A 56129-nucleotide genomic window follows, 5' to 3' on the forward strand; every position below is an offset into this window, starting at 1 on the left:
CCGCCACCAAGCGGTGGCGCCTGGTGGAGATCATCGAGAAGGCCAAGTAACACCAGCACTGCACAGGGTCCGGCACCACCGGACCCGCCCCGGATGCCCCGGACGCGATTTCGCGTCCGGGGCATCTTCGCGATACCATGGGAATCTTGTCTGTCTGGTGGGCTGGCGCATGCCCTCACAAGGTCTCCTCACGGGATTTCCTCCGGGGGTTGCCTTCACACCGGGCAAATAGGCAAAAGCCCGATAATCTTGTTCGCCACGATCCACCATGTCGAAGATTTGGCATGGCCGCGCGCCCCGGGCGCGCACACGGCGAGTACCAGTATTACGGGGCCCACCCATATCCGTTCCGCAAGGCTCGATGAGAGAACCGGCGCGACGACAGGAGTAATCAGTGATTCAGCAGGAATCGCGGCTAAAGATCGCCGACAACACGGGGGCCAAGGAAATCTTGACCATCCGCGTTCTCGGAGGATCCGGGCGCCGCTACGCAGGCATCGGCGACGTCATCGTCGCCACCGTCAAGGACGCGATCCCCGGCGGCAACGTCAAGAAGGGCGACGTCGTCAAGGCGGTCATCGTCCGTACCAAGAAGGAACGCCGCCGCGCGGACGGTTCCTACATCAAGTTCGATGAGAACGCAGCAGTGATCCTGAAGAACGACGGCGACCCTCGCGGCACCCGTATCTTCGGCCCTGTCGGTCGCGAGCTCCGCGACAAGCGTTTCATGAAGATCATCTCGCTGGCGCCGGAGGTGCTGTAGTCCATGGCACAGAAGACAAAGCTCAAGATCAAGAAGGGTGACCTCGTCCAGGTCATCACCGGGGGCAAGCAGGAACGCGGCGGAGACCGCGGCAAGCAGGGCAAGGTCCTCAAGGTGTTCCCCGAGTCCAACCGCGTCCTCGTGGAAGGCATCAACCGGATCACCAAGCACACCAAGGTCGGGCAGTCGCAGCGCGGCACCACGACCGGTGGCATCGAAGTCGTCGAGGCACCCGTGCACATCAGCAACGTGGCCGTCGTCGATCCCGAGACCAAGAAGCCGACCCGCGTCGGATACCGCACCGAGACCGTCGAGCGCGACGGCCGCGAGCGCGTGGTCCGCATCCGTGTCGCCAAGTCATCAGGGAAGGATCTGTAATGACTGTCGAAACCACAGAAGCCAAGGTTCTTCCCCGCCTCAAGGCGCGCTACGCGTCCGAGATCAAGGGCGCCCTGCAGGAGCAGTTCAGCTACGCCAACGTCAACCAGGTCCCGCGCCTGGTGAAGGTCGTCGTGAACATGGGTGTCGGTGACGCCGCCAAGGACTCCAAGCTGATCGACGGAGCCGTCAAGGACCTCACCGCGATCACGGGCCAGAAGCCCCAGGTCACCAAGGCCCGCAAGTCCATCGCGCAGTTCAAACTCCGCGAGGGAATGCCCATCGGCGCCCACGCCACCCTGCGTGGCGACCGCATGTGGGAATTCACGGACCGCCTGGTCTCCCTCGCCCTGCCCCGTATCCGCGACTTCCGCGGCCTCAACGGCAAGCAGTTCGACGGCAACGGCAACTACACCTTCGGCCTCACGGAGCAGTCCATGTTCCACGAGATCGACCAGGACCGGATCGACCGTGTCCGCGGTATGGACATCACCGTCGTCACCACCGCCAAGACCGACGCCGAGGGCCGCGCGCTCCTCAAGGCGCTTGGCTTCCCGTTCAAATCCGAAGATTAATCTAACTACGTTGCAGGTCCGTTCCGGCCGTCACTTCGTGTGCCGACCGGAAGCCGGAAACCGTTTCGAGGAAGGGCAAGAGCCCACATGACAATGACAGATCCTGTCGCAGACATGCTCACGCGTCTGCGCAACGCCAACTCGGCTTACCACGATTCCGTGTCCATGCCGTACAGCAAGTTGAAGGCCCGCGTTGCGGACATCCTGAAGGCCGAGGGCTACATCGCCGGCTGGAAGGAAGAGGAAGCGGAGGTCGGCAAGAAGCTGACCATCGACCTCAAGTTCGGCCCGGACCGCCAGCGTTCGATCGCCGGCATCCGCCGTATCTCCAAGCCGGGCCTGCGCGTGTACGCGAAGTCCACGAACCTGCCCCACGTGCTCGGCGGCCTCGGTATCGCCATCCTGTCCACGTCCTCCGGTCTGCTCACGGACCGCCAGGCATCCAAGAAGGGTGTAGGTGGGGAAGTCCTCGCCTACGTCTGGTAACGGGAAAGGGAAAGAAACATGTCACGTATTGGACGTCTCCCCATCACCGTTCCCGCTGGTGTCGAGGTCAATGTCAGCGGTCAAGAGGTCTCCGTCAAGGGCCCGAAGGGCGAGCTGAGCCACACGGTTCCCAGCCCCATCGAGGTCTCCCTCTCCGAGGGCACGCTCACGGTCGGCCGCCCCAACGACGAGCGCGAATCGCGTTCGCTGCACGGCCTGACCCGCACCCTCGTCTCCAACATGATCGTCGGAGTCACCGAGGGCTACAAGAAGAACCTCGAGATCGTGGGCACGGGTTACCGTGTCCAGGCCAAGGGCAGCGACCTGGAGTTCGCTCTGGGCTACAGCCACCCGGTCGCCGTCAAGGCTCCCGAGGGCATCACGCTCACCGTCGACAGCCCCACCAAGCTCTCGGTCGCAGGCATCAACAAGCAGCAGGTCGGCGAGGTCGCTGCAACCATCCGCAAGCTGCGCAAGCCTGACCCGTACAAGGGCAAGGGCATCCGCTACGCAGGCGAGATCATCCGCCGCAAGGTCGGAAAGGCTGGTAAGTAACCATGGGTCTGAGCATCAACAAGAAGCGCAGCTCGAAGAGCAAGGCCGCCTCCCGCGGACGCCGCCACCTCCGTGTACGCAAGCGCGTCTCGGGCACGGCTGTCCGCCCCCGCCTGGTCGTCAACCGTTCGGCCCGCCACGTATTCGTGCAGGTCGTCGACGACACCAGGGGCGTGACCGTCGCATCGGCGTCCACCCTCGAAGCGGACCTCCGTGCATTCGACGGTGACAAGACCGCGAAGGCCAAGCGCGTCGGCGAACTCGTGGCCGAGCGTGCCATGGCCGTCGGCGTCGAGGCAGTCGTCTTCGACCGCGGTGGCAACAAGTACCACGGTCGCGTTGCAGCCATCGCAGACGGCGCACGTGAAGGTGGGCTGGCACTGTGACCGAGGAGAACAACGCAAAGGAAGCCCCATTGAATACGGCTACAGAGCAGCCCGCGGCCGAAGCGACTTCAGCCGCAGGTGCAACGGAGACCGCGTCGGCTGACGCCAACCGCAATGCGCGCGGCAACGCCCGCGGCGGCGAGCGTGGCGGCAACGCCCGCGGTGGCGAACGTGGCGGCCGAGGTGGCCGTGACGGTCGCGACGGCGGCCGCAACGACGACAAGGACAAGTTCATCGAACGCGTCGTCACCATCAACCGTGTCGCCAAGGTCGTCAAGGGCGGCCGCCGCTTCAGCTTCACCGCCCTCGTGGTGGTCGGCGACGGCAACGGCATGGTCGGCGTCGGCTACGGGAAGGCGAAGGAAGTCCCTTCGGCCATCCAGAAGGCCGTCGAGGAAGCCAAGAAGACGATGTTCCGCGTTCCGCGCATCGGTGGCACCGTCCCGCACCTGGTGCAGGGTGAGGCAGCCGCAGGCGTCGTCCTCCTCCGTCCCGCCTCCCCGGGTACCGGCGTCATCGCCGGTGGTCCGGTGCGTGCGGTCCTGGAGTGCGTCGGCATCCACGACGTCCTCTCCAAGTCGCTCGGTTCCGCGAACGCCATCAACATCGTTCACGCGACCGTTGACGCGCTGAAGCGCCTCGAGGAGCCCCAGGCCGTCGCGGCACGCCGTGGCCTGCCCCTCGACGAGGTCGCATCCCACCAGATGCTGCGCGCAATCGCAGCTCAGAAGGCAGGTGCGTGATGACCGCGATCACCCCGAAGAAGGTGCCCGTGAGCTCGGCGAAGCTCTCGATCACCCAGATCAAGTCCGCCATCGGCGGCAAGCAGAACCAGCGCGACACGCTGCGGTCGCTCGGCCTGAAGCGGATCGGCCACACCGTGGTCCGTGAAGCCGATGCCGTCACCGTCGGCATGATCAACACGGTTCCGCACCTCTTGAAGGTTGAGGAGGCCAACTAATGGCAGACAAGAACATCGCGGCTCCGGCCGCGACCGAGGCAAAAGCAGAGCGCGTCCACGCCCTGAAGGTCCACCACCTGCGTCCCGCACCCGGAGCCAAGACGGCGAAGACCCGTGTCGGCCGTGGTGAGGGCTCGAAGGGTAAGACCGCAGGCCGTGGTACCAAGGGAACCGCAGCGCGCTACCAGGTGAAGGCAGGATTTGCCGGCGGCCAGCTGCCGCTGCACATGCGTCTTCCCAAGCTGCGCGGTTTCAAGAACCCGTTCCGCGTCGAGTTCCAGGTCGTGAACCTGGACAAGCTCTCCGAGCTCTACCCCGATGGCGGCGACGTCACGGTGGAGAGCCTGGTGGCGAACGGCGCCGTCCGCAAGAACCAGCCCGTCAAGGTGCTGGGGACCGGCGACATCACGGTGGCCGTGAACGTGTCGGCCGACGCCTTCTCCGCATCCGCTGCAGAGAAGATCGTCGCAGCAGGCGGCACCGTCACCGAACTGTAGGTCCTCTGCCGACCCTCCACCGCGCCGCCGGGGGAGGGTCGGCTGTGATCTACCGCATCAAGGAACTAGACTTCTGGTGGGTAGGGCTGGATCAGCCCACCAGGAGTCTTTTTTCGGCTTACGCCACCCACCACCCGCGGGAAGTCCCGCAGCCATGACCAACCGTTAGACTCGGTTGTTGTGTACGGTCCGCGCCAGGACCAACAGACCTTCAGGAGGACGCTTGCTAAGCGCTATTGGCCGGGCATTCCGGACGCCAGACTTGCGGCGCAAGCTGTTGTTCACGCTGGGAATCATCACCATCTTCCGCCTCGGGGCGTTCATCCCCGCCCCGGGCGTCGACTACGGCAACGTCCAGGAGTGCCTGGCCCTCGGCAACACCGAGGGTGGTCTGTACCAGTTCGTGAACCTCTTTAGCGGCGGGGCGCTGCTCCAGGTCTCGATCTTCGCCCTGGGCATCATGCCGTACATCACCGCGAGCATCATCACGCAGCTCCTCCGCGTGGTCATCCCCCGCTTCCAGGAGCTGCACCAGGAAGGCGCGCAGGGCCAGTCACAGCTGACCCAGTACACGCGCTACCTGACGATCGCCCTGGGGCTCCTCAACGCGACCACCCTCGTCTCGCTCGCCCGTTCGGGCGCACTGCTCGGCAACTGCCCGGTGCCCATCATCCCGGACGACTCGCTGGTCACCATCCTGCTGCTCATCCTCACGCTGACCGCGGGAACCGGCCTCATCATGTGGATGGGCGAGCTCATCACCGAGCGGGGCGTCGGCAACGGCATGTCGCTGCTCATCTTCACCGCGATCGCCGCCGGTTTCCCCACCTCGCTGGGCGAGATCTTCCGCACCCAGGGCGCCATGGTCTTCACCTTCGTCCTGCTGATGGGCGTCGTCGTCGTCGCCCTCGTGATCTTCGTGGAGCAGTCGCAGCGCCGCATCCCGGTCCAGTACGCCAAGCGCATGGTCGGGCGCCGCACCCTCGGCGGCAGCAGCACCTACATCCCGATCAAGGTCAACATGGCCGGCGTCATCCCCGTGATCTTCGCGTCCTCGATGCTGTACCTGCCCAGCCTGATCGCGCAGTTCAACACCCCCCAGGACGGCAGCGCGCCGGCCGGGTGGGTCAACTGGATCTCCACCTACCTGACCAGCGGCGACCACCCGCTGTACATGGCGATGTACTTCCTGCTGATCGTCTTCTTCACCTACTTCTACGTCGCGATCACCTTCAACCCGGACGAGGTGTCCGAGAACATGAAGAAGTACGGCGGCTTCATCCCGGGCATCCGTGCGGGACGCCCGACGGCGGAGTACCTGCAGTACGTGCTCTCGCGCATCACGCTCCCGGGCGCCATCTACCTCGGGCTCGTGGCACTGATCCCGCTGATCGCCCTCGTGGCCATCGGCGCCAACCAGAACTTCCCGTTCGGCGGCACCTCGATCCTGATCATGGTGGGTGTGGGCCTCGAGACGGTGAAGCAGATCGACGCTCAGCTCCAGCAGCGTCACTACGAAGGGTTGTTGCGTTGACGAGAATGCTGATCATCGGTCCCCCCGGGTCCGGTAAGGGAACCCAGGCCGCGCGGATCTCCGAGCGCCTCGGGGTGGTGGCCATCTCGACGGGCGACATCTTCCGTGACAACGTCAAGCGGGAGACCCCGCTCGGGGTCGAGGCGAAGACGTTCATGGACGCCGGCGACTTCGTTCCCGACAGCGTCACGAACCGCATGGTGCGCGACCGGCTCGCCGCCGACGACGTCCAGGAGGGCTTCCTCCTCGACGGCTACCCGCGCACTGCCTCGCAGGTCGCGGAATTGGACGACATCCTCCGCGAGAACGAGCTCGCGCTCGACGTGGTGCTCCAGCTCACCGCCGACGACGAGGAGCTCGTCAGGCGCCTCCTCGGCCGGGCCGAGCTGGACGGCCGGTCGGACGACAACGAGCAGGTCATCCGGCACCGCCTCGGCCTGTACCACGACCAGACCGCGCCGGTCGTGTCCCGGTACGACGAGCGCGGGATCGTCACCCGGGTGGACGGCATCGGGACCATCGACGAGGTCACCGACCGCGTCATGACCGCCCTCAAAGTCGCACGCTAGGACGTCCCCATGTTCCGCCAGCCCAAGATCGAGTACAAGACCACCGAGCAGATGCTCGTGATGCGTGACGCCGGACTGGTGCTGGCGAAGGCCCTCGACCGTGCGGTCGACGCCGCCGCCGCGGGGGTCACGACCGCCCAGCTGAACACCGTGTTCGAGGAGGTCCTCCGCGAGGAGGGCGCGACCTCGAACTTCCTCGGCTATCACGGCTTCCCGGCGAGCATCTGCACCTCGGTCAACGCGGAGGTGGTCCACGGGATCCCCGGGAACTACACCCTGCAGGACGGGGACATCCTCTCGATCGACGGCGGCGCCGTCGTCCGCGGCTGGCACTCGGACTCCGCGCGCACCGTCATCGTGGGCACACCCCGCCCGGAGGATGTACGCCTCTCCGAGGTGACGGAGGAGGCGATGTGGCATGGCATCGCCGCCCTGGCGACCGCGCGGTTCGTCGGAGACATCGGCGCCGCGATCGACGACTACGTGTCGTCCGTCCCCGGCCCGGCACTCGGGATCCTCGAGGACTACGTGGGACACGGTATCGGCACGCAGATGCACCAGGCGCCCGACGTCCTCAACTTCCGCAGCGCCAACCGGGGCCCGAAGGTCCGGCCCGGGCTGTGCCTGGCGATCGAGCCGATGCTCGTGCAGGGCGGCCTCGAGACCGCCGTACTGGACGACGACTGGACGGTCGTCACGACGGACGGCAAGCGCGCATCCCAGTGGGAGCACAGTGTGGCCGTCCACGACGGCGGCATCTGGGTCCTCTCGGCACCCGACGGGGGAGCGTCCCGGCTCGAGCCGCTCGGTGTGACGCCGGCGCCCCTCGCCGGATGACCGCGGCCCCCACATAGACGACAGCACGAACACCGAAGGTCCCGCACACCCGTGCGGGGCCTTCGCCGTTCCGCTGCGGTCACCTGGCGATTTAACTATCGCCGGGCGGTAGCGTATCGTTGTCTGTTGGTTGTCTCTGCTTTTCATGCCCAATGGGCCATGGAGACCTGCCCGTCAGCGGAGCCCCGGCTCCCGCGGGGTCAGACAATCAAAACCCTGAACCCGCCCGTCACGCAAGTGGTGGGCACAGACGTTAGCGGAGGATATGGCCAAGAAAGACGGTGTCATTGAGATTGAAGGCACTGTGAACGAGGCACTGCCCAACGCGATGTTCCGCGTTGAGTTGGCCAACGGTCACATTGTTCTCGCCCACATCTCGGGAAAGATGCGCCAGCACTACATTCGAATCCTTCCTGAGGACCGGGTCGTAGTGGAACTCAGCCCGTACGACCTCACCCGGGGCCGTATTGTCTACCGCTACAAATAAGAATCAACTCGAAGGAAAACCATGAAGGTCAACCCGAGCGTGAAGCGGATCTGCGAGAAGTGCCAGGTGGTTCGCCGCAAGGGCAACGTTCTCGTCATCTGCGAGAACCCGCGCCACAAGCAGCGCCAGGGCTAAGAACCTCTCCCGAGGCTCTTCCCCGCGCGTAGAAGTACATTCAACGGCAGAACAGCACCCCCTACGGGGTGCACACCCCCGGCTCGGAGGCCGGGGACCGGAACATCGGTTCCGGGGACGTTCTGCTCCATACCTCCGGTAACACCAAAGGAGAACCGCCACTATGGCACGTCTCGCTGGCGTAGACATCCCCCGCGAAAAGCGGGTAGTCATTGCGCTCACCTATATCTACGGCGTGGGCAAGACCCGTGCAGAGAAGACGATCGTCGACACGGGGATCTCCCCGAACACGCGCGTCAAGGACCTCTCCGACATCGAGCTGGTCCAGCTCCGTGACTACATCGAAGGCAACTTCAAGGTCGAGGGTGACCTCCGACGCGAGGTTGCAGCCGATATCCGCCGCAAGGTCGAGATCGGCAGCTACGAAGGCATCCGGCACCGCCGCGGCCTTCCCGTACGTGGACAGCGTACGAAGACGAACGCCCGTACCCGCAAGGGTCCGAAGCGTACGGTCGCAGGCAAGAAGAAGGTCGGACGCTAGTCCCTAATGGAACCCTGACCGGACTCGCTAGCGCTCGCCCGGCCAGGGAACCCCGCCATCAGGGGCCCATCCGCTCGGTGATTGTCCAAATCACCGGAGAACTTCCGATCAGTCGATCAATGCTCTACCCAATACCTTCGTAGGAGAAGTAATGCCCCCCAAGACTCGTGGAGCGGTGCGTAAGCCGCGTCGCAAGGACAAGAAGAACATCACCCTCGGCCAGGCGCACATCAAGAGCACCTTCAACAACACGATCGTCTCCATCACGGACCCCAGTGGAGCAGTCATCTCCTGGGCCTCCGCCGGTGAGGTCGGGTTCAAGGGCTCGCGCAAGTCGACGCCGTTCGCGGCGCAGATGGCCGCCGAGGCGGCTGCGAAGCGTGCGCAGGAGCACGGCGTCAAGAAGGTCGACGTCTTCGTGAAGGGCCCCGGATCGGGCCGCGAGACCGCGATCCGCTCGCTGCAGGCCACCGGCCTCGAGGTCGGCTCCATCTCGGACGTCACCCCGAGCGCGCACAACGGCTGCCGTCCGCCCAAGCGCCGCCGCGTCTAACCAGCTTCCCGGTCACCGTGCCGCCTTGCAGGAACCCAGGTTCCGGCAGGGCGGTTCGGTGCCGTTCCAGCTGCTATTGAGCCGGTCGACCAGCAGTCCCGCCCATTTGGAAGCGTCATATAGCGGATGCTTCCCGAAAGGAAATGTAAGTGCTTATTGCACAGCGTCCCACCCTGACTGAAGAAGTAGTCGCCGACAACCGTTCGCGGTTCGTCATCGAGCCGCTCGAGCCCGGCTTCGGCTACACCCTCGGCAACTCGCTCCGCCGCACGCTCCTGTCCTCGATCCCCGGTGCCGCCGTCACCAGCATCCGGATCGACGGCGTCCTGCACGAATTCACCACGGTTCCCGGGGTGAAGGAGGACGTCACCGAGATCATCCTGAACATCAAGAACCTCGCCGTCTCCTCTGAGCACGACGAGCCCGTCGTCGCCTACCTGCGCAAGCAGGGACCCGGCGTCGTCACCGCCGCCGATATCGCGCCCCCGGCCGGCGTCGAGTTCCACAACCCGGACCTGCACATCGCGACCCTCAACTCGAAGGGCAAGTTCGAGCTCGAACTGACCATCGAGCGTGGACGCGGCTACGTCTCCGCGTCGCAGAACAAGTCCGGCGACTCGGAGATCGGCCGCATCCCGGTCGACTCCATCTACTCGCCGGTCCTCAAGGTCACCTTCCGTGTGGAAGCCACCCGTGTGGAGCAGCGCACCGACTTCGATAAGCTGATCGTCGACGTCGAGACGAAGGACGCCATCGCCCCGCGCGACGCCGTCGCTTCCGCCGGCACCACCCTGGTGGAGCTGTTCGGTCTCGCCCGCGAGCTGAACACCGCCGCCGAGGGTATCGAGATCGGCCCGTCGCCGACGGACGCAGCGCTTGCTGCGGACATGGCGCTGCCGATCGAGGATCTCGAACTGACGGTCCGCTCGTACAACTGCCTCAAGCGCGAGGGCATCCACTCCGTGGGTGAACTCGTTGCGCGCTCCGAGGCCGATCTCATGGACATCCGCAACTTCGGCGCGAAGTCCATCGACGAGGTCAAGGCGAAGCTCGTGGAGCTCGGTCTGTCCCTGAAGGATTCCCCTCCAGGGTTCGACCTCGCCGCCCGCGCCGCAGCCATCGAAGAGGACGACGCCCCCTTCGGCGACGAAGAGGTCTAAAACGCTATCTGTCCGTCCCATCGCCCTCCTGGGTGACGGGACGGACACCCCTAATGAGGAGAAAGAATCATGCCCACACCTACAAAGGGCCCACGCCTCGGAGGCGGTCCGGCGCACGAACGCCTGATGCTCGCCAACCTGGCCGCCTCACTGTTCGAGCACAAGCGGATCACCACCACGGTGACCAAGGCCAAGCGCCTCCGCCCCTACGCCGAGCGTCTCATCACGTTCGCGAAGAAGGGCGACCTCGCGTCGCGTCGCCGTGTCCTCGGTGTCATCAGCAGCAAGAGCATCGTCCACGAGCTGTTCACGGACATCGCACCTGCTGTCGCCAACCGCGAAGGCGGCTACACCCGCATCACGAAGATCGGCAACCGCAAGGGCGACAACGCTCCCATGGCAGTCATCGAACTCGTGCTGGAGCCCATGTCCGCGAAGCAGTCCGTCGTCGCCGAGGCCGAGCAGGCCAAGGCTCCCGCCGCGGCGGCGCCCGTTGAGGCGCCGGAGTCCGCCGAGTCGGCTGACTCCGTGGATTCGCCCGAGTCCGTCGATTCGGTGGATTCCGTGGATTCGCCCGAGTCCGCTGATTCGGTGGATTCGGCTGAGTCTGCCGAATCGGCTGAGTCCGCCGAGGAGGTTGCCGCCGAGGAGACCACGATCGATGCCGAGGAAGGCACCGACGAGGTCGTCGTCGTCGACGGCACCGTGGAGGACGAGAAGAAGTAATTCTTCCCGCCTCACGCACGCCATGACACCGCTCGAGCCCGCCGTCCCCCCGAGGGACGGCGGGCTCTTGCGTGTCCGGCTCGACCTCGCGTACGACGGCGCCCTGTTCTCCGGCTGGGCCCTGCAGCCGGGGCTCACGACCGTCCAGGGGGTGCTCGAGGACGCCCTCTTCACGCTCCTGCGCCGCCAGGCCCGCCTCACGGTGGGCGGGCGCACCGACGCCGGCGTGCACGCCCGGGGTCAGGTGGCCCATGTGGACCTCACCCGGGCCGAGTGGGAGTCCATGCCCCGTGGCCGGGACATGAATCCGTCCGAGGCCTTCCTGCGGCGCCTCACCGGCACGATCAACCGCGTGCTCACCGAGGGGATCACCGGGCGGGGCCGATCCGTCAGGAACTCGGTACCCGCCGTCGTCGTCCGGTCGGCCGCTCCGGCACCCGAAGGATTCGACGCACGGTTCTCGGCGCTCTGGCGCCGCTACAGCTACGCCATCGCGGACGTGGCGAGCGGGCAGGACCCGCTGCGCCGCCACACCACGCTCTGGTACCCCGCGCCGCTGGACGTCGCGCTCCTCAACGAAGGATCCGCCCACCTGCTGGGGATGCAGGACTTCGCCGCGTTCTGCAAACCCCGCGAGGGCGCCACGACGATCCGTGAGCTGCAGCGGTACGAGTTCGTGCGCGGCCACGACGGCGTCATCACGGCAACCATCCAGGCGGACGCGTTCTGCCACAACATGGTGCGCGCGCTGATCGGATCGACCCTGCGCGTCGGATCGGGGGAGATGCCCCCGGTGTGGCTGGCCGAGCGACTGGCCGCCCGCCTGAAGGACGCCCGGTCCATCCTGGCTGCGCCGCACCCGCTCGTGCTGGAGGAGATCGCCTACCCGGGCGGCGACGAGCTCGCGGGGCGGGCCGGGCTCACCCGCGCACGGCGGAACGCCGGGCACCTCGCCCCGCGCGGAGCACCGGGGGCCGACGCCGCGATCGTCGGCGACGACGCGCTGCCCGGCTAGGCGAGGACGCGCTGCCCTGCTAGGCGAGGACGCGCCGCCCCACTAGGCGAGGAGGACGAAGCTCGCGAACGCGGCGAGGAGCATCCCGGGGCCGAAGGGGAAGGTGGAGCCGCGCGAGCCGCGGCGGAACAGCAGGACCGCGAGCCCGGCCAGGCCCCCCAGCAGGAAGCCGCCGAGGAGGGTGCCCAGCCAGGCGGAGGCTCCGGCCCAGCCCCCGAAGAGACCGAGCACGGCGGCGAGCTTCACGTCGCCCATCCCCATGCCCGCAGGGTTGATGAGCGCGAGGACGAAGTAGACCGCAAACAGCGCCGCTGCTCCGGCCGCGGCGCCGAGCAGGCCGCCCCAGTGACCGCCCGCGCCTGCCGCGAGGAGGAGCAGCGGGATGGTCACCGCGGTGAAGCGCACGAGGACGGCGTTCGGCAGCAGCTTCGAGCGGGCGTCGATGGCCGCGAGGAGCACACCGAAGGCCGCGAGGCACCCCACGAGCGGAAGCGACCACCACTCGCCTGTGACGGCACCGCCGGCGCCCGCGAGGACGCCCGCGAGCAGTGCCAGAGGCAGCCGCGCGCGCTCCGGCAGGACGGTCCGCGGATCCCTGCCGGCGAGGGCGAACAGCGCGTACGCCAGCCCGGCCGTGACAGGCGCGATGATCAGGGCAGCGACCACCTAGAGGGAGTCCTCGAGGGTGTCGTGCGGGGACCGGCTCACGTCCCCGTCGACCGGCAGCGACACCGTGAAACGGCTTCCCCTGCCCGGGGAGCTCGTGCAGTGGATCGAGCCGCCATGGCTTTCGACGATCGACTTGGTGATGGCCAGCCCGAGCCCCGCGCCGTCGATGTCCGCCCGGCGGGCGGCGGGCGTCCGGTAGAAGCGGGAGAAGACCTGGCGGGCCTCCTGCTCGGTCATACCCATCCCGCGGTCGTCGACGTGGAGGTTGATCTGCGAGTCGGTCTCCTCCGCGCGCACGATCACCAGGCCGCCCTCGGGGGAGTACTTGATGGCATTGGACAGCAGGTTGTCGAGCACCTGGGAGATCCGCAGCGGATCGATGAGCGTCCAGAGCGGGCTGTGCACGTCGGTCCGGAGCCGCACACCGTTCTTCTGCGCGCGGATCCGATTGGAGCGGACGCTCATCTCGATCACGGCCGCGAGGTCCACGGGGCGCGGATGCACCCGGACGCGGTCGCCGGCGGTGGACAGCAGATCCGCGACCAGGTGGAGCACGCGCTCGGCGTTGCGACCCGCGACGTCGACGTAGCCCGCGAGGTGCGGGGGCAGGGGGTGCTCGTCCTCCAGGACGAGTTCGAGGTAGCCCAGCACGGAGGTCAGCGGGGCGTGGAACTCGTGGGAGATGTTCGAGATGAACGTGTCCTTCGCGGTCACGGCCTCGACCAGTTCGGTGACGTCGCTGCAGGCGACCAGGGCGCCGGTGATGCCGCCGTCGGCGTTCTTGATGGGCCGGGCCGCCGTGGAGAGTGCACGCTGTGCGTCCGTACCACCGACCCAGACCAGCTCGTCCGCGAACGTCTCACCCGTGAGGGCCCGATGCACGGGCCGCCGGTCCGGAGGCAGCGGCGTGACGCGGTCCGACCCGAAGACGAGGCCGTCCTGTGCCTCGTCGCCGTGGCCGGTCGAGAGTCGGTTGAACAGCTCCTGTTGCCGGTTCGTCAGCGTGGTGTTGCCGTGGGCGTCCACGGCGGTGAGACCGACGTCGACCGTGTTGAGGATGGCCGTCAGTACCCGCTCGCGATCGATGGCGGCTTGCAGGAGGTCGTTGAGTTCGCGGTCCTTGCGTGCGATCTCGGCTTCGCGGGCATCGGCGCCGGCGCTCATGAGGTGAATCGTGACGCCGATGCAGAACATTACGATGGGCAGCAGCAGGGCCCCTGCGTACGAGGTCAGCCGCGTGGGATCGAAGGATCCGAGGAGCGGCCAGGCGGTGATGAGCAGCGAACCGGCTACGCTGCCGGTGAGGGCTGCCCAGGTGGGCAGCGGGGACCGCATGAGCCAGAGGACGGGGAAGACGGCGAGGACGCCGAGCGCCGGCTGGATGTCAGCACCGCCGGTCCGGAGCAGGGCGACGGCGACGAAGTCGAGGGCCGGGACGACCAGCAGGATGCCGCGTGGCAGTTCGTTCCACGGGACGACCACGCACAGGGCCAGCAGGACCAGGATCAGCCAGAAGCCCAGTTCGTACGTCGGATCGGCCAGCAGCCCGGGCCGGAGGACCGGAGCGGTGACCGAGAGGATGACGACGATCAGCGTGAGGGGGATCTGGCAGAGGATCCCGGCGCGGCCGATGGTCATTCTCGACGCCGCCACGTTCAACCAGGACGCGCTGGAAATCCTAGCCATGCACGATCCAGGGGACGGGAGAACTCCACATTCTGAATGTCTTTCGGACGCTGAGACCTACGTACTGCCTTCATTATGTCGCCATCCCCGCGTTTTGCACGCCCATCCGGCGCAATTCGTGCAGGTAGGCGGGCAGAATGGTTGCCAGGACAAATCGACCGGGCTTCACCGCAGGTCGGATGGGGGTTGAAAGCGAATGAGCGATCCGGGAGTGGCAGTCGTCATCGAGGACGACGCCGATGTACGGAATCTGGTCGGGGCGGTGCTGCGGCAGTCGGGCTTCGACGTGCAGGTGGCGCCGAACGGCCGGGCGGGCGTCGAGATGGTGCGCACGCACGACGCCACGGTGGTGACGGTCGACGTCGGGCTGCCCGACATCGACGGATACGAGGTGCTGCGGCGCATCCGCGACTTCAGCAACTGCTATGTGGTGATGCTGACGTCGAGGGGTGACGAGCTGGACACCCTCACGGCGCTGCAGTCGGGGGCCGACGACTACCTGACGAAGCCGTTCCGCCCGCGGGAACTGCGCGCGCGCATCGCGGCGATGCTGCGGCGACCGCGCGCGGTCCCGGAGCCGGCCGCCGAGGGTCCCGGGCCGACGACGTCGGCGCCGCCCGCCGCACCCGCACCGGCCGTCGTGGCGTCGCCGGTGTTCGAACACAACGGGCTGGCCCTGAACGCCTCGGCGCGCACCGTGGTGGTCGACGGACGCGACCTCCCGCTGACGCGCAGCGAGTTCGACCTCCTCAACGAGATGCTGAGGAGCAGCGGCGCGGTGAGGACGAAGGCCGACCTCGTGCGGGTTGTCCGGGGCGACTACTACGGCGAGGACACCTACATCAGCGACTCCGACGAGCGGGCGATCGAGGTGCACATCGGCAACCTCCGACGGAAGCTCGACGAGGATCCGAAGAACCCGCGCTGGCTGCAGACCGTGCGCGGCGTCGGTTACCGGCTGACCCCGGTACGCGCCTGATGGGCTGCGTGCCCCTCAGGCAGGGTCGAGGTAGCGGGTCTCGAGTTCGCGGATCGTCTCCAGCCCGCAGCGTTCGATGCCGGGGAGCGTGCGGCGCGCGGCGTCGAGGTCGGCCGAGGAGATGGCTGCCTCGAAGGCCGCGGTGAGGACCGCGAGCCGCTGGGCACCCACCATGAGGGAGGAATTGCGGAGGCTCAGCGCGGCCTCGAGGGCTGCGGGCAGGTCCTGGGCGGCGACCGAGCGTACGAGCCGAAGGTGGCGGTTGGCGAAGCCCGTGATGTAGTCGCGGGCGAAGGTACGCGCCGGCCCGGCGTCGTTCAACTGCTGCTCGAGGTGCGCGAGGACCGTGAGGTCCACGAGCGGCGGGTCGGGCTGGGCGGTATTCGGAAGCACCGTCCCAGCCTACGGCGGCGGTCTGACGGTCAGCCGGGAGCCGCCTCACTGCCCGGCGAACGTGTCCATGACGTTGAGCGCGGCCGGGCCGAGGATCACGATGAACAGCACCGGGAAGATGAACAGCAGGAGCGGGAAGAGCACCGCGACGGGGAGTTTCATCGCCTTCTCCTCCGCACGCTGACGGCGTTTCACGCGCATGACCTTCGCCTGGGTCCGCAGCACACCCGACAGGGCGATGCCGTAGGCGTCCGCCTGCACGATGGCTTTCACGAAGCTGCGCAGTTCCGGGATGGTGCTGCGGTCCGCCATGGCGAGGTACGCCTCGCGCCGGCTGCGTCCCACCTGCATGTCCTGCAGCGTCCGCACGAGTTCGTCCGCCAGCGGTCCCTTACCTGTCTCACCCGCGCGCTGCATGGCGCTCTCGAAGCCCAGACCCGCCTCCACGGAGATCAGCATCTGGTCCAGGGTGTTGGCCAGTTCCAGGGCCATGGCCTTCTGGCGTTCCTGTCCCTTGCTGTAGAGGAGGAGGTCCGGCACGAAGTAACCGAGGACCGTGATGAAGAGTGCGAGCAGCACGAAGAGCCTGCTGGGGTTCGACTGCACGAGCAGAAGTCCCGACAGGCCGCCGGCGAGACCGAGGAGTGGCTTGGCGGTAAGGACCTTGGCCAGTGGCATCGAGGCCGGCCGGCCGGCGAGGGCCAGCAGGTGGTCCAGTTTGAGGACGTACGCCTGCGGGGTGAGGTGCCGGCCCAGCCGGAGGAGGGGGTTCGGGCGGTCAGCGTCGGCGACGGCCCCGGCCATGCCCTGGTTGAGGTTGTGCTGCACGGTGCGGCGCAGCCGGGCGTCGGAGGTGAGCAGGGACCAGGTGAAGTAACCGATGGGTGCGGAGGTCAGCAGGAGCGAGGCGAGCAGGGTGGGGTCCATGACGGTCTCCTCAGAACTTCAGGTCGATGATCTTGCGCAGCCAGAGCCCGCCGATCGCCATCATGACGGCGGCGGCTCCGAGCATCACCCAGCCCAGCGGCTTCGTGAACAGCGGGTCGACGTAGCCGGGGCTGACCACGGTGAGCATGAGCGCAATCGCGAACGGCAGTGCTCCCAGGATGTAGGCGGAGAACTTCCCCTCCGCGGCGAGGGCGCGGATGTGGCCCTTGATCTCGGTGCGCTCGCGGATGGTGTGCCCCACCTGGTCGAGCACGTCGGCGAGGTCCCCACCGACCTCGCGGTTGATCTGGATGGCCTGCGCGATCCAGGCGAAGTCCTCGTTCTGCATGCGGTGCGAGGTGTCCATGAGCGCGGCGAGGAGATCCTTGCCGAGGCTCGTCTCGGCGACGATCCGGCGCATCTCCTCGGACGTCGGGCTGTCCGCCTCCGTGGCCGCGGCGTCGATCGCCCGCAGGATGCTGTGACCCGCCCGCAGGCCTCCGGTGAGCAGCTGCAGCGTGTCGCCGAGCTGTGAGTCGAAGCGGCGACGCCGTCGTCCTGTCCGGAAGGACACCACCAGGTGCGCGACGGCGGGGGAGAGCAGGAACAGGAGGACGCCGACGACCGGCGCGAGCAGCGCCCACCCCAGCAGGAGCCCGGTGATGCCGCCGAGGACCACGAGCAGGTAGACCTCGGCCTGGCTGATCCTGATGCCTGCCGTCTCGAGGACGTTCTGGTCGAGGAAGCGCATCGGGTGCCGGCGCAGGTAGGCATCCATAGCACGTCCGGCCGCCCCCGCGAAGCGTGAGAGCTGCGAGTCCTGCTGCTGTCGAGGTGGCCGGCGGCGGTCCAGCGGGACCGGTGACTGGGCGGGCCGGAGTGCCACGAGCAGCAGGACGATCCCGCCGATCACCAGGGCGGCACCGCCGACGAGGAGGAGGGTCATGCGCCTACCGCCCGCGCAGCGGCGCGGACCCGAAGACGGCCGGCGACACCGTGATCCCCATGTCCTCGAAGCGCTCCATGAACCGCGGTCGGATGCCGGTCGGCACGGGCTTACCGAGGAAGCGGCCCTTGTGGTCGACTCCCGCTGAGTAGTCGAAGACGAAGGCGTCCTGCAGTGTGACGACGTCGCCCTCCATGCCCTGCACCTCGGTGACGTGCGTGATGCGCCGGCTGCCGTCGCGGAGGCGCGAGATCTGCACCACGAGGTTGACGGCAGACGCCAGCTGTTCGCGGATGGCCCGCAGGGGCAGGTCCATGCCGGCCATGAGCACGAGTGTCTCGAGGCGGGCCACGGCGTCCCTGGGCGAGTTGGCGTGGACGGTGGACAGCGACCCGTCGTGGCCGGTGTTCATGGCCTGCAGCATGTCGAGGGACTCCCCGCCACGCACCTCGCCGATGACGATGCGGTCGGGCCGCATGCGGAGGGAGTTGCGGACGAGGTCGCGGATGCTCACGGCGCCCTTGCCCTCGGTGTTCGGCGGGCGGCTCTCCAGGCGCACCACGTGCTGCTGCTGGATCTGCAGCTCGACGGCGTCCTCGATGGTGACGATGCGGTCGCCCTCGGGGAGGAACGAGGACAGCACGTTGAGCAGGGTGGTCTTCCCCGTGCCCGTGCCGCCCGAGACGATGATATTCAGCTTCGCCTTCACGCAGGCGTCCAGCAGTTCGGCCATCTCCGGGGTGAGCGTGCCGAAGTCGATGAGGTTCTGGACCGTCAGGGGGACCTTGCTGAACTTGCGGATGGTCAGCGACGAGCCGTTGACCGCGAGCGGGGGGATGACCGCGTTGACGCGCGAGCCGTCCTCGAGGCGGGCATCCACGAAGGGGGAGGACTCGTCGATGCGGCGACCGACCTTGGAGACGATGCGCTCGATGACGCGGCGCAGGTGCTCCTCGGAACTGAACCGGGAGTCGCTGAGCGTCAGCTTGCCCTGCTGCTCCACGTAGATCTGGTCCATCCGGTTGACCATGATCTCCGTGACCGAGGCGTCGTCGAGGAGGCGCTGGAGCGGGCCGAAGCCGAGGACGTCGTCGGCCACGTCCTGGATGAGGCGGCGCCGTTCATCGGGGCTGAGCGGTACCTGCTCGGCGTCGATGATCTGGCTCAGCTCCTCGCGCGCGACGACCTTCAGGTCCTCCTCGCTGATGGAGGTGTCGCTCGCGCGGGTGCCCATGCGCTCGAACAGGGCGGAGGCCGCGCGTTGCTTGAGGCCCGCGAAGACGTCCACCTTTGCACTGCCGGGTTTCTGGGGTGCGTCGCGGACGACGGCGGGCGCGAGGGTGGCCGGGCGCGGAGGTGCCGGTGGCGCGTCGGGAGCATCGGGCTCGACGACGACGGCGGGCGCGGTCGAGAGCCCTGCGGCCTGGATGCGGGCGGAGAGCTTCATCGGACCACCACGCGGCGGTGCAGCTTCCGCTGCGACTTCGCGCGCCACTCGTGGTCGAACCGCTGCACGAGCTCCGTGAGGCTCTTCGTCGCGGGATCACGGACCTTGTCCTGGAGCAGGGGGACGCCGCGGTTCGTCGCGAGGGTGATGGCCCGGGAGCGGGGGATGGACACATCGACGGGCGCGTTGAGGGTCGCCTCGATGTCCTCCACCGAGAGGCCGGTCTTGGTATCGGCGAAGTTGAGGACCACGTGGCGGGTCTCGGGCAGGAGGTTGAGCTGCTGCAGCACGTCGAGGCCCGTGCGTAGGCCTCGGACGCTCGGCACGTCCATGCCGGTCACCCAGACGGCGTCGGTGCACTGCTCCAGCGCCGCGAGGCTCGGCTCGGTGAGCCCGGGGCCGGTGTCGACGACGACGTAGCGGAACTCCATCGCCAGCTGCTGGATCAGGCGGGTCACCTGGGCCGAGGAGACGCGGTCGGCGTCGGCGGGGTTCTTGGGTCCGCAGAGGGCGTAGATCCCCGAGGGGTGCGGGGTCAGGAAGGCCTTGAGGACCATCGAGTCTTGGGTGGCAGCGCCCGTGACGGCGTCGAGTACCGAGTACTCGGGGGTGAGGTAGAGGCCGGTGCCGACGTCGCCGAACTGGAGGTCGAGGTCCACGATGACCACGCTCATGGGCGCCAGCTTCCCGAGGCCGACGGCCAGGTTCGTGGCGACCGTCGTCTTGCCGACGCCGCCCTTCGGGGAGAACACCCCGATGACGAGGCCGCTCTGTTGCTCGCGGGGCGGCTGCGTCCCGGTGCGCTGGCGGGTCGCGAAGGCCTGGCAGGCGCGCTCGAGCTGGGCTCGGATACTCGCGACGTCCGCCAGCGGGGAGAGGATGTCGCGGACGCCGGCGCGCATGGCCTGCAGGGCGATGTCCGGGTGGTCGTCATGCACCAGCACCACGCTGATCTCCGGGAACGTCACGTCCACGATCAGGGCGAGGCGCAGCGCTTCCTCGATGGCGATACCCGGCCCGAAGACCAGCACCTCCGGCCGCTCGAGTCCCAGCTGGTCGAGGACGGAGGTCGGGTCCCCGGTCAGGACGCTCGCAGGCAGGCTCTTCACATGGCCCTGCAGTCCGCCGGCGACGGCGTGGCGGACCTTCTGCTCGAAGTCCGAGCTGGGGGTGATCAGGACGAATCTGCTCATCGGTACAGTTCCTTGTTCTGGACGATGGGGGAGTCTCCCTCGACCGTCGCGGGCGTTTCCTTGCTCAGCCACAGGGTGGCGTTCTGGTTGGCGTGCACGATCTTCGTCGCCTGGGCGGTGTCGACGGCGATGGTGAGCATGAGGGAGCCGCTCGGCAGCGCCTCGGCCTCGGCGCGGGCCTGCGCTTCAGGATCCGCGGCGGGGTCTGCTGCGACGGGGGTGGGGGCGCGCTGCACGGAGGTGACGAGGATCTTGTGGAGAGCGAGCTTCGTCGTCGGGACGTCCGGCTCCTGCTCGAGACCTCCCGTCTCCAAAGAGATGAACACGCCTACGGTGTCACCAGGGGCGATCTTGCCGCCGACGGCGCGGTCCGGCTCGATCGTGAAGGAAACCTCCTGCAGGCCCTCGGGCACGTCGACGCTGCCGGTCGTTGCGGCGTCATCCGGGTCGACGAGGCGCTCGGCGAGCAGCTGCTCACCGGGCATGAGCTCCACGGCGGTGATCCTGCCCGTGGACGAGTCGAGGTCCTTGAGAGCGGATCCTCCGACCGCGGTGGCCGGCAGGGCCTTGGTGGTGAGGAACGGCTGGAGTTCCTCGGCCGGCGTGCCTGCAGGAACTGCGGTAGCCACCACCAGGACGTCGACCGGGTCGAGGCCCTCGACCGCGCGTGCTTCGGCGCCCTGCGCGTAGCCGAACAGCATCAGGGCTCCGACGAGCGCGAGGACGACGGCGGCGACGCCGGCCAGGAGACGGGATTTCATGGTGAGACCGATCTGTGGTGTTACTGCGTGAGTTGGACGCCGGTTGCGCCATAGGTCATGGGGCCGCCGAGTTCGACGTCGTCGAGCGATACGTAGCGGACGAAGCGGCCGATGAATCCGCGGTCACTGTTGTTGTACTTGTTGTCCTTGAAGTGCTCGGCGGCGTCCGTGAGCATGTACTCGTGGCCCTGGAAACTCCAGCCGCGGATGTCGATGGCGGCAAAGGCGACGATACGGAATTTGCCGTTGCTGCCGGTGCCGGAGGTGTCATCGAACACCGGGAAGAGTTGTACAAGTTCTTCCCCTGCGATCAACTTCGCCTTCCACTCATCGAGACGCGCTCCGCACCCCGCTTTGAGGTTGTTACCCGTGTCCGAGATCACCCAGGGGGAGCTCAGCGAGACTGTCGCCTGGCAGGAACCCGAGGTGTCCTGGACAAGCCAACCGAAGCCGCCAGGAATCTCGTGGCCGGAGGATGTGCCGTGGCAGTTGTCGCCGGTGTCATTGACTCCGTGGGACATCAGGAACTGCAGAGCGCCGTCCGCGGTTCTCGTCGAATCGATTTCACACTTCGAGAAGGTGATGGCCATTGGCGCCTTGGCTTTCGAGGGCCCACCCCACGCTGCTGAGGCGCTCGCGGTGACGTCTGCTGAGGCCACGCCGAGAACATTCGCAAAAATCAAGGAGACGTGATTGGCGCCGGTTCCGGCTTCCTTCGCTCCCGTCGTGACGGTGACGCGACCGGCCGGCTTGTCGAGATTCGTGCTGATCACGCGGGTCGTGGCATCGAGCGCGTTCGCGCTCGCCAGGTTCTGCGCCTCCACCGAGGACGGCGCGCAGTTCACTGAGTCATTCAGATCCTTCGCGCACCGTTGAGCAATGCCGAGGGCAGCCGCGTCGGCGCCGTTCTGCAGTTGCGCCTTCTCGGAGACGAGCATTCCCACGTCGATGGCCAGAGCGGCGAACCCGAGCAGGACGACCATGAGGAGGGCGACGAGGACGCTGACCGCCCCACGCTCTTCTGGTTGGTCGTGGCCGGTTAACCGCCGCATAGCATCGTCCCCTTGCCCTGCATCGCAAATGGACCTGCAATTCCTGTCATGCTGCTCAACTGGTACGCAATCGTCACCTCAACCTGACGGCCGGTGGCACAGGTCGTATAGGAGATGTCGTCCTTCTTGAACTGATACGTCACCACGGGATTCGAAGAGGTCAGTTGCAAAGTGCTCGCTGACTGGCGAGCCGCGCTCGTGGCGTCGCTTCGAACATTCGTGATCGCCATGACACGGGCACCCTCCCGGGCTGCGTTGCTGAGAGTGGCCTGCGCGTTGAAGGCACGCCCGAACTCCATGATGCCGAGGAGGAGCAGTATGAGGACGGGGAGGAGGAGCGCCATCTCTACGGCCGCCGCTCCGCGCTCGTCTACTCGGCTCACTGAACGACCCGCCACCCATCACTTCTTTCTGATTTTCGGCCTCAGCCGAATTAGCGGATTCGGAACGCCGGGAGCGTCCCGCGCAAGAGGTGCGCTCCCGGCGGGATAGCCCTATGACGTGGTCGTGGTCGGGCAGGTGTAGCCCGTGGGGCTGTTTCCGAGCTTGCAAGAGATGTCGTTGAATGAATCACTCAGTCCGTCGCCGAGGAACGTAACTGCAGCGATGATGACGACGGCGATGAGGGCGACCATGATGCCGTACTCGACGGCGGTCGCTCCGTCTTCCTTGCGGACCAGGCGGGGGAGGAGGTGCATACGGGTGTCGGATACGAGGAACATGAGGGAACTCCTGAGGGGGGACGGCGGCTGACCCAGCGCCAGCGCTGCCAGAAACCTAGCAACGGGAACCCGCAGGAAACCGGGTTTGCCCTGATCCTGAGTGAACATTCACGAACCTGCGTCGGGTCTGCACGCGCCCTGCGCAGAACCTGCGCTCGCGCTGCTTCGGGCCCGGGACCCACGACGGCCGGCGCGAGCAGGCCGGCCCGGATCGCGCGGGTAATGGCCGTCTACGCGAACCCGGCCCGAACGCCCTCCAGCGGCAGCCGCCAGCCCCTTTTGACCCGCCCCAGTACGGCAGGCTATCCTTGGGAGTCGTTGTGCGTGTCCCTTCTCGATACGTCTGCGCCCTTCGGAGCGGTTCAGTTGCAGAACCACCTGGCCCGGGGGCGGAGCCGAGATTCACGGGATGACTGGTCGTATTTCAGCCCTCACCTGAAGTTCCGGTAACGCATGAATAAGCTGAGCCCGCGGGTACGGACGTTCTCCGTGGCCACGGGCGACACCGAAATAGAAACGAAGGCCATAACCGTGCGTACGTACACCCCGAAGCCAGGCGACATCAACCGCCAGTGGCACGTAATCGATGCAACCGACGTCGTCCTCGGCCGTCTTGCCAGCCAGACCGCAATCCTGCTCCGCGGAAAGCACAAGCCGACCTTCGCTCCCCACATGGACATGGGCGATTTCGTCATCATCATCAACGCTGAAAAGGTAGCCCTCACCGGCTCCAAGCTCGAGCAGAAGCGCGCCTACCGCCACTCCGGTTACCCGGGCGGCCTGAAGTCCACCACCTACGTGGAACTCCTGGACAAGAACCCAGAGCGCGCAGTCGAGAAGGCCATCCGTGGCATGCTCCCCAAGAACTCGCTGGCTGCCCAGCAGATCGGCAAGCTGAAGGTCTACCGCGGCGCCGAGCACCCCCACGCCGCGCAGCAGCCCAAGACATACGAAATCACTCAGGTCGCCCAGTAGTCCTGGCCACCAGTACTAAAAAATCACTTCAAGGAGAACCGTGGCTGAGAACACTGAAGAGCTGAACGAACCCACTGAGGAGCTCACGAGCTACACCTCAGAGTCCACCGAAGGCGGCGAGACCGCCGTCAAGGAGCGTCCCGCGCTGACCGTCGGCGGCGGAGCCGTCGGACGCCGCAAGGAAGCTGTCGCCCGCGTGCGCCTCGTCCCCGGCACCGGCAAGTGGATCGTCAACGGGCGCGAGCTCGCCGACTACTTCCCGAACAAGCTGCACCAGCAAGAAGTCAATGACCCCTTCAAGCTCCTCGAGCTCGACGGCGCCTACGACGTCATCGCCCGCATCCACGGCGGTGGACCCTCCGGCCAGGCCGGTGCACTCCGCCTCGGAGTCGCGCGCACGCTGAACGAGATCGACCGCGAGAACAACCGCCCCGCCCTCAAGAAGGCAGGCTTCCTGACTCGTGACGCCCGCGTCATCGAGCGCAAGAAGGCCGGTCTCAAGAAGGCACGCAAGGCGCCTCAGTACTCCAAGCGCTGATCCTTTCAGGACACGCGCAGATGCCCGTCCGGGCCTCCCGGGCGGGCATCGTGCTTTAACCTGTTGAGGACCCGCCTTAGCGGTTCCAATCTCTGCACTTAGGATGATCACGATGAGCAAGTTATTCGGAACCGACGGCGTCCGCGGCCTGGCCAATGGCCTGATCACGGCTGAGTTGTCCCTCCAGCTGGCCCAGGCGGCCGCCGTCGTCCTCGGCCACAACGCCTCGGACGGCCGCCGCCCCACCGCGGTCATCGCCCGCGATCCCCGCATCAGCGGTGAGTTCATCGCGGCCGCCGTCGAGGCCGGGCTCGCCAGCTCCGGTGTCGACGTCTACGACGCCGGCGTCCTGCCGACGCCGGCGGCAGCGTTCCTCGTGGCCGATCTCGGTGCCGACTTCGGCGTCATGATCTCCGCGTCCCACAATCCCGCCCCGGACAACGGCATCAAGTTCCTCGCCCGCGGCGGCAACAAGCTCAGCGACGCGCTCGAGGATGCCATCGAGGACGAGATGGCGCGGCCGAGGCTGCGCCCCGTGGCGGGCGAAGTAGGACGCATCCAGCGCTTCGCCGACGCCGAGGACCGCTACGTGGTCCACCTCCTCAAGACCCTCCCGCACCGCCTCGAGGGACTGAAGGTGGTCATCGACTGCGCCCACGGCGCGGCGAGCGGCTGTTCGCCCGAGGTCTTCCGGGACGCCGGCGCGGACATCATCGTCATCGGCGCGGATCCCGACGGCGTGAACATCAACGACGGCTACGGCTCGACGCACCTCGAGAAGCTGCAGTCCGCCGTCCTCGAGCACGGCGCCGACCTCGGCATCGCGCACGACGGCGACGCCGACCGGTGCCTCGCCGTGGACCACGAGGGGACGATCGTCGACGGCGACCAGATCATGGCCGTGATGGCGCTGGCGATGAAGGACGCCGGGAAGCTCAAGGACAACACCCTCGTGGCGACCGTGATGAGCAACCTGGGACTGAAGATCGCGCTGCGCGAAGCGGGCGTCACCATCATGGAGACCGGAGTAGGGGACCGCTACGTCCTCGAGGGGATGCGCGACGGCGGCTACAGCCTCGGCGGCGAGCAGTCCGGCCATGTCATCTTCGCTGAGTACGCCACCACGGGCGACGGCGTCCTGACCGGGCTGCAGCTGGCCTCACGCATGGCAGGGACCGGCAAGAGCCTCAAGGAGCTCGCCGCCGTCATGACGAAACTTCCCCAGGTACTCATCAACGTCAGGGGAGTGGACCGCAGCGCCGCGAACTCGGACGAGGGCGTGCAGGACGCCGTCCGCGAGGCCGAGGCGATCCTCGGCGAGACCGGACGCGTGCTGCTGCGCCCCTCGGGCACGGAGCCGGTGGTGCGCGTCATGGTCGAGGCAGCCGACCTCGTGACCGCCCAGCGCATCGCCGACAGCCTGGCCACGACGGTGCAGGAGCGTCTGTCCCTCGAGACGGTCGCCTGACCCGGCGCCTCCGCCCGCCGGTACGCACTACTCGGCAGCAGCGCATCCCGTCCTCGGCACGACGACGAGCTGCGATTCGGCCGGAAGCTCAACACCCGAGGGGGTCCGGAAAGCGATCGGCAGCCCCCGGGCGCTCGGCCATGCCGTGCTGTCCGTGACCTGGACGTGCACATGGGGCTGCGTACTGTTCCCCGAGTTCCCGCACTCGCCGATCGGCTGACCGGCGCTCACGCGGGTCCCCACGTCGACGCGGAGCGAGGACCTGCGCAGGTGGGCGACCAGCACGAAGGGCCCACCCGGATCCATGGCGATGACCACGTGGTTGCCGGCGATGGCGCCCGCCCCACGCCGGAGGCGCTGTGTCTGCCCGGCCGCGTAGGGCAACAGCGCCAGCTGCGACCGTCGCGCCGCGTGGTCCTCCTCGCCGTCGTGGGCGATGACGACGACGCCGCCGGCCGGTGCGAGCACCGGTGCACCGAACCCGATGAAGTCCTCCGGTGACTCCGTGGCGACGAGGCTCCGCCAGGTCCTGGGCGCCGGACGGCCGCCGGCATCCACGGGGACGAGGTCGATGGCATAGGTGGTGCCCATGAGGTCGGTGCCGTGACTGGGGACGCGACGCGCAGGGCTGTTGCGTGCGCGGAACCTGCCCTGCAGCGGGTACTGCAGCAGCACCGGGTCGCCGCCAGCGGCAGGATGTCCCATGCGCTCCATTGTCATCCTCCCCGCGGCCGTGGGCGAGGGCGCGGGCGGCGCCCTGATTCGAGCGAGGCCTCCACGGCGGCAGGGCCGTGCCCCGACAGGCGCCGTCAGTCCACGCGGGCAGCACCGCTCCGGACGCACGAGGACACCTGCGCCCGGCACGGCCGGTCGCAGCCGGCAGCGCCGCTGGAGGAGCCGTGCGGCGCCCCGACGAGCAGGCGCTCGACGGCGTCGTCGTACCGCGACAGGGCGAACTCCGCGATCAGCGGACTCGGGAGCAGGGGTGCACTCACGACATCGGCGCCGGCCGTCGCCAGCTGGTCGTGGAAGTAGCCGGGGGCCAGCAGGTAGGACGCCACCGCGACCCGCCGGCCCGACCCCGTTCGCAGGGCCGCGACGGCGTCGGGGACGGACGGGACGGCCTTCGATCCGAAGCCCGCTCCCACCCTGCCCGTCCTGAGCTCGGCGAGGACGGCCCGCACCTCGGCGACGTCCTCCACGGCACAGGCGTCGGAGGATCCCGCGGCGGCCAGCACCACGGCGTCGGCGTCGTCCACCCCGGCCTCGGTGAGCCGCTGCTGCAGCACCCGGGCCAGCCGCGGATCCGGGCCCAGCGGGAGAGCCGACACCGTTCCGGGCCGGCTCGCCGCCGCCCGGGCGATGTCCACCTTGACGTGGTAGCCGACGGAGAGCAGCAGCGGCACGATGACAGCCGGCCGGCCGGCCGGAAGGGACGCCACCACGTCCACGAGGTCCGGCTCCTGCACATCGACGTACGCCTCGCGGACCTCCACCTCCGAGCGGAGCGCCGTGATCCCCGCACGCACGGCATCGATCGCACGCCGGCCCTGGGCGTTGTCGGTGCCATGGGAGCAGGCGATGAGGACGGGCGGGAGCCCCGGCACGGGATTCGCGGTCATGGCTGCCATTGAAGCACCGCCCACGCCTCAGGCGGCAACGTGGACCTCGACGATGCCGTCCCTGCACCGCACCGGGTAGGCCTGGAGCCCCTCGCCGCCGGACAGGCAGGCCCCGCTCGCCAGGTCGTAGACCTCCTTGTGGAGGGGCGAGGCGATCGTGGGCGCCGCTCCCCGTGATCCGATGATCCCCCGTGCCATGACAGCGGCCCGGGTCCGCGGATCGATGTTGCCGACGGCGTGCACCCGGTTGCCGGGCAGGCGGAACAGGGCGATCTGCTCCCGGCCCACCAGCGCCGCCTCACCCCAGCACTCCTCGAGGTCGTCGATGCGGCAGACGGCGACCCAGGTGGTACTCGAGGGGGCAGGACGCTGCAGGATGAGCTCGGTCATGGCGTTCTCCTCGGTGACGGGATGCGTTCCTGCAACGCTAGGCGGCGGACGTGTCATCGAGGTCCCGGCGCTGTTGCGCGGCGGTAACGTGCGCCTCACGGCGCGGAGTCCCGCCGGTGAGCCCGAAGTTAACGTGGCGACACATCGGCGACACATCCGGGAAATTGCCTGTTCGTACCGTGGAGGGAGCAGCGGGAGCGCCCCGGTCCGGACGGAAGGCACCACATGAGCGAGACCCGATCATCCCGGCCCGCCGAGGCGGCCGCCGTGCCGCGGGAGCGGCGCGTCGTCGTCGTCGGCGGTGGGCCCGCCGCCCACCGGCTGGTCGAGGCACTGTGGCGGCGCGGCACGGACGGGCTGCACATCACGGTCCTGACCGAGGAGGCCCACGCACCCTACGACCGCGTGGCCCTGAGCAGCGCGCTGACCGGCGACGTGGACCTCGGACTCGGGGAGCCGCTCATGTGGCGGGAGCCCGCGATCCGGCTCGTGACGGGGGAGCGGGCGGTCCGCCTGGACCTCGCGGCGCGGCGCGTCGAGGGCGCCTCCGGCGAGAGATACGCGTACGACGACGTCGTGCTGGCCACCGGCTCGGATGCCGTGCGCCTGCCCCTGCCGGGGTCGGAGCACGCCGCGGTCTACCGCACCCTCGACGACGTGCAGTGGCTGCGCACCGAGACGGCGCGGCTGGCGGCCGCCCTCGGCCGGGCTCCCCGCGCCGTCGTCATCGGGGGCGGGCTGCTCGGCCTCGAAGCAGCCGGCGGACTCCAGCAGCTCGGTGCCTCGTCCACGGTGGTCAACCGCGCCGGCTGGCTGATGAACGCGCAGCTCGACCAGGGCGGCGGCCAGGCGCTCGGCCGGCTCATCAGCGCGAAGGGGCTGGGCATCCACTGCGGAGGGGCGCCCGTCGCCATCGGGACGGACGACGGCGGCAGCGTCACGGGCGTGACCCTGAGCGACGGCGCCGTCCTCCCGGCCGACCTCGTGGTGTTCGCCGTCGGCATCCGGCCGCGCGACGAGCTCGCCCGTGACGCGGGACTCGACGTGGCACCCCGCGGCGGCGTGGTGATCAGCGCGGCCTGCGGGACCGGGAGGCCCGGCGTCTGGGCGATCGGGGAGGTGGCGAACTACGAGGGCGTCAGCATGGGGCTGGTGGCTCCCGCGAACGCGATGGCGGAGGTCTGTGCCGACGGCATCCTCGGAGGCCACGCCAGCTTCCCCGGCTTCGACACCGCCACCAAGCTCAAGCTCTCGGGCGTCGAGGTCGCGAGCTTCGGCGACGCGCTCGCGGAGACGGACGGCAGCCTCGAGATCGTCTACGCCGACCCCGCCCGGGGGCTCTACCAGAAGCTCGTGGTCACCGACGACGCCAGGACGCTCCTCGGCGGGATCTTCGTGGGCGACACCGCACCCTATTCCGCGCTGCGACCGCTGCTGGGACGCGAGCTGTCCGCCGAGCCCGGCGCCTACCTCTCCTCGGCCGGGGGAGGCGACGCCCCGTCGTCGGACCTGCCCGACGACGTCATCCTCTGCTCCTGCAACAACGTGACGGCCGGGGACTGCCGGTCCGCGGTCCACGGACTCGGCCCTGACGGGTCCGCCGCGGAGCCCGCGCTCGACCTCCCGGCCCTCAAGGCGTGCTCGCGCGCCGGCACCCAGTGCGGCTCCTGCGTCCCCATGCTGAAGAAGCTGCTCGACACCGAGCTCACGAAGGCGGGCCGGGCCGTCACGAAGGGCATCTGCGAGCACTTCGCGATGTCACGGCCCGAACTCTTCGAAGCCATCCAGGCCCTCGATCTCGCGTCCTTCCAGGAGATCATCCGGCGGTTCGGTGCCTCCGAGGAGGCGAGGGCCGGCCACGGCTGCGACATCTGCAAGCCGGCCATCGGCTCCATCCTCGCCACGCAGCGCGGGGAGTACGTGCTCGACGGCGGACGCGGGGTCCTGCAGGACACTAACGACCGCGCACTCGCGAACATGCAGCGCAACGGCACCTACTCCGTGGTGCCCCGCATCCCCGGCGGGGAGATCACGCCGCAGAAGCTCGCGGTCATCGCGCAGGTCGCCGAGCAGTTCGGCCTGTACGTGAAGCTCACCGGCGCGCTGCGGATCGACCTCTTCGGGGCCAGGCTGGAGCAGCTGCCGGAGATCTGGAAGATCCTGGTCGAGGCCGGGTTCGAATCCGGGCAGGCCTACGGCAAGGCGCTGCGGAACGTGAAGTCCTGTGTGGGGTCCACCTGGTGCCGGTTCGGCGTGCAGGACTCCGTGGCGATGGCCATCGAGCTGGAGCTGCGGTACCGCGGGCTGCGGGCCCCGCACAAGTTCAAGATGGGCGTGTCGGGGTGCGCCCGCGAGTGCGCGGAGGCTAGGGGCAAGGACGTCGGTGTGATCGCCACCGACCAGGGCTGGAACCTCTACGTCGGGGGGAACGGCGGCTTCCAGCCCGCGCATGCGCAGCTCCTCGCCCAGGACCTCGACGGCGAGACCCTCATCCGGTACATCGACCGCTACCTCATGTACTACATCCGCACCGCCGACCGAATGCAGCGCACCGCGCGGTGGATGGACGAGCTCGACGGTGGCCTCGACCACGTGCGCGACGTCGTCATCGGGGACTCCCTCGGCATCGCCGCGGACCTCGAGGCCGCGATGGCCCGGCACGTCGAGCACTACGAGGACGAATGGGCCGCCACCTTGAAGGACCCGGACAGGCTCCGCCGCTTCAGGTCCTTCGTCAACGCACCCGACGCCGCCGACCAGTCGATCGTCCTCGTCGAGGAGCGCGGCCAGCGCCGCCCCGCCACGCAGGCGGAGATCGACGCCGGAGCCGCCCGGGTGGGTCTGGGCGCAGTGATCCCCGTCCGCGTCCCGACGGGACCGGCCGCAGCAGAGAACCTGGAGGGCTGAGCCGTGCACCTGGATATCGACCTGACCGGACGCCGCGTGGTGGTGGTCGGACACGCGCGGGAGGCGCGGCGGATCGTCACCCGGTACCGCGCCGCCGGAGCCGACGTCGATCGGTTCGACACGGTCGCGTCCGCCGTCGATGAGCTCGACGGCGCCACCCTGGTGGTGCGGGTGGACGGCGCTGCCGCGGCACTACCGCAGGCGCCCGTGCAGGACGGCGTCCTGCGGCAGCGGTGCAGGGACGCCGGCGTGCTCCTGACCCGGGCACCGGCCGCCTCGGACAACGGGCACGTGAGCCTGGTCGGCGGCGGACCCGGCGCCCGGGGACTCCTGACCCTCGACGCGGCCGCCGCGCTCCGGGACGCCGACGTCGTCCTCTACGACCGGCTGGGGCCCACGGAGTCCCTGGCCGAGCTGGCGCCCTCGGCGGAGCTCGTCGACGTCGGGAAGCTGCCCGGCCACCACCGCGTACCGCAGGCCGGCATCAACGCCCTCCTGGTGCAGCACGCCCTCGCCGGACGGCACGCGGTGCGGCTGAAGGGCGGCGACCCCTTCGTGTTCGGACGCGGGAGCGAAGAGCTCGCCGCGTGCCTCGAGGCGCGGGTGCCCTGCACCGTGCTGCCGGGCATCAGCTCGTCGATCGCCGTCCCGGCGGCCGCGGGCATCCCCGTCACGCATCGCGGCGTCAGCCACCTCTTCACCGTGGTCTCCGGACACGCACCGCTGACCGACGACGAACACCTCCACCTCGCCGGCCTCGGCGGGACCATCGTGGTCCTCATGGGCGTCTCGACGCTGCCCCAGCTGGTCGCGGGTCTCGGCAGGGCGGGGATGCGTCCCGACATGCCGGTCGCCGTCGTCGAGCGCGGGTACAGCGCATCACAGCGGACGACGTCGGGGACGCTGTCGACGATCGTCACCGCCGCGGGTGCCGCACGTTGCCAGTCGCCCGCGGTCCTGGTCATCGGCGAGGTGGTGAGGGTGGGGCTCCAGCTGCAGGGCAGCGCCGCGCACCTCGCGCGTCTGACGGAGTCGCTGGCGTGATGACCGAAGCCATCCGTTCCACAGGCTCCGGCGGCCAGCTGGCCGGATTCCGCATCGGTGTGACCTCGGACCGCCGGTCCAGTGATCTGATCGACGCCCTCGAGCGGCGGGGCGCCTCGGTGTTCCACGCACCGGCACTGAAGATCGCACCGATCGCGGAGGATGTGGCGCTCCTCGCGGACACCGCCGCGGTGGTGTCCGCCCGCCCGGACCTCTTCGTCATCACGACCGCGTACGGGATGCGCCGCTGGTTCGAAGCCGCCGATGCCGCGGGGCTGGGCGACGACCTGCTCGACGTGCTCGGGAACGGCCGGATCCACGTCCGGGGCCCGAAGGCCAGGGGAGCAGTGCGCGCGGCCGGGCTGGACGACGTCGGCATCAGCTCCGACGAGACGACGGCGACCCTCGTGGACCAGCTGCTCCAGGAGGACCTCGCGGGCCTCACGATCGGCGTCCAGCTGCACGCCTACGCCGACGAGCACCAGCTCGAACGGCTCCGGGCCGCGGGCGCCACGCTGCTCACCGTCACGCCCTACCGGTGGATCAAGCCGGAGGGCTCGGAACGCCTGCCGCGGCTCATCGAGGCCGTGTGCGCCGGGCAGCTCGACTGCGTCACGTTCACGAGCGCACCGGCGGTCGACGCCCTGTTCAGCACCGCGGCCGAGCAGGGCCTGCAGGAGGACCTCGTGCACCGGTTCCGGCACGGCGTCCTCGCGGCGGCCGTCGGGCCGGTGACGGCGCAGCCCCTGCTCGACGCCGGGATCACGCCCATCGTCCCCGGGCGGTTCCGCATGGGTGCGCTGATCCGACTGGTCTGCGACCAGCTGGCCGAGCACCACGTGGAGCAGCTCTCCACGCGCTCCGGCCACGTCGAGGTGCGCGGCCGGGCCGTGCGGGTGGACGGCGTCGAGGTGGATCTCGCCCCCGCCCAGCTGGCGCTTTTCAAGGCCCTGCTGTCGGCCCGCGGCGCGGTCCTCAGCCGGGAGGCCCTGACCAACCTCCTCACCCCCGCCGGTGCGGCGCACGCGCTCGACATGAGCGTCAACCGCCTGCGGAAGTCCCTGCCGGACCCGACCCTGATCGAGACGGTCGTCAAGCGCGGGTACCGGCTGCACCTCTGACCGGACCCACCTCCGACCGGACCCACCTCCGACCCTGACCGGCGCCGCGTCACGAGGCGACCGTCACGACGCGACCGCTGCGGCGAAGTGCCGCTCGATGACGGTCCGGATGTCGTCGTGGCATCCGCCGCACCCCGTCCCGGCCCGTGTGGCGGTCGAGACGTCCTGCACGGAGGCGCAGCCGGCGGCCACGGACTCCTGCACGGAGCCGCGGGTGACCCCCGCGCACCGGCACAGCGTGGCGGCCGGGCCGGGAGGTGAGGCGGCCAGCAGTCCCTCCGCGCTGTCGAGCCGCAGCAGGCTGGAGCGATCCGCCGGGAGTTCGCTGCCGCGCTCGAACAGCAGGACCAGTTCGGCGCCCGTGCGCGGCATCCCCACGCATACGAGGCCGGTGAGGACGCCGTCGCGCGTGACCATCCTCGCGTAGCGTCCGTGCCCCGGGTCCGCCCACTCCGCCACCGCGAGGCCCGGCTCCACCGTCCACGGATCCGCGTCCGTCTCACCCGCGACCACGGCGTCGACGCCGCGGGCCTTCAGCACGACGACGGCGTCACGGCGTCCGGCAGCCCCGGCGTCGGGCCCTCCACCAGATCCGTCGCTCGGCCCGCGGGCGTCCCCGGACAACTCCGCGGCGAAGGCTTCCCCGAGGTCGTCCGCCTGCTGCCAACCCGGGCCGATGAGGCCCTGGGGGGCGGTGACGCCCGCGCACGCCTCACAGGAGAGGCGGAGGCAGCACACCTCCGCGCAGTCGCCGATGGCCCAGATGTCCTCCGTGCCGACCGCTCGCAGCGAATGGTCCACGAGGATGCCGTCCGCGACCGCCAGGTCGCTGCCCTCGGCGAGCTCCGTGCGCGGACGCACGCCGCATGCGAGCACGAGCGCGCCGCCGTCGATGCGGGTCCCGCCCTCCAGACCGACGCCCGCGAATCGCCCGTCCTCCAGCTCGATCCCCGTGGACGTCCCGGCCACCACGTTGATGCCGGCGTGCCGCAGCGCGGTCGCCAGCACCCGCGCGCCGTCCCCGAGGAGCCGTTCCATGGGGGAGCGGCCGTGGTGGAGGAGGGTGATGCGCCCACCCTCCTCGGCCGCGGCGAGGGCGGCCTCGATCCCGAGGATGCCGCCGCCCAGTACGACGATCCGCTGCTGCGCGGCGAGCGCGGCGGCCACCGCCCGGGCGTCGCGGAGGTCGCGGAGGAAGCTGACCCCCGGTGGGAGCGGCGAGGTCTCGGGCCCCTCCAGCCCCGTCAGCCGCGGGCGGACGGGGCGGGAACCGGTCGCGAGGACCAGCCGGTCGTAGTCGACGGCCTCGCCACCGGTCAGCAGCACGCGGCGGAACGGCCGGTCGATGCGCGCCACGCAGGCGCCGAGGCGCACGTCGATGCCCGAGGACCGGAGCGTGTCGGCGTCGGCGAGCCGGATGGCGGCTTCAGGGGTACGGCCGACGGCGACATCGGCGACGAGCACGCGGTTGTAGGCGGCGTCGGCCTCCTGCCCGATCACGGTCAGGGAGACCAGCCCCGCGGCGACGAGGGGTTCGAGGTGTTCGACGAGCCGCGCCGCGACGGGTCCGAAACCGACGACGACGACGCGGCACGGGACGGAGGATTCCGGCGGTCTCACGCGACGACCTCCAGTCCGTCCGTGCGGACGCCGTCGTCCAGCGGGACCAGACGTGCCACGCGGACGGGCGTCGTCTTGAACTCCGGCATGCCCGACACCGGGTCGGTGCTGCCGCCCGTCAGGAGGTTGGCGGACCCGGCGTCCGCGAAGTGGAAGGCCAGGAAGACCGTGTCCTGCCGGATGTCGGGGGTGAGATCCGCCAGCGCCCGGGCCTCGCCGTGGGGGCTGGTCACGACCACGCGCTCGCCCTGCGCGATGCCGAGGTCCTGCGCGGTGGAGGGGTGGAGCTGCAACCGTGGGACCGGTTGTGCCGCGAGCAGCGCCGGGACGCGCCGGGTCTGGGTGCCGGATTGGTAGTGCTCGAGGAGCCGGCCCGTGGCCAGGAGCAGGGGGCCCGGCCGGCGCGCCGCCGCCGCAGCGGTCCGCGGGACGACGGGGACCAGCACGGCACGGCCGTCGGCGTGCGCGAAGGCGTCGACGAACAGCCGCGGTGTCCCGGTGCTGCCCGCCGGGTACGGCCAGTACGCGGGGGCGCCGCTGTCGAGCACGCCGTAGTCGAGTCCCGAGTAGTCCGCGATGCCGCCGGCGCTGGCGCGGGCGAGCTCGTCGAACATGGTGGACGGGTCCTCGCTGAACCGGGAGGGCGCGTCCAGTCGACGCGCGAGCTCCTGCATGACCCACAGCTCGCTCCGGGCACCGGGGGGCGGTTCGACGGCCCGGCGCCGCCGCAGGATCCTGCCCTCCAGGTTCGTCACCGTGCCGTCCTCCTCGGCCCACTGCAGGACCGGCAGGACGACGTCCGCGAGCGCCGCGGTCTCCGACAGGAAGAAGTCGGACACCACGAGGAGGTCGAGGGAGCGCAGGCCCTCGATGACCGTGGCGGCGTCGGGCGCGGAGACGGCGACGTTCGCGCCGTGCACGAAGAGGCAGCGCGTGCCGCCCGGCCTCCCGAGCGAGGCGAGGAGCTCGACGGCGGGCAGGCCCGGCCCGGGGATCAGCTCCTCCGGAACGCCCCAGACGGCGGCGACGTGGGCCCGCGCCACCGGGTCCGTGATCTTCCGGTAGCCCGGGAGCTGGTCGGCCTTCTGCCCGTGCTCCCGACCGCCCTGCCCGTTGCCCTGGCCCGTGAGCGTCCCGTAGCCGCTGTGGGCCGTGCCCGGGAGTCCGAGGAGCAGCGCGAGGTTGATCGCGGCCGTCGTCGTGTCGGTGCCGTCGGCGTGCTGCTCGATGCCCCGGCCGGTCAGGATGTAGGTGCCCTGGCTGCCGTCCGAGCCGCGCCGGGCCCCCGCGGCGAGGAGCCGCGCCACGGCGCGCAGCGACGCCGCAGGGACACCCGTGATGCCCTGTACGCGTTCCGGCCACCACTGCGCGAGGCCACGGGCGACGCCGTCGTACCCGCTGGTCCGCGCCTCCAGGAAGCGGTTGTCCGTCAGGCCCTCCGCCACCACGACGTGGGCCAGGCCCAGGAGCAGGACGAGGTCCGTGCCGGGGGTGGGCTGCAGGTGGATCCCCTTGCCCTGGTCGGTCAGCCGGGCGGTCGCCGACCGCCGGGGGTCGACGACGACCAGGCCGCTCGCGGCCTGGGCTCCTCCCAGATGCTGGACGAAGGGGGGCATGGTGTCGGCGGCGTTCGAGCCGAGGAGCAGGACCACGGACGCTCCGCCGAGGTCCTCGAGGGGGAAGGGGAGGCCGCGGTCGAGGCCGAAGGCCCGGTTGCCCGCGGCGGCCGCCGAGGACATGCAGAACCGGCCGTTGTAGTCGATGCGGGACGTGCGCAGCGCGAGGCGGGCGAACTTGCCGAGCGTGTAGGCCTTCTCGTTGGTGAGCCCGCCGCCACCGAACACCGCGACGGCGTCCCGGCCGTGCCCGGCCTGGATACTCAGGACGCGGTCGCTGATGAGGTCCAGGACGGTGTCCCACGCGGCTTCCCGGAGGACGCCGTCGGCGTCGCGGAGCAGCGGCGCGGTGAGGCGGTCGGGATGCCGGAGCAGCTCCGCGGCGGACCAGCCCTTGCGGCACAGCCCGCCCCGGTTGGTGGGGGAGTCGCGGCCGTCGACGCGGGCACCGCCGTCGTGCGTACCGGACGCGGTGACCGTCATGGCGCACTGGAGGGCGCAGTAGGGGCAGTGTGTGTGCTGTCCGGTCGCTGCCTGCTGCATCGGTCAGACCTTGCTGAGGGTCGAGGACCGGCGGAGGTAGAAGAACCAGGTGACGGCGAGCATGAGGACGTACCCTCCGACGAAGCCGTAGAACGCGCCGTCGTAGCTGCCCGAGGCGCCCTTCGAGGCGTTGAGCACCTGCGGGATGAGGAAGCCGCCGTAGGCGCCGACCGCCGAGATCAGCCCGAGGGCGGCGGCGGACTTGCGGGCGGTGCTCACCGATTCCCGGAGTTCGGACCCTGCTGCGGCGCCGCGCCGGGCGAAGATGACGGGGATCATGCGGTAGGTCGCCCCATTGCCGGCACCGGCTGCCGCGAAGAGGACGAGGAAGAGCCCGAGGAAGAGCCAGAAGTCGGCCAGGGGGAGCGTCCAGACGACGGCCAGGGCGATCGCGGCCATGACCGCGAAGGCGCACACGGTGATCACTGCTCCGCCGAACCGGTCGGCCAGCCGGCCGCCGAAGGGCCGGGCGAGGGACCCCACCAGGGGACCGAGGAACGCGAGGGACAGCGTCGCCGGTCCCATGGCGATCGTGGAGAAGGCGGGGAAGGAATCGACGATCAGCTTCGGGAAGACTCCGGCGAATCCGATGAACGAGCCGAACGTCCCGATGTAGAGCAGCGCCATGATCCACAGGTGCGGCTCACGGACGGCCGCCAGGGACCCGGCGAGATCACTCCGGGCACTGGAGAGGTTGTCCATGAACTTCCAGGCACCGAAGGCGGCGGCGAGGATCAGGGGCACCCAGATCCAGCCGGCGAGGGGCAGGTCCAGGGTCGCGGCGGCGCCGAGGGCGACGACGATGGGCACCACCAGCTGGGCGACGGCGGCGCCGAGGTTGCCGCCCGCCGCGTTCAGGCCCAGCGCCCACCCCTTCTCCCGGGCGGGGTAGAAGAACGTGATGTTCGCCATCGAGCTCGCGAAGTTGCCGCCGCCGAAGCCGGCCAGCGCCGCCACGGCGAGCATCACCCCGAACGGGGTCTCGGGGTTCGAGACGCACAGTCCGAGTCCGATGGTCGGGATCAGCAGGAGCAGCGCGGAGATGATGGTCCAGTTCCTGCCACCCAGCCTCGGCACCATGAAGGTGTAGGGGATGCGCAGCGTCGCCCCGACGAGGGACGGCATGGAGATCAGCCAGAAGATCTGCGAGGTGGAGAAGGTGAAGCCCGCCGCCGGCAGGTACACGACGACGATCGACCACAGCTGCCAGACCACGAACCCGAGGAACTCGCAGGCGATCGACCACTGCAGGTTGCGCCGCGCGATGGACCTGCCGCCGCTGTTCCACTGGGTGGTGTCCTCGGCGTCCCAGTTGTCGATCCACCGGCCGGGGCGGTGGACCAGCGGGGGTGCGCTCGCGACAGGCGCGGGAGTCGCCGTCGCACGTGCGGGAGATGCTGCTTCGTCGATGCTCACGGACGTCCTCCAGGGGCTGGTGTGGCTGCTTCCCCCCGACGCTAGTGAGCGCGCGTTTCCGTCCCCTGCGTGCTGCGTAAACGCTCCGTGACGTTCACCTATCCGCGCCGGATCGGTACGGTGAGGTCCTGGGTGCACGCTGCGCGGACACCCGATCCCGCGAAGGGGGACGATCATGAGGGTGCTGGTCACCGGATCCACGGACGGCCTCGGGCTGGCAGCGGCGGAGGCCCTCCTGCAGGAGGGTCACGACGTCGTCGTGCACGCCCGCACCGGGAGCCGTGCCGGCGCTCTCGCGCCCCTCACCGCTCAGGGAGCGGGGCTCGTGGTGGGGGATCTCGAGGACCGGCAGGCGGTCCTGCGGATCGCCACCGAGCTGAACGCGGGCGGGGGGACCCCCGACGCCGTCATCCACAACGCGGGAGTCTGGAGCGGCACCGCCGTCATGCCCGTCAACGTGATCGCCCCGTACCTCCTGACCGCACTGCTCGAGGGTCCGCGGCGCCACGTGTACCTCAGCAGCGGGTCGCACTACAGCGGGCGCCCGTCCCTCGACGGCGTCGACTGGCGGGGCCGTACGCCCGGCCACTACGGGGACAGCAAGCTCTTCCTCACCGCCTTCTCCGCCGCGCTGGCACGCCTGCGTCCGGACGTCCTGAGCAACGCGGTGGATCCGGGATGGGTCCCCACGAGGATGGGCGGGCCCGATGCACCCGATGATCTCGACCTCGGCCACCGGACCCAGGTGTGGCTCGCCACGGGAGAGGATTCCGAGGCACTCATCACCGGCGGGTACTGGTTCCACCGCCGGCGGCGGCAGCCCCACGACGCCGTGCGGGACATCGCGTTCCAGGACCGCCTGCTCGAGGCACTGGCCGGGGAGACCGGCGTGTCCCTGCCGGTCGGCCGCCCGGACGGCCGGTGAGGGGACGCGCCGCGCTCAGTACGAGGGCGCCGCGGGCAGGCCGAAGTGCTCCTCCAGGGTCTGCGTCCCGGCCGCCTCCATGGCCAGCGAGACGTCCCGGCCCACGTACCGGAAGTGCCAGGATTCCGCCGAGAAGCCGGTGATCTCGTGGAACCCGAGCGGGTAGCGGAGGATGAACCCGAAGTCGGCCGCGTTGGCCGCCGCCCACTGCCCGGCGGGCGTGTCCCGGAAGCAGCGCACCAGGGTGCAGGCGCCGTCGGCCTGGGCGAGGTCGAAGGCGAGGCCCGTCTGGTGCTCCGAGTAGCCGGGGCGGGCCGACACGGTGTCCGCACCGGCCGGACCACCGTACTGGCCCACCCAGTACGCGTAGGTCGATTCCTGGTCCGCGAAGGAGCGGTACCCGCTGACCATGGCCAGGCCCACGCCGTCCGCCGCGGCCGCCGCGAACATCTCCTCCACGGCCTCGGCGGCATCGGGGCGCAGGAGGTCGAACCCGGTGGGCGTGGCGACGTCGGGCCGGCGCAGGTCGGCGGGCGCGTAGTCCAGCGGGGTCAGGGGCCTGCGCTTGTTGACGACGACGTCGATGGCCACGGGGTCGGTGTGCGCGCTCGCGGCGGGGGCAGGGGGTGCCGACGACGCCGGAGGGGGTGCCGACGCCGGACCGCTCCCGGCGGGACGGGGTTCACGCTGGGGCGGGGCCGGCAGGTCCGTCGTCGTCCGGGTGGGCCCGGCCGGGTCCGACGCCGGAGCCGGGGGAGCGGTGCTCCCCGCAGCCGTGGTACCCGACGCGGTGCCGGAAGGCGTAGCGGGGGCAGGATCCGGCCCGGAACACGCCGAGAGCGTCACTGCGAGGACGACGAACGCGACCGACGGCAGGACGCGCACGGTCAGGTCTTCCGGAGGAGCATGCGGCGCACCGAGTGGTCGGCGTCCTTGGTGAGCACCAGCTGCGCCCGCCCGCGCGTGGGCAGGACGTTCGCCACGAGATTGGGCTCGTTGATGCGCTCCCAGATGCTGGTCGCCGTCCGGCGGGCTTCCTCGTCGCTGAGGTCGGCGTACCGGTGGAAGTAGGACTCGGGCTTGGCGAACGCACTGGAGCGCAGCGACTGGAAGCGGTGGACGTACCACTCCTTGATGTGGGCGGTCTTCGCGTCGACGTAGATGGAGAAGTCGAAGAAGTCGCTCAGCGCGAGTCCCGTGATGCCGTCCGGCCGCGGACGCGCCGGGGCCAGGACGTTGAGGCCCTCGACGATGAGGACGTCCGGCCGGCGGACCACCACCTCGCGGCCCGGCACGATGTCGTAGGTCAGATGCGAGTACGAGGGGGCGCGGACCTCGGCGGCACCGCTCTTGACCTCGCTGACGAAGCGCAGGAGCCGCCGGCGGTCGTAGGACTCCGGGAAGCCCTTGCGCTGCATGAGGCCCCGACGCTCCAGCTCCGCGTTCGGGTACAGGAAGCCGTCCGTGGTGATCAGGGCCACGTCGGGGGTGTCCGGCCAGCGCCGCAGGAGCTCGCGGAGCACCCTCGCCGTCGTCGACTTGCCCACCGCCACGGACCCGGCGACGCCGATCACGAAGGGCGTGCGCGTGGTGCGCTCGCCGAGGAACGTGTTGGTGGCCGCGTGGAGCTGGCCGGCCGCCGCCGTGTAGAGGTTCAGCAGGCGGGAGAGGGGGAGGTAGACCTCGCGCACCTCGTCGAGGTTCAGGGCGTCACCCAGGCCGCGCAGGCGCTGGACGTCCTCGACGTTCAGGGGGCTCCTGATCTCGTGGGACAGGCGGGACCACATCTGGCGGTCGAGTTCGACGAAGGGGGTGAAGGATTCGGCATTGATGGCCTGCTGCGTCCCCGTGCCTCTGTCATTCACCCGACGATTCTGCCCGGTGGCCTGCGCATTAACAAACACGGCCACCGGTACGCTAGGTGTCATGTGTGGAATCGTGGGATATGTAGGCCGGGACAACGGCCAGGGATCGTCGGCGCTTGACTCTGTCGCCCCGGCGTTCGATCAGGAACCGTCCGAAGCGCAGCACGGCGCGCTCGACGTCGTCATGGAGGGCCTCAGGCGCCTCGAATACCGCGGGTACGACTCCGCCGGGGTGGCAGTGATCACCCCGACCGGCATCGAGTCGCGGAAGAAGGCCGGCAAGCTGACGAACCTCGTCGGGGAGCTGGCGGAGAACCCGCTGCCGCGCTCGCTGACCGGGATCGGGCACACGCGGTGGGCGACCCACGGCGGACCCACCGACGAGAATGCGCACCCGCACCTCGCCGACGGCGACCGGCTCGCGCTGATCCACAACGGGATCATCGAGAACTACGCCGAACTGAAGGCGGAACTGACCGGTGAGGGACTGAGCTTCATCTCGGACACCGACACCGAGGTCGCCGCCGGGCTCGTCGGCCAGCTGTACCGGGGGCTCGTCGAGAGCGGCGCCCAGGGCGATCTCCTGACCCTCGCCCTGCAGCAGGCATGCCAGCGCCTCGAAGGGGCGTTCACGCTCCTCGCCATCCACCAGGACCAGCCCGGCGTCGTCGTCGCCGGCCGCCGCAACTCACCGCTCGTGGTGGGACTGGGCGACGGGGAGAACTTCCTCGGCTCCGACGTCTCCGGGTTCATCGACTTCACGCGCCGCGCCGTCGAGCTCGGCCAGGACCAGATCGTCACCATCACGCCCGACGACGTCACCATCACCGATTTCTTCGGCGCCCCCGCCGAGGGCACGGAGTTCCACGTCAGCTGGGACGCCGCGGCCGCCGAGAAGGGCGGCTTCGACTCCTTCATGGAGAAGGAGATCCACGACCAGCCCGACGCCGTCGGCCAGACCCTCCTCGGCCGTTCCGACGTCGACGGCAACCTGATGCTCGACGAGCTGCGCATCGACGAGACGATCCTGCGCTCGGTCGACAAAATCGTGGTGCTCGCCTGCGGCACCTCGGCCTACGCCGGCCAGGTGGCCAAGTACGCCATCGAGCACTGGTGCCGCATCCCCACCGAGGTGGAGCTGTCCCACGAGTTCCGGTACCGCGACCCGATCGTCACCGAGAAGACGCTCGTCGTCGCGATCTCCCAGTCCGGCGAGACCATGGACACGCTCATGGCGGTCCGCTACGCCCGCGAGCAGGGCGCGAAGGTCGTCGCGATCTGCAACACCAACGGCTCCACGATCCCGCGCGAGTCGGACGCCGTGCTGTACACGCACGCCGGCCCGGAGATCGCCGTCGCCTCCACGAAGGCGTTCCTCGCGCAGATCACCGCCGCCTACCTGCTGGGCCTGTACCTCGCCCAGCTGCGCGGCAACAAGTACCGGGACGAGATCGCCGACGTGCTCACGGATCTCTCGAGCATCCCCGCCAAGATCCAGTCCATCCTCGACGACGCCGACAAGATCAAGCAGCTCGGCGCGGACATGGCCAACGCCAAGTCGGTCCTGTTCCTCGGCCGCCACGTGGGCTTCCCCGTGGCGATGGAGGGGGCCCTGAAGCTCAAGGAGCTGGCCTACATCCACGCCGAGGGCTTCGCCGCGGGCGAGCTCAAGCACGGGCCGATCGCCCTGATCGAGGAGGGCCAGCCCGTCGTCGTGGTGATGCCGTCCCCGAACGGCCGCGACTCCCTGCACGCCAAGGTGGTGTCCAACGTCCAGGAGATCCGCGCGCGCGGCGCTGTGACGATCGTCATCGCGGAGGAGGGCGATACCTCGGTGGAGGCGTACTCGGAGCACGTGTTCTACGTGCCCGAGTCCCCGACGCTGCTCGCACCGCTGCTGACCACGGTGCCGCTGCAGATCTTCGCCCTCGCCCTGGCCAGCGCCAAGGGCTACGACGTCGACCAGCCGCGCAACCTGGCGAAGTCGGTCACGGTTGAATAGTCCCTTCCCGGTGCCGCTGCGGAGCTCCGCGGCGGCACCCGGCCGGGTGCGGGTGTGATCGTCGGCATCGGCGTCGACGTCGTGGACGTCGAACGCTTCCGGCAGCAGCTCGAACGCACCCCGGCGCTCCTCGAGCGTCTGTTCGTGCCCGCCGAACGCCACCTGAACACCCGGTCGCTCGCCGCGCGTTTCGCGGCCAAGGAGGCCGTCGCGAAAGCGGTCGGCGCTCCCGTGGGCATGAACTGGCAGCACTGCACCATCGCGGTGGACGAGACCGGCGCGCCGTCCGTCGTGGTGGACGGGACCGTGGCCGAGGCCGCCGCCGCCCGGGGCGTCCAGACGTGGCATCTGTCCATCAGCCACGACGGCGGGCTCGCCACGGCCATGGTGGTGGCCGAGGGCAGCATACCGGCAGGCCGCCAATAGTAACCTTGCTGATTATCGTCTGGCTTACCGCTAAGCTCGATCATATGCTCCAAGCATTTTCCGGTGGTGACGTCCGCGCTGCGGAGGCACCACTCCTCGACGCCGGCCAGGGTGACGCCCTGATGCAGCGGGCTGCCCACGGCCTGTTCGGCGTGGCCCTCGGCCTGCTGCGCGAGGCCGGTCGCGGCACCTACGGGGCCACCGCCGTCGTGCTGGCCGGGAGCGGGAACAACGGCGCTGATGCGCTGTACGCGGGGGAGCGTCTCCTGCGGCGGGGCGTCGGGGCAACGGCGATCCTCACGGCGGACCGCGTCCACGACGCTGCGCTCGAGGCTTTCACGCACGCCGGCGGGACGAGCGTCCGCCTGGGTGATGCCCCCGACCTCGCCGCCCTGGCGGCCCATGCGGCCGCCTCCGACATCCTCCTCGACGGGATCCTCGGCACCGGTGCCGCCGGCGGCCTGCGCGGCCCCGCCGCGGACTTCGTCCGGGCCTTCGACGCGGCAGCCGGCCCGCATGCGACCCGATCCACGATCGTCGTCGCCTGCGACCTGCCGAGCGGCATCGGCGTGGACACCGGCCGCATCGACGGGCCCGTCCTCCTCGCGGATGCGACAGTCACCTTCGGGGCCGCGAAGCCCGGCCTCCTGATCGGCGACGGCGCGGTGGCGGCCGGTGAGCTGAACGTGGTCGACATCGGCCTCGACTTCTCCGGGTTCACGCCGGCCGCGCGCAGCCTCCAGGGCGCCGACGCCGCAGCCGTCCTCCGCCTGCCCGGGGCGCACGACCACAAGTATTCGCGCGGGGTGCTCGGCGTCGCCGCGGGATCCACGCGCTACCCGGGAGCTGCCGCCCTCGCCGTCGGTGCGGCGCTGGCCACCGGAGTCGGGATGGTGCGCTACCTCGGCCCCGACGCCGTCGCCGCGCTGGTCCACCAGTGGAACCCCGAGGCCGTGGCGTCCACCGGATCGATCGCCGAGGCGCGCTCCCAGGCATGGCTCGTCGGCCCCGGTGCCGTGGACGACGACGACCAGCGGCGCCGGGCCGTCGACGCCATCGCCTCGGGGCTGCCCGTCGTCGTCGACGCGGGGGCGCTGACCGCGGTGCCCGAACGCATGGGCCCGCAGGTCGTCCTCACGCCGCACGCGGGAGAACTGCGCGAGCTGCTGGCGGCCCGCGGGGTCGACGCGGAGCGGTCCGAGATCGAGGCCGAGCCCGCGCATTTCGCGCTGCGTGCCGCCGAGAGCACGGGCGCCACGGTGCTGCTCAAGGGGTACACGACCGTCGTCGCAGCCCCCTCCGGCGCGTTGTTCGTCCAGGCCGATGCGACCCCCTGGCTCTCCACCGCAGGCTCCGGGGACACGCTCTCCGGTATCATCGGTGCGCTCATCGCGACGCTCGCCGGGGACGACGGCGCGGCGGACCGCGTAGGGGTGGTGGATGCCGACCTCTGGGCGGCCATCGCCGCCGCGGGAGCACTGATCCACGGAAGGGCCGGACAGCTCGCTGCCCGGTCCGGACCCGTGGTGGTGTCCGGTCTGCCCGGGTCCATCCGTGCGGTGGTCGCGGACCTCGTGGAGGAGCGTCGCCTAGCCGCAACCCCCTGAGGTGACCGACCCGATTAACCGCGCTGACAGACGAATGCGCTATGTATGAAGCAAGCACGCGGGGCACCAGGACCCCGACGCCTGCGAGTGATACGTGACCGCCCATGGAGGCGGCCGCGGCAGAAGATACAAGGAGAACTCATGGAACTATGGCCCGGCGACGCTTATCCCCTGGGAGCCACCTACGATGGCACCGGCACGAACTTCGCGCTCTACAGTGAGGTCGCGGACCTGGTTGTCCTCTGCCTCTTCGACGACGACGGCACGGAGACGCGCATCGAGCTCAAGGAGGTCGACGGCTACGTCTGGCACGGGTACCTCCCGCAGGTGACTCCCGGGCAGAAGTACGGCTACCGGGTCCACGGCCCGAACAACCCGGCAGAGGGACACCGCTGCAACCCGAACAAGCTCCTCCTCGACCCATATGCGAAGGCCATCTCCGGCGACCTCGACTGGGACCAGGCGCTGTTCGGCTACAACTTCGGCGACGAGCACTCCGTCAACAACGACGACTCCGCAGCGCACATGATGCTCGGCGTCGTCGTCAACCCCTTCTTCAACTGGGACGGCGACCGCATGCCGCGGACGCCCTACCACCAGTCCGTCATCTACGAGGCGCACGTCAAGGGCCTCACGCAGCTGCACCCGGACATCCCCGAGGAGCAGCGCGGCACCTACGCCGGCATCGCCCACCCCTCGGTGATCGCGCACCTGCAGAAGCTCGGCGTCACGGCGATCGAGCTCATGCCCGTGCACCAGTTCGTGAACGACAGCACGCTCCAGGAGAAGGGCCTCTCGAACTACTGGGGCTACAACACCATCGGCTTCTTCGCGCCGCACAACAAGTACAACTCCTCCGGGGACCAGGGCGAGCAGGTCCAGGAGTTCAAGGCCATGGTGCGCGAACTGCACCTGGCGGGCATCGAGGTCATCCTCGACGTGGTGTACAACCACACCGCCGAGGGAAACCACATGGGCCCCACCATCTCCATGCGCGGCATCGACAACGCGTCCTACTACCGCCTGGTGGAGGACGACAAGCAGTACTACATGGATACCACGGGCACCGGTAACTCCCTCAACGTCGGGAACCCGCACTCCCTGCAGCTGCTCATGGACTCCCTGCGCTACTGGGTCACCGAGATGCACGTCGACGGCTTCCGTTTCGACCTGGCCTCGGCCCTCGCCCGCGAGTTCTACGAGGTGGACCGCCTGTCGGCCTTCTTCGAACTCGTGCAGCAGGATCCGATCGTCTCGCAGGTCAAGCTCATCGCCGAGCCCTGGGATGTGGGACCCGGCGGCTACCAGGTGGGCAACTTCCCGCCGCAGTGGACGGAGTGGAACGGCAAGTACCGCGACACCGTCCGTGACTTCTGGCGCGGCGAGCCTTCCAGCATCGGTGAGTTCGCGTCCCGCCTGACGGGCTCGGCCGACCTCTACGAGCACAGCATGCGACGCCCCGTCGCCTCGATCAACTTCGTCACGGCCCATGACGGGTTCACGCTGCGCGACCTCGTGTCCTACAACGAGAAGCACAACGAGGCCAACGGCGAGGACAACAACGACGGCGAATCGCACAACCGGTCATGGAACGGCGGCGCCGAGGGACCCACCGACGACCCCGAGGTCCTCGCACTCCGGGTCCGGCAGCAGCGCAACTTCATCGCGACACTGCTGCTCTCCCAGGGCGTTCCGATGCTGCTGCACGGCGACGAGATCGGCCGCACGCAGGACGGCAACAACAACACCTACTGCCAGGACTCCGAGCTCAGCTGGGTGCACTGGGACAAGATGGACCAGCCGCTGCTCGAGTTCACGGCGGCCGTCAACCGCTTGCGCTCCGAGCACCCCACCTTCCGCCGTCGCCGGTTCTTCGACGGACGGCCCGTGCGCCGCGGCGAGGGCGAGGCACTGCCGGACATCGTCTGGCTGGACACCGCAGGTGAGCTCATGGCCCCCGAGGACTGGGACAGCGGCTTCGGCCGCTCGATCGGCGTGTTCCTCAACGGGCAGGGCATCCAGGGGCGCGACGCCCGTGGACAGCGGATCGTCGATGCCAACTTCCTGCTCTACTTCAACGCGCATGACGAGGCCGTCGACTTCACGATCCCGTCGGACGAGTACGGCATCTCCTGGGACGAGGTGATCGACACGGCCGGCAAGTACGCCGACACCGCCGCCATCCCGGCCGGCGCCACGGTTTCGGTCGAGGCGAAGTCCATGGTGGTCCTCCGGGTCCACACGGAGGTCGAGGACCTCGACCACTCGGTCGCGGCGTCGCTGGCGATCCTCGCCAACGAGGTCACCGCCAAGACGGGCACCCCCTAGCGCCTGTCCCGCCCCGACAGGTACACCCACCCACCGTCCCAGGAGGACCCCCACGTGTTGACACCGAAATCGACCTACCGGCTGCAGATCCGGAGCGAGTTCGACCTGCATCGGGCCGCGGCCCTGGTGCCGTACCTGCACGACCTGGGGGTGGACTGGGTGTACCTGTCGCCGATCCTCACGGCGGAGAAGGGGTCCGGGCACGGCTACGACGTCACCGACCCCACCACCGTGGACCCCGACCGCGGCGGTCCGGACGGCCTCGCTGCCCTCAGTGAGGCCGCCCGGGCGGCGGGCCTGGGCGTCCTCGTCGACATCGTGCCCAACCACATGGGCATCGAGACCCCCGCGGACAACGCGTGGTGGTGGCAGCTCCTGGCGGAGGGCCGCGGCTCGCGCATGGCCGAGGCGTTCGACGTCGACTGGGACGCCAACGGGGGGCGCCTCCGGGTCCCTGTCCTCGGCGACGGCGACGACGAGCTGGACCAGCTCGTGGTCGTCGACGGTGAGCTGCACTACTACGACAACCGGTTCCCAATCGCGGACGGCACGGCCCACCCCGGCGACACGGGGGCGGAGGTCCACGCCCGCCAGCACTACGAACTCGTGAACTGGCGCCGGGCGGATGCGGAGCTCAACTACCGGCGGTTCTTCGGCGTGAACACCCTCGCAGGGCTGCGCGTCGAGGTCCCCTGGGTGTTCCAGGAGAGCCACAGCGAGGTCAAGCGGTGGTTCGACGAGGGGCTCGTGGACGGACTGCGCATCGATCACCCCGACGGTCTCGCCGACCCGAAGGGCTACCTGGAGGACCTCCGCACCCTGACCGGTGGCGCCTACGTGCTCGTGGAGAAGATCCTCGAGCCGGGGGAGAAGCTCCCGACGGACTGGGCGACGGAGGGCACCACCGGCTACGACGCCCTCGCGGACATCGACCGGCTGTTCACCGACCCTGCGGGGGAGCACGAGCTCACGCGGTCCGTGCCGGTCGCGCCGTTCCACGAGATGATCCACGGGACCAAGCGCGGCATCGCCGACGGCATCCTCCGCTCCGAGGTGCTGCGGCTCGCGCGGCTCGTCCCGGCCACTGCGGACCTCGACGCCGACACGACGGCCGACGCGATCGCCGAACTGCTCACCTGCTTCCCCGTCTACCGCAGCTACCTGCCCGGCGGTGCCGAGTACCTCGCCGACGCGGTACGGGACGCCCAGGTGCGCCGCCCCGACCTCGCGGACGCCCTCGCCGTGCTCCACCCGCTCCTGAACCCGTTCCTCGAGGGCCCCGGGGAGCTCACCGAACTCGCGCGTCGCTTCCAGCAGACCTCCGGCATGGTGATGGCGAAGGGCGTCGAGGACACCGCGTTCTACCGGTACTCCCGCCTCGTCTCGCTCAACGAGGTCGGCGCCGACCCGTCCATCTTCTCGATCGACCCGCTGGAACTGCACCGTCGCCTGCTCGAACGGCAGGCCGAGAGCCCGCTGGCCATGACGACCCTCAGCACGCACGACACCAAGCGCAGCGAGGACACGCGGTCGCGCATCTCCGTGCTCTCGGAACTCGCCGGCGAATGGACAGGCCTCCTCGACCAGCTGGAGGAGCTGGCCCCCATCAAGGACCCGTCCTTCGCGCCGCTCCTGTGGCAGTCGCTCATCGGGGCCTGGCCGCTCAGCAGGGAGCGGGCCCACGCCTACGCCGAGAAGGCGTCCCGCGAAGCGGATTCCAGCACGCACTGGACCGCGCCGGACGAAGGGTTCGAACGCGGCATGCACGACGCCGTCGACGCGGCCTTCGACGACGACGCCGTGGCGTCGCTGATCTCCGGCCTCGTCGCGCGGATCCAGCAGGCCGGCTGGTCCAACTCGATCGGCTTGAAGCTGCTCCAGCTCACCATGCCGGGGGTGCCGGACGTCTACCAGGGGACCGAGTTCTGGGACACCTCCCTCGTGGATCCCGACAATCGCCGCGAGGTGGACTACGACGCCCGCCGCAAGGTGCTGACCGACCTCGACTTCGGCGCGCTGCCCCAGGTCGATGCCGATGCCCACGCGAAGCTGCTCGTCGTGTCACGCGCCCTCAGACTGCGCCGTGACCGTCCCGAACTGTTCACCGGCTACACCGCGATCACGTCCTCCGGTGCGGCAGCGGACCACGTCTTCGCGTTCGACCGCGGAGGGGCCGTCACCCTGATCACGCGCCGGCCCTACACGCTCGCGCAGGGCTCCGGCTGGGGCGACACCACGCTCGAGCTCCCCGAGGGCCGGTACACCTGTGCCCTCACGGGCGCCTCGGTGACCGGCGGCACGGTCAGGGCCGCCGACATCTTCTCCACCTTCCCCGCAGCACTACTGGTCCAGGAGGACGCAGCATGAGTTCGCCATTCGAGGTCTGGGCACCCCGCGCCACGTCCCTCACCCTCGTCGCCGACGGCGCCCGATACCCCATGACGCAGGGTGGAGGCGGGTGGTGGCACGCCCCGGAGGCCCCCGCGGCCGGCGAGGACGTGTCCTACGGCTACCTCGTCGACGACGCCGGGACACCCGTGCCCGATCCCCGGTCACGGCGCCAGCCCGACGGCGTGCACGGGCTCTCGCGGACGTTCGACCCGTCCGCGCACCAGTGGCAGGACGCGTCGTGGCAGTCTCCGGGGATGAACGGCGGCGTCATCTACGAGGTGCACCTCGGCACCTTCACCCCCGAGGGAACCCTCGACGCCGCCATCGGCAAGCTGGACCACCTGGTGGACCTCGGTGTCCAGTACGTGGAACTCCTGCCCGTCAACGCGTTCAACGGCACGCACAACTGGGGTTATGACGGCGTCCTCTGGTACGCGGTGCAGGAGACGTACGGCGGCCCGGCCGCCTACCAGCGCTTCGTCGACGCGGCACACCAGGCGGGTCTGGGCGTCATCCAGGACGTCGTCCACAACCACCTCGGTCCGAGCGGCAACTACCTGGGGCTCTTCGGTCCCTACCTCACCGAGGGCCTGTCCAACACGTGGGGCGACTCCCTGAACCTCGACGGCCCGCAGTCGGACGAGGTCCGGAACTACGTCCTCGAGAACCTGCTGATGTGGTTCCGGGACTACCACGTGGACGGGCTGCGCCTCGATGCCGTGCACGCATTGCACGACGAGCGCGCGGTGCACATCCTCGAGGAGTTCGCCATCCGCACGGACGAGTGTGCGGCGGAACTCGGCAAGCCGCTGTTCCTCATCGCCGAATCGGACCTCAACGATCCGCGCCTCATCCAGGGCCGCGAGGTCGGTGGCTACGGTCTCGCCGGGCAGTGGAGCGACGACTTCCACCACGCGGTGCACGTCAACCTGACGGGGGAGACCGAGGGGTACTACCTCGACTTCGACTCGGTGGGCGCGCTCGCCAAGGTCCTCGAGAAGGGTTTCTTCCACAACGGCACCTATTCGTCCTTCAGGGAACGTCACCACGGCCGCGAGATCGACCCGGCCCGGGTCAGCCCCCTGCAACTCGTCGTCGCGACCCAGAACCACGACCAGATCGGCAACAGGGCCGCCGGCGACCGCATCAGCGCGACGCTGAACCCGGCGCAGCTCGCGCAGGCGGCGGTCCTGAACATCCTCGGGCCGTTCACGCCGATGCTGTTCATGGGCGAGGAGTACGGGGCGTCGACGCCGTGGCCGTTCTTCACGTCCCACCCGGAGCCGGAGCTCGGAAAGGCCACCGCGGAGGGGCGGCTCAGGGAATTCGAGCGCATGGGCTGGCGCCCGGAGGACGTCCCCAACCCGCAGGACCCCGCGACCTTCGCCTCGGCCAAGCTGGACTGGGCGGAAGTGGAGCAGGGACACCACGCCGACCTGCTGTCCACGTACCGCGAGCTCATCCGCCTCCGCCGGTCACGACCGGAACTGCGCGACCCCGACTTCGGCAGCATCTCCGTGGACTTCGACGAGGACAGCCGCTGGATCGTCCTGCATCGGGGCAGCACCGCCGTGATCCTCAACCTGAGCGACGCGATGGTGACCGTCCCGGTGGGCGGCAGCACCGCGGAGGTCCTGCTGTCCACGGTGGACGGCGTCGGGCTGCTGGCCGACACGGTGCAGCTGCCGGCACACGCCTCCCTGGTCCTCGCCCCGGGCCGAGCGTAGATCAGGACTCTGCAAGGGTTTCGACAGGAGAGGGCGCCCACCGGCCGAAGGGTCGGTGGGCTCCTGCATACTGGCTGGAGATTCTTCCCCCCGGGAGGCGAATCCCCTGGGCATCCGGAGACGGGACCGGGAAGAACGAGACGGCAGGAACACCTATGACGCTGGACATCACCACACTGCGGGTTGCCTTCGGCGCCGTCGCGATCACCCTCCTGGTGCTCTTCTACACCGTGGCGTTCCGCCAGACCCGCTCCGCCTACAGCGCCTGGTGGTGTGCAGCGATCCTGTTCTTCTGCATCGGATCCTCCATCCACCTGCTCGACGGCTCCCACCACCAGGTCTGGGCGCACCCCACGGCCCACACGCTGTCGGTCATGGGAACGGTCAGCGTCTGGGCCGGGGCGCGGACCCTGCGGACCGGAAGGCCGGGCTGGCTGCAACTCGCGGCGGCGCCGCTGCTGACCCTGCTGGCCTCGGTGGTCGACAGCCCGGCGACGAACACGTGGTCCGGTGGAGCGGTGTTCCTCGGCATGATGTCCCTGACGATCGGGCTCGCCTCGTGGGAGCTGTGGCGCCTGCCCAGCAGCTACAGCAGGGTGCAGGCGCCGCTCGCGGCCGCCTCCGGGGCCGTCGCGGTGCTGTACCTCGCCCGGGGCGTCGCCTTCGTCGTAGGAGGACCGGACGGCTACGTGTTCACCACCTTCTTCGATTCGAGCATCACGGCACTGGTCACCCTGGTCCTGCTGGTCATCGTGTCCTTCAGCGCGGCCGCGCTCAGCGCCGAGCAGATCGCGGCCGACCTGCGGACGCGTGCCGACCGGGACGCCCTGACCGGGCTGCTCAACCGCGCCGGATTCCTCGACCTCGCACACCTGCACGTGGACCGCCTGGCACGGACGGAACGGCCCGGAGCGCTCATCCTCGCCGACCTCGACTTCTTCAAGGCGATCAACGACACCCACGGCCATGCAGCCGGTGACAGCGTGCTGAAGGCCTTCGCGCAGGCCTGTTCGGAGACGGTCCGTGCCACGGACCTCGTGGGGCGGTACGGCGGCGAGGAGTTCATCTTCCTGCTGCCCGGTGCCTCGGTATCCCGGACCGAGGACATCACCCGCGACGTGAGCCTGGCGCTGCGGGTGCAGCCCACACCGGGTGGCTTCACGATGCCCACGGTGAGTTACGGCATCTCCTCGATCGAGGCGTCCGGCTACGACCTCGATGCGGCGATCGCCGCGGCCGACCGCGCGCTGTACACGGCGAAAGCCGGGGGGCGGGACAAGTCCGTCCAGGCCGTCGGACCGGCGGACCAGCGACACGGCACGTCCCCCGGATCTCCCGGGGACGACGTCAGGGTCTGAACCGCGCGGTCGCGTGATCACCTGCCCGCCGCGTCGCGCGGAAACCGGCTCTCGCGTGGCACATCCGCACCGGACCGTGCATGTCCTATGGTGGACCGGACCAGTAAGGGGGCACTCCGCATGGCATGCAACGGCTGCGCGACATCGTCACGACTCGACTTCGATTTCAGCATGGCTTTCCAGCCGATCTACGACGCGGTGGACGACCGGGTGTGGGGCTACGAGGCGCTGGTCAGGGGGCTGGCGGGCGAGGGTGCATTCGAGGTGCTGTCGAGGGTCTCCCCGGAGCAGAAGTACCGCTTCGACCAGGACTGCCGGATCAAGGCCATCGAACTCGCGTCGCGGCTGTTTCCCGCGGACGAAGAGGTGAAGCTGTCGATCAACTTCATGCCGAACGCGGTCTACGAACCGGCGGCATGCCTCCGTGCGACGCTGCTCGCGGCCGCTCGATGCAGTTTCCCGACGTCGTCGATCATGTTCGAGTTCACCGAGAACGAGGAAGTCGCGGACACCGCCCACCTCACGAACATCATCACCGAGTACCGCAAGCATGGTTTCACCACCGCCATCGACGACTTCGGTGCCGGCCATGCGGGACTGGGGCTCCTGGTCGAGTTCCAGCCGGATCTGATCAAGATCGACATGAAGCTCGTCCGGGGAGCCGACAGCAGCCCGGCCCGCCAGGCCGTCGTCGCCGGCATCGTGGGCATCGCCGAGGACCTCGGCATCACGGTGCTCGCAGAAGGCGTCGAGACGGAGGCGGAGTTCGCGTTCCTGAAGCGGAGCGGCATCCGCCTGTTCCAAGGCTACTGGTTCGCGAAGCCGGCCTTCGAGGAACTCCCCCAGGTCCGGATCCGATCGGGTGCGGCGATCAGCGCCAGCGCCTGACCAGGCGCCCCGGCCCGGGCTTCCCGACGATCAGGCCGGCCACGCTTCCTCGCCGGATATCCAGCGACGTCATTCCGTCCCGCGCCGCGTCGGGATGCTCCCCTAGGATGAAGCAATGACGTATCACCCTGTTGAGAGCCGCTACGAGTCGATGCCGTACCGCCGGGTGGGGGTGAGCGGGCTGCAGTTACCCGCGGTGTCCCTGGGCCTGTGGCACAACTTCGGGGACGACAAGGCGTTCGGGGTGCAGCGGGACATCCTGCGCCGAGCGTTCGATCTGGGGGTGACGCATTTCGACCTCGCCAACAATTACGGCCCGCCGTACGGGAGCGCGGAGACGAACTTCGGCCGGCATCTGAAGGACGATTTCCGCCCGTTCCGCGATGAGCTGGTGATCTCCACGAAGGCCGGGTACGACATGTGGCCGGGCCCGTACGGGAACTTCGGGTCGCGGAAGTATCTGCTGGCGAGCCTGGACCAGTCGCTGGAGCGGATGGGCCTGGAGTACGTCGACATCTTCTACAGCCACCGCCCCGATCCGGAGACCCCGTTGGAGGAGACGATGGGCGCCCTGGACACCGCGGTGCGCTCCGGGCGGGCCCTGTATGCGGGGATCTCCTCGTACTCGCCGGAGCGGACCCTGGAGGCCGCGGCGATCCTGAAGGACCTGGGGACGCCGCTGGTGATCCATCAGCCCTCGTACTCGATGCTGAACCGGTGGACGGAGAACGGGTCCCCGAATCTGTTCGAGGCCCTGGAGCAGGTCGGGGCAGGCTCGATCGCGTTCTCCCCGCTGGCGCAGGGCCTGCTGACGAGCCGGTACCTGGACGGAGTGCCGGAGGACTCCCGGGCCGCCGCGGGGAAATCGCTGGATCAGGGCCAGCTCAGTGCGGAGAACCTGGATCGGATCCGGGGCCTGAACCGGATCGCCGAGGGTCGGGGGCAGAGCCTGGCGCAGCTGGCCATCGCCTGGATCCTGCGGGATCGGTCCAGCGGCACCCCGGTGACCTCGGCGCTGATCGGGGCCTCCAGCGTCCGCCAGCTCGAGGACAGCCTCGCCGCCATCGAACGTCTGGATTTCACGGCCGAGGAGCTTCACGCCATCGACGAATACGCCGTCGAGTCCGACATCAACCTCTGGGCCAACGCCCTCGAGGCCTGATGCTCCGGTTCCGGGTGGCCGTCCCGGAGGACTGGCCGGCCATCTGGGACATCCTGCGACCGGTGGCCCGGGCGGGTGAGACCTACTGCTGGGACACCTCCCTGGACGAGGCAGCGGGCCGGCTCGAATGGCTTCCCGGTGCGGCCGGGACCGATCCGACCCTCGTCGTGGTCGTGGCGGTGGAGGCCGACACCGGTCGCGTCGTCGGCACGGCGCAGTTGCACGCCAACCGGGGCGGCAACGGGGCCCATGTGGCGAACGCCTCCTTCCTGGTCGCGGCCGACGCCGGGGGCCGTGGGGTGGGCCGTGCCCTCGCCGGCCACGTGCTCGAGGAAGCGGGTGCGGCGGGCTACACGGCGATGCAGTTCAACGCCGTCGTCCAGACGAACGAACGGGCTGTCGCCCTCTGGATCTCACTGGGCTTCGCGATCGTCGGGACCGTCCCGGGCGCCTTCCTCCATCCCTCGGCCGGACCGACCGGCCTCCACATCATGCACCGCTTCCTGTAAGCGGGCCACGGCATCGCCACGGCATCGCCACGGCATCGACACGGCGGCGTGGGGCACCGGCGCGGCGACGCCGGGACACAATGGGGCATGACTACTGAACCAGCCGTCCACCATCCGCTCCTTGGCGCCTGGGCGACGCTCGGGGAGCCCCGCCTGACCAGCGAACTGGCGCGGTCGGGCGTGGGGTGGGTGGGCCTCGACGCCCAGCACGGGCACTTCGACGACCGGTCGCTCAGGGACGCCCTCGCGCTCCGGGCCGCGGACGCCGCCCCCATGCTCGTGCGGGTCGCGGCCAATGACGCCGCACTGATCGGCAGGGCGCTGGATGCCGGAGCCGACGGCGTCGTCGTCCCGCTCGTCAACAGCGTCGCCGACGCGGAAGCGGCGGTGTCGGCCGGCCGCTACCCGCCACGGGGCGCCCGCAGCTGGGGGCCCCTGCCGGGCAGTCGGGCGGTGCACGGTCCGGGGGCCGACGACGCCCCCGTCGCCGTACCGCTCTGTGCCGTCATGATCGAGACCGCCGCCGCGCTCGAGGCGGTCGAGGCGATCGCCGCCGTCCCCGGCGTGGACATGATCTTCGTCGGGCCGTTCGACCTGTCGCTCGCCCTCGGGCTGGACGTCGACGACCTCCTGTCCTCCGCGGAGGACGGCGCACCGCTGGCACGGATCGTCCGTGCCTGCAGGCAGGCGGGGATCCGGACGGGCGCGTACGGGGGTTCAGCCGACCGGGCGGCGTTGCTCGCGGCGG

The 56129-nt window shown here is 69.5% G+C and carries 58 protein-coding genes (2 of these 58 cut by a window edge); 39 read left to right on the forward strand and 19 right to left on the reverse strand.

The features are described from left to right. The 20 genes from rpsQ to AC4D2E_RS01960 form a co-directional block, all read left to right on the forward strand. On the forward strand, positions 1-50 hold the 3' end of the coding sequence (gene rpsQ / locus AC4D2E_RS01865; protein ID WP_459277630.1) for a 30S ribosomal protein S17. Its footprint begins 262 nt before the window's first position; 50 of the gene's 312 nt are visible here — the last part of the coding sequence; its start codon lies off the left edge, out of view; its stop codon occupies positions 48-50. 344 nt (positions 51-394) lie between these two features. Further along, on the forward strand, positions 395-763 hold the full coding sequence (gene rplN / locus AC4D2E_RS01870) for a 50S ribosomal protein L14 (RefSeq protein WP_026549116.1): 369 nt from the start codon (positions 395-397) through the stop codon (positions 761-763). Between the two features lie 3 nt (positions 764-766). Next, entirely contained in the window at positions 767-1141 is a 375-nt protein-coding gene (rplX, locus tag AC4D2E_RS01875) for a 50S ribosomal protein L24 (RefSeq protein WP_104166375.1), read from the forward strand. Then, positions 1141-1716, forward strand: coding sequence for a 50S ribosomal protein L5 (gene rplE, locus AC4D2E_RS01880; RefSeq protein WP_104166373.1), 576 nt, complete (start codon positions 1141-1143; stop codon positions 1714-1716). Before rplX ends, rplE begins: the two co-directional genes overlap by 1 nt. Positions 1717-1803: 87 nt before the next feature. Continuing rightward, positions 1804-2202 (forward strand): 30S ribosomal protein S8, encoded by a 399-nt coding sequence (rpsH, locus tag AC4D2E_RS01885; RefSeq protein ID WP_043440638.1) that lies wholly within the window; start codon positions 1804-1806, stop codon positions 2200-2202. An 18-nt stretch (positions 2203-2220) separates the two neighbouring features. Beyond that, complete coding sequence (gene rplF / locus AC4D2E_RS01890; RefSeq protein WP_104166371.1) at positions 2221-2757, forward strand: 50S ribosomal protein L6; 537 nt, start codon at positions 2221-2223, stop codon at positions 2755-2757. 2 nt (positions 2758-2759) lie between these two features. Continuing rightward, on the forward strand, positions 2760-3143 hold the full coding sequence (gene rplR / locus AC4D2E_RS01895; RefSeq protein ID WP_104166369.1) for a 50S ribosomal protein L18: 384 nt from the start codon (positions 2760-2762) through the stop codon (positions 3141-3143). Beyond that, complete coding sequence (gene rpsE / locus AC4D2E_RS01900; RefSeq protein WP_104166367.1) at positions 3140-3886, forward strand: 30S ribosomal protein S5; 747 nt, start codon at positions 3140-3142, stop codon at positions 3884-3886. The genes rplR and rpsE overlap by 4 nt, the downstream gene beginning before the upstream one ends. After that, the gene (gene rpmD / locus AC4D2E_RS01905) at positions 3886-4104 is read left to right on the forward strand and encodes a 50S ribosomal protein L30 (RefSeq protein ID WP_104166365.1); all 219 of its coding nucleotides are present in this window, start codon (positions 3886-3888) and stop codon (positions 4102-4104) included. The genes rpsE and rpmD overlap by 1 nt, the downstream gene beginning before the upstream one ends. After that, on the forward strand, positions 4104-4601 hold the full coding sequence (rplO, locus tag AC4D2E_RS01910) for a 50S ribosomal protein L15 (RefSeq protein ID WP_104166363.1): 498 nt from the start codon (positions 4104-4106) through the stop codon (positions 4599-4601). Before rpmD ends, rplO begins: the two co-directional genes overlap by 1 nt. A 223-nt stretch (positions 4602-4824) precedes the next feature. After that, positions 4825-6135 carry a preprotein translocase subunit SecY gene (gene secY / locus AC4D2E_RS01915; protein WP_104166361.1) on the forward strand — a complete coding sequence of 437 codons (1311 nt, stop codon included), beginning with the start codon at positions 4825-4827 and terminating at the stop codon, positions 6133-6135. Positions 6136-6140: 5 nt separating this feature from the next. Then, positions 6141-6704 carry an adenylate kinase gene (locus AC4D2E_RS01920; RefSeq protein ID WP_104166359.1) on the forward strand — a complete coding sequence of 188 codons (564 nt, stop codon included), beginning with the start codon at positions 6141-6143 and terminating at the stop codon, positions 6702-6704. 9 nt (positions 6705-6713) lie between these two features. Beyond that, entirely contained in the window at positions 6714-7541 is an 828-nt protein-coding gene (gene map / locus AC4D2E_RS01925; RefSeq protein WP_490951497.1) for a type I methionyl aminopeptidase, read from the forward strand. A gap of 265 nt (positions 7542-7806) precedes the next feature. Further along, positions 7807-8028: a translation initiation factor IF-1 gene (infA, locus tag AC4D2E_RS01930; protein WP_019481515.1), complete on the forward strand. Its 222-nt coding sequence runs from the start codon at positions 7807-7809 to the stop codon at positions 8026-8028. A gap of 21 nt (positions 8029-8049) precedes the next feature. After that, entirely contained in the window at positions 8050-8163 is a 114-nt protein-coding gene (gene rpmJ / locus AC4D2E_RS01935) for a 50S ribosomal protein L36 (protein WP_043440658.1), read from the forward strand. A gap of 163 nt (positions 8164-8326) precedes the next feature. After that, positions 8327-8704, forward strand: coding sequence for a 30S ribosomal protein S13 (gene rpsM / locus AC4D2E_RS01940; protein ID WP_104166355.1), 378 nt, complete (start codon positions 8327-8329; stop codon positions 8702-8704). A 151-nt stretch (positions 8705-8855) separates the two neighbouring features. Beyond that, on the forward strand, positions 8856-9257 hold the full coding sequence (gene rpsK, locus AC4D2E_RS01945) for a 30S ribosomal protein S11 (protein WP_043440662.1): 402 nt from the start codon (positions 8856-8858) through the stop codon (positions 9255-9257). A 149-nt stretch (positions 9258-9406) separates the two neighbouring features. Next, entirely contained in the window at positions 9407-10417 is a 1011-nt protein-coding gene (locus AC4D2E_RS01950) for a DNA-directed RNA polymerase subunit alpha (protein WP_043440664.1), read from the forward strand. 69 nt (positions 10418-10486) lie between these two features. After that, complete coding sequence (gene rplQ / locus AC4D2E_RS01955; RefSeq protein WP_104166353.1) at positions 10487-11143, forward strand: 50S ribosomal protein L17; 657 nt, start codon at positions 10487-10489, stop codon at positions 11141-11143. Positions 11144-11165: 22 nt separating this feature from the next. After that, positions 11166-12158 carry a tRNA pseudouridine synthase A gene (locus AC4D2E_RS01960; protein ID WP_490951498.1) on the forward strand — a complete coding sequence of 331 codons (993 nt, stop codon included), beginning with the start codon at positions 11166-11168 and terminating at the stop codon, positions 12156-12158. 42 nt (positions 12159-12200) lie between these two features. Here AC4D2E_RS01960 and AC4D2E_RS01965 read toward each other — a convergent pair whose 3' ends face one another. Both AC4D2E_RS01965 and AC4D2E_RS01970 read right to left on the reverse strand, forming a co-directional pair. Further along, a complete protein-coding gene (locus AC4D2E_RS01965) occupies positions 12201-12824 on the reverse strand; it encodes a prepilin peptidase (RefSeq protein WP_490951499.1) in 624 nt (207 codons plus the stop codon). Next, positions 12825-14513, reverse strand: a complete 1689-nt coding sequence (locus AC4D2E_RS01970; protein WP_490951500.1) for a sensor histidine kinase — start codon at positions 14511-14513, stop codon at positions 12825-12827. It lies immediately after the preceding gene. Between the two features lie 196 nt (positions 14514-14709). On the opposite strand from AC4D2E_RS01970, the gene AC4D2E_RS01975 reads away from it, so the two are divergent. After that, entirely contained in the window at positions 14710-15492 is a 783-nt protein-coding gene (locus AC4D2E_RS01975; protein ID WP_104166346.1) for a response regulator transcription factor, read from the forward strand. A gap of 15 nt (positions 15493-15507) precedes the next feature. On the opposite strand, the gene AC4D2E_RS01980 is transcribed toward AC4D2E_RS01975, so the two are convergent. From AC4D2E_RS01980 to AC4D2E_RS02020, 9 genes are all read right to left on the reverse strand, one after another. Then, complete coding sequence (locus tag AC4D2E_RS01980; protein WP_490951501.1) at positions 15508-15885, reverse strand: Hpt domain-containing protein; 378 nt, start codon at positions 15883-15885, stop codon at positions 15508-15510. A 45-nt stretch (positions 15886-15930) separates the two neighbouring features. Next, positions 15931-16812: a type II secretion system F family protein gene (locus AC4D2E_RS01985; RefSeq protein WP_490951502.1), complete on the reverse strand. Its 882-nt coding sequence runs from the start codon at positions 16810-16812 to the stop codon at positions 15931-15933. 10 nt (positions 16813-16822) lie between these two features. Beyond that, positions 16823-17758 (reverse strand): type II secretion system F family protein, encoded by a 936-nt coding sequence (locus AC4D2E_RS01990; protein WP_104166340.1) that lies wholly within the window; start codon positions 17756-17758, stop codon positions 16823-16825. Positions 17759-17762: 4 nt separating this feature from the next. Beyond that, a complete protein-coding gene (locus tag AC4D2E_RS01995) occupies positions 17763-19205 on the reverse strand; it encodes a TadA family conjugal transfer-associated ATPase (RefSeq protein WP_490951503.1) in 1443 nt (480 codons plus the stop codon). Then, positions 19202-20398: a CpaE/TadZ family protein gene (locus AC4D2E_RS02000; RefSeq protein ID WP_490909913.1), complete on the reverse strand. Its 1197-nt coding sequence runs from the start codon at positions 20396-20398 to the stop codon at positions 19202-19204. Before AC4D2E_RS02000 ends, AC4D2E_RS01995 begins: the two co-directional genes overlap by 4 nt. Then, positions 20395-21159 carry a Flp pilus assembly protein CpaB gene (gene cpaB / locus AC4D2E_RS02005; RefSeq protein ID WP_490951504.1) on the reverse strand — a complete coding sequence of 255 codons (765 nt, stop codon included), beginning with the start codon at positions 21157-21159 and terminating at the stop codon, positions 20395-20397. The genes AC4D2E_RS02000 and cpaB overlap by 4 nt, the downstream gene beginning before the upstream one ends. A 20-nt stretch (positions 21160-21179) precedes the next feature. Next, on the reverse strand, positions 21180-22211 hold the full coding sequence (locus AC4D2E_RS02010) for a pilus assembly protein TadG-related protein (protein ID WP_490951505.1): 1032 nt from the start codon (positions 22209-22211) through the stop codon (positions 21180-21182). Then, positions 22199-22555 (reverse strand): TadE family protein, encoded by a 357-nt coding sequence (locus AC4D2E_RS02015; protein ID WP_490952307.1) that lies wholly within the window; start codon positions 22553-22555, stop codon positions 22199-22201. The genes AC4D2E_RS02010 and AC4D2E_RS02015 overlap by 13 nt, the downstream gene beginning before the upstream one ends. A gap of 150 nt (positions 22556-22705) precedes the next feature. Beyond that, positions 22706-22933 carry a Flp family type IVb pilin gene (locus tag AC4D2E_RS02020; protein ID WP_490951506.1) on the reverse strand — a complete coding sequence of 76 codons (228 nt, stop codon included), beginning with the start codon at positions 22931-22933 and terminating at the stop codon, positions 22706-22708. A gap of 531 nt (positions 22934-23464) precedes the next feature. Between AC4D2E_RS02020 and rplM the strand changes: the two genes are divergently transcribed. The 3 genes from rplM (at position 23465) to glmM (ending at position 25914) form a co-directional block, all read left to right on the forward strand. Next, positions 23465-23908 (forward strand): 50S ribosomal protein L13, encoded by a 444-nt coding sequence (rplM, locus tag AC4D2E_RS02025; RefSeq protein ID WP_043440690.1) that lies wholly within the window; start codon positions 23465-23467, stop codon positions 23906-23908. 40 nt (positions 23909-23948) lie between these two features. Then, on the forward strand, positions 23949-24446 hold the full coding sequence (gene rpsI / locus AC4D2E_RS02030; protein WP_043440692.1) for a 30S ribosomal protein S9: 498 nt from the start codon (positions 23949-23951) through the stop codon (positions 24444-24446). 112 nt (positions 24447-24558) lie between these two features. Further along, positions 24559-25914 carry a phosphoglucosamine mutase gene (gene glmM / locus AC4D2E_RS02035; RefSeq protein ID WP_490909908.1) on the forward strand — a complete coding sequence of 452 codons (1356 nt, stop codon included), beginning with the start codon at positions 24559-24561 and terminating at the stop codon, positions 25912-25914. A 27-nt stretch (positions 25915-25941) separates the two neighbouring features. Here the strand turns inward: glmM and AC4D2E_RS02040 are convergent, their stop codons facing one another. From AC4D2E_RS02040 to nirD, 3 genes are all read right to left on the reverse strand, one after another. After that, entirely contained in the window at positions 25942-26619 is a 678-nt protein-coding gene (locus tag AC4D2E_RS02040) for a M23 family metallopeptidase (protein WP_490951507.1), read from the reverse strand. A 104-nt stretch (positions 26620-26723) separates the two neighbouring features. Continuing rightward, entirely contained in the window at positions 26724-27536 is an 813-nt protein-coding gene (locus tag AC4D2E_RS02045) for a sirohydrochlorin chelatase (protein ID WP_490951508.1), read from the reverse strand. A 27-nt stretch (positions 27537-27563) separates the two neighbouring features. Next, positions 27564-27926 (reverse strand): nitrite reductase small subunit NirD, encoded by a 363-nt coding sequence (nirD, locus tag AC4D2E_RS02050; protein ID WP_104166324.1) that lies wholly within the window; start codon positions 27924-27926, stop codon positions 27564-27566. A gap of 225 nt (positions 27927-28151) precedes the next feature. Here nirD and nirB point away from each other — a divergent pair, with 225 nt between their 5' ends. Genes nirB through AC4D2E_RS02065 form a run of 3 tightly spaced genes read left to right on the forward strand, consistent with a single transcriptional unit; the run spans position 28152 to position 32998 of the window. Next, entirely contained in the window at positions 28152-30833 is a 2682-nt protein-coding gene (gene nirB / locus AC4D2E_RS02055) for a nitrite reductase large subunit NirB (protein WP_490951509.1), read from the forward strand. Positions 30834-30836: 3 nt separating this feature from the next. Then, entirely contained in the window at positions 30837-31877 is a 1041-nt protein-coding gene (gene cobA / locus AC4D2E_RS02060) for a uroporphyrinogen-III C-methyltransferase (protein WP_490951510.1), read from the forward strand. Then, positions 31877-32998: a uroporphyrinogen-III synthase gene (locus AC4D2E_RS02065; protein ID WP_490951511.1), complete on the forward strand. Its 1122-nt coding sequence runs from the start codon at positions 31877-31879 to the stop codon at positions 32996-32998. The genes cobA and AC4D2E_RS02065 overlap by 1 nt, the downstream gene beginning before the upstream one ends. A gap of 63 nt (positions 32999-33061) precedes the next feature. Here AC4D2E_RS02065 and AC4D2E_RS02070 read toward each other — a convergent pair whose 3' ends face one another. Genes AC4D2E_RS02070 through AC4D2E_RS02080 form a run of 3 tightly spaced genes read right to left on the reverse strand, consistent with a single transcriptional unit; the run spans position 33062 to position 38193 of the window. Next, positions 33062-34618 carry an FAD-dependent oxidoreductase gene (locus AC4D2E_RS02070; RefSeq protein ID WP_490951512.1) on the reverse strand — a complete coding sequence of 519 codons (1557 nt, stop codon included), beginning with the start codon at positions 34616-34618 and terminating at the stop codon, positions 33062-33064. Next, the gene (locus AC4D2E_RS02075; RefSeq protein WP_490951513.1) at positions 34615-36777 is read right to left on the reverse strand and encodes a molybdopterin oxidoreductase family protein; all 2163 of its coding nucleotides are present in this window, start codon (positions 36775-36777) and stop codon (positions 34615-34617) included. The genes AC4D2E_RS02070 and AC4D2E_RS02075 overlap by 4 nt, the downstream gene beginning before the upstream one ends. A 3-nt stretch (positions 36778-36780) precedes the next feature. Next, a complete protein-coding gene (locus tag AC4D2E_RS02080) occupies positions 36781-38193 on the reverse strand; it encodes an MFS transporter (RefSeq protein WP_490951514.1) in 1413 nt (470 codons plus the stop codon). Positions 38194-38368: 175 nt separating this feature from the next. Between AC4D2E_RS02080 and AC4D2E_RS02085 the strand changes: the two genes are divergently transcribed. Further along, positions 38369-39118 (forward strand): SDR family NAD(P)-dependent oxidoreductase, encoded by a 750-nt coding sequence (locus AC4D2E_RS02085; RefSeq protein ID WP_490951515.1) that lies wholly within the window; start codon positions 38369-38371, stop codon positions 39116-39118. 15 nt (positions 39119-39133) lie between these two features. On the opposite strand, the gene AC4D2E_RS02090 is transcribed toward AC4D2E_RS02085, so the two are convergent. Beyond that, positions 39134-40003: a M15 family metallopeptidase gene (locus AC4D2E_RS02090; protein WP_490951516.1), complete on the reverse strand. Its 870-nt coding sequence runs from the start codon at positions 40001-40003 to the stop codon at positions 39134-39136. 2 nt (positions 40004-40005) lie between these two features. After that, positions 40006-40983, reverse strand: coding sequence for a type I pantothenate kinase (coaA, locus tag AC4D2E_RS02095; RefSeq protein WP_258069766.1), 978 nt, complete (start codon positions 40981-40983; stop codon positions 40006-40008). A 61-nt stretch (positions 40984-41044) separates the two neighbouring features. On the opposite strand from coaA, the gene glmS reads away from it, so the two are divergent. From glmS to AC4D2E_RS02150, 11 genes are all read left to right on the forward strand, one after another. After that, positions 41045-42985 carry a glutamine--fructose-6-phosphate transaminase (isomerizing) gene (glmS, locus tag AC4D2E_RS02100; protein ID WP_104166305.1) on the forward strand — a complete coding sequence of 647 codons (1941 nt, stop codon included), beginning with the start codon at positions 41045-41047 and terminating at the stop codon, positions 42983-42985. A 54-nt stretch (positions 42986-43039) separates the two neighbouring features. After that, positions 43040-43411, forward strand: a complete 372-nt coding sequence (locus AC4D2E_RS02105; protein ID WP_104166303.1) for a holo-ACP synthase — start codon at positions 43040-43042, stop codon at positions 43409-43411. 44 nt (positions 43412-43455) lie between these two features. Continuing rightward, positions 43456-45018, forward strand: coding sequence for a bifunctional ADP-dependent NAD(P)H-hydrate dehydratase/NAD(P)H-hydrate epimerase (locus AC4D2E_RS02110; protein WP_490951517.1), 1563 nt, complete (start codon positions 43456-43458; stop codon positions 45016-45018). A gap of 141 nt (positions 45019-45159) precedes the next feature. Beyond that, entirely contained in the window at positions 45160-47346 is a 2187-nt protein-coding gene (gene glgX, locus AC4D2E_RS02115) for a glycogen debranching protein GlgX (protein ID WP_490951518.1), read from the forward strand. 54 nt (positions 47347-47400) lie between these two features. After that, positions 47401-49713, forward strand: a complete 2313-nt coding sequence (gene treY, locus AC4D2E_RS02120) for a malto-oligosyltrehalose synthase (protein WP_490951519.1) — start codon at positions 47401-47403, stop codon at positions 49711-49713. Beyond that, positions 49710-51464, forward strand: a complete 1755-nt coding sequence (treZ, locus tag AC4D2E_RS02125) for a malto-oligosyltrehalose trehalohydrolase (protein ID WP_490951520.1) — start codon at positions 49710-49712, stop codon at positions 51462-51464. The genes treY and treZ overlap by 4 nt, the downstream gene beginning before the upstream one ends. A 155-nt stretch (positions 51465-51619) precedes the next feature. After that, positions 51620-52822, forward strand: a complete 1203-nt coding sequence (locus tag AC4D2E_RS02130; protein ID WP_104166293.1) for a GGDEF domain-containing protein — start codon at positions 51620-51622, stop codon at positions 52820-52822. A gap of 171 nt (positions 52823-52993) precedes the next feature. Next, complete coding sequence (locus AC4D2E_RS02135; RefSeq protein WP_258069765.1) at positions 52994-53710, forward strand: EAL domain-containing protein; 717 nt, start codon at positions 52994-52996, stop codon at positions 53708-53710. 115 nt (positions 53711-53825) lie between these two features. Continuing rightward, positions 53826-54872 (forward strand): L-glyceraldehyde 3-phosphate reductase, encoded by a 1047-nt coding sequence (gene mgrA / locus AC4D2E_RS02140; protein ID WP_490951521.1) that lies wholly within the window; start codon positions 53826-53828, stop codon positions 54870-54872. Beyond that, a complete protein-coding gene (locus AC4D2E_RS02145; protein WP_104166289.1) occupies positions 54872-55381 on the forward strand; it encodes a GNAT family N-acetyltransferase in 510 nt (169 codons plus the stop codon). The genes mgrA and AC4D2E_RS02145 overlap by 1 nt, the downstream gene beginning before the upstream one ends. A gap of 87 nt (positions 55382-55468) precedes the next feature. Next, positions 55469-56129, forward strand: the 5' portion of a protein-coding gene (locus AC4D2E_RS02150; protein ID WP_490951522.1) for an HpcH/HpaI aldolase family protein. 140 nt of this gene lie beyond the right edge of the window; the window shows 661 of its 801 coding nt (coding positions 1-661); its start codon is at positions 55469-55471; the stop codon falls past the right edge of the window.

This window comes from Arthrobacter sp. TJ-265 (assembly GCF_058269135.1).

Bases quoted from the DNA above. Each gene is read 5' to 3' on its own strand.
- rplX (WP_104166375.1), top strand. From the start codon at position 767: ATGGCACAGAAGACAAAGCTCAAGATCAAGAAGGGTGACCTCGTCCAG.
- rplE (WP_104166373.1), top strand. From the start codon at position 1,141: ATGACTGTCGAAACCACAGAAGCCAAGGTTCTTCCCCGCCTCAAGGCG.
- rpsH (WP_043440638.1), top strand. From the start codon at position 1,804: ATGACAATGACAGATCCTGTCGCAGACATGCTCACGCGTCTGCGCAAC.
- rplF (WP_104166371.1), top strand. From the start codon at position 2,221: ATGTCACGTATTGGACGTCTCCCCATCACCGTTCCCGCTGGTGTCGAG.
- rplR (WP_104166369.1), top strand. From the start codon at position 2,760: ATGGGTCTGAGCATCAACAAGAAGCGCAGCTCGAAGAGCAAGGCCGCC.
- rpmD (WP_104166365.1), top strand. From the start codon at position 3,886: ATGACCGCGATCACCCCGAAGAAGGTGCCCGTGAGCTCGGCGAAGCTC.
- rplO (WP_104166363.1), top strand. From the start codon at position 4,104: ATGGCAGACAAGAACATCGCGGCTCCGGCCGCGACCGAGGCAAAAGCA.
- AC4D2E_RS01920 (WP_104166359.1), top strand. From the start codon at position 6,141: ATGCTGATCATCGGTCCCCCCGGGTCCGGTAAGGGAACCCAGGCCGCG.
- map (WP_490951497.1), top strand. From the start codon at position 6,714: ATGTTCCGCCAGCCCAAGATCGAGTACAAGACCACCGAGCAGATGCTC.
- infA (WP_019481515.1), top strand. From the start codon at position 7,807: ATGGCCAAGAAAGACGGTGTCATTGAGATTGAAGGCACTGTGAACGAG.
- rpmJ (WP_043440658.1), top strand. From the start codon at position 8,050: ATGAAGGTCAACCCGAGCGTGAAGCGGATCTGCGAGAAGTGCCAGGTG.
- rpsM (WP_104166355.1), top strand. From the start codon at position 8,327: ATGGCACGTCTCGCTGGCGTAGACATCCCCCGCGAAAAGCGGGTAGTC.
- rpsK (WP_043440662.1), top strand. From the start codon at position 8,856: ATGCCCCCCAAGACTCGTGGAGCGGTGCGTAAGCCGCGTCGCAAGGAC.
- rplQ (WP_104166353.1), top strand. From the start codon at position 10,487: ATGCCCACACCTACAAAGGGCCCACGCCTCGGAGGCGGTCCGGCGCAC.
- AC4D2E_RS01960 (WP_490951498.1), top strand. From the start codon at position 11,166: ATGACACCGCTCGAGCCCGCCGTCCCCCCGAGGGACGGCGGGCTCTTG.
- AC4D2E_RS01970 (WP_490951500.1), bottom strand. From the start codon at position 14,513: ATGGCTAGGATTTCCAGCGCGTCCTGGTTGAACGTGGCGGCGTCGAGA.
- AC4D2E_RS01975 (WP_104166346.1), top strand. From the start codon at position 14,710: ATGAGCGATCCGGGAGTGGCAGTCGTCATCGAGGACGACGCCGATGTA.
- AC4D2E_RS01985 (WP_490951502.1), bottom strand. From the start codon at position 16,812: ATGGACCCCACCCTGCTCGCCTCGCTCCTGCTGACCTCCGCACCCATC.
- AC4D2E_RS01990 (WP_104166340.1), bottom strand. From the start codon at position 17,758: ATGACCCTCCTCCTCGTCGGCGGTGCCGCCCTGGTGATCGGCGGGATC.
- AC4D2E_RS01995 (WP_490951503.1), bottom strand. From the start codon at position 19,205: ATGAAGCTCTCCGCCCGCATCCAGGCCGCAGGGCTCTCGACCGCGCCC.
- AC4D2E_RS02000 (WP_490909913.1), bottom strand. From the start codon at position 20,398: ATGAGCAGATTCGTCCTGATCACCCCCAGCTCGGACTTCGAGCAGAAG.
- cpaB (WP_490951504.1), bottom strand. From the start codon at position 21,159: ATGAAATCCCGTCTCCTGGCCGGCGTCGCCGCCGTCGTCCTCGCGCTC.
- AC4D2E_RS02010 (WP_490951505.1), bottom strand. From the start codon at position 22,211: ATGCGGCGGTTAACCGGCCACGACCAACCAGAAGAGCGTGGGGCGGTC.
- AC4D2E_RS02015 (WP_490952307.1), bottom strand. From the start codon at position 22,555: ATGGCGCTCCTCCTCCCCGTCCTCATACTGCTCCTCCTCGGCATCATG.
- AC4D2E_RS02020 (WP_490951506.1), bottom strand. From the start codon at position 22,933: ATGTTCCTCGTATCCGACACCCGTATGCACCTCCTCCCCCGCCTGGTC.
- glmM (WP_490909908.1), top strand. From the start codon at position 24,559: ATGAGCAAGTTATTCGGAACCGACGGCGTCCGCGGCCTGGCCAATGGC.
- AC4D2E_RS02040 (WP_490951507.1), bottom strand. From the start codon at position 26,619: ATGGGACATCCTGCCGCTGGCGGCGACCCGGTGCTGCTGCAGTACCCG.
- AC4D2E_RS02045 (WP_490951508.1), bottom strand. From the start codon at position 27,536: ATGACCGCGAATCCCGTGCCGGGGCTCCCGCCCGTCCTCATCGCCTGC.
- nirD (WP_104166324.1), bottom strand. From the start codon at position 27,926: ATGACCGAGCTCATCCTGCAGCGTCCTGCCCCCTCGAGTACCACCTGG.
- nirB (WP_490951509.1), top strand. From the start codon at position 28,152: ATGAGCGAGACCCGATCATCCCGGCCCGCCGAGGCGGCCGCCGTGCCG.
- AC4D2E_RS02065 (WP_490951511.1), top strand. From the start codon at position 31,877: ATGACCGAAGCCATCCGTTCCACAGGCTCCGGCGGCCAGCTGGCCGGA.
- AC4D2E_RS02075 (WP_490951513.1), bottom strand. From the start codon at position 36,777: ATGCAGCAGGCAGCGACCGGACAGCACACACACTGCCCCTACTGCGCC.
- AC4D2E_RS02085 (WP_490951515.1), top strand. From the start codon at position 38,369: ATGAGGGTGCTGGTCACCGGATCCACGGACGGCCTCGGGCTGGCAGCG.
- glmS (WP_104166305.1), top strand. From the start codon at position 41,045: ATGTGTGGAATCGTGGGATATGTAGGCCGGGACAACGGCCAGGGATCG.
- AC4D2E_RS02110 (WP_490951517.1), top strand. From the start codon at position 43,456: ATGCTCCAAGCATTTTCCGGTGGTGACGTCCGCGCTGCGGAGGCACCA.
- glgX (WP_490951518.1), top strand. From the start codon at position 45,160: ATGGAACTATGGCCCGGCGACGCTTATCCCCTGGGAGCCACCTACGAT.
- treZ (WP_490951520.1), top strand. From the start codon at position 49,710: ATGAGTTCGCCATTCGAGGTCTGGGCACCCCGCGCCACGTCCCTCACC.
- AC4D2E_RS02130 (WP_104166293.1), top strand. From the start codon at position 51,620: ATGACGCTGGACATCACCACACTGCGGGTTGCCTTCGGCGCCGTCGCG.
- AC4D2E_RS02135 (WP_258069765.1), top strand. From the start codon at position 52,994: ATGGCTTTCCAGCCGATCTACGACGCGGTGGACGACCGGGTGTGGGGC.
- mgrA (WP_490951521.1), top strand. From the start codon at position 53,826: ATGACGTATCACCCTGTTGAGAGCCGCTACGAGTCGATGCCGTACCGC.
- AC4D2E_RS02145 (WP_104166289.1), top strand. From the start codon at position 54,872: ATGCTCCGGTTCCGGGTGGCCGTCCCGGAGGACTGGCCGGCCATCTGG.